At 75.7% G+C, this 55947-nt stretch carries 56 protein-coding genes, 1 pseudogene and 1 riboswitch; of the genes and pseudogenes, 38 read left to right on the forward strand and 19 right to left on the reverse strand.

From position 1 onward, the window contains the following. Positions 1-157: 157 nt before the first annotated feature. The 8 genes from rplS (at position 158) to dprA (ending at position 7244) form a co-directional block, all read left to right on the forward strand. Positions 158-514 (forward strand): 50S ribosomal protein L19, encoded by a 357-nt coding sequence (gene rplS / locus ACI8AX_RS14130; protein WP_456550462.1) that lies wholly within the window; start codon positions 158-160, stop codon positions 512-514. A 64-nt stretch (positions 515-578) separates the two neighbouring features. Continuing rightward, positions 579-1565, forward strand: a complete 987-nt coding sequence (gene lepB / locus ACI8AX_RS14135; protein WP_456550463.1) for a signal peptidase I — start codon at positions 579-581, stop codon at positions 1563-1565. Between the two features lie 325 nt (positions 1566-1890). Continuing rightward, positions 1891-2598: a LuxR C-terminal-related transcriptional regulator gene (locus ACI8AX_RS14140; RefSeq protein ID WP_456550464.1), complete on the forward strand. Its 708-nt coding sequence runs from the start codon at positions 1891-1893 to the stop codon at positions 2596-2598. A 343-nt stretch (positions 2599-2941) separates the two neighbouring features. Next, positions 2942-3655, forward strand: coding sequence for a ribonuclease HII (locus ACI8AX_RS14145; protein ID WP_456550465.1), 714 nt, complete (start codon positions 2942-2944; stop codon positions 3653-3655). Next, positions 3652-3972 carry a DUF2469 domain-containing protein gene (locus ACI8AX_RS14150; protein WP_029432918.1) on the forward strand — a complete coding sequence of 107 codons (321 nt, stop codon included), beginning with the start codon at positions 3652-3654 and terminating at the stop codon, positions 3970-3972. The genes ACI8AX_RS14145 and ACI8AX_RS14150 overlap by 4 nt, the downstream gene beginning before the upstream one ends. 145 nt (positions 3973-4117) lie before the next feature. Continuing rightward, a complete protein-coding gene (locus ACI8AX_RS14155) occupies positions 4118-4477 on the forward strand; it encodes a YraN family protein (RefSeq protein WP_456550466.1) in 360 nt (119 codons plus the stop codon). Next, positions 4474-5994 (forward strand): YifB family Mg chelatase-like AAA ATPase, encoded by a 1521-nt coding sequence (locus ACI8AX_RS14160; RefSeq protein WP_456550467.1) that lies wholly within the window; start codon positions 4474-4476, stop codon positions 5992-5994. Before ACI8AX_RS14155 ends, ACI8AX_RS14160 begins: the two co-directional genes overlap by 4 nt. Beyond that, entirely contained in the window at positions 5991-7244 is a 1254-nt protein-coding gene (gene dprA / locus ACI8AX_RS14165) for a DNA-processing protein DprA (protein ID WP_456550468.1), read from the forward strand. Before ACI8AX_RS14160 ends, dprA begins: the two co-directional genes overlap by 4 nt. Positions 7245-7264: 20 nt before the next feature. Here dprA and ACI8AX_RS14170 read toward each other — a convergent pair whose 3' ends face one another. Then, a complete protein-coding gene (locus ACI8AX_RS14170; RefSeq protein WP_456550469.1) occupies positions 7265-8068 on the reverse strand; it encodes an acyl-CoA thioesterase in 804 nt (267 codons plus the stop codon). A gap of 93 nt (positions 8069-8161) precedes the next feature. Here ACI8AX_RS14170 and ACI8AX_RS14175 point away from each other — a divergent pair, with 93 nt between their 5' ends. Beyond that, positions 8162-9097 carry a tyrosine recombinase XerC gene (locus tag ACI8AX_RS14175; protein WP_456550470.1) on the forward strand — a complete coding sequence of 312 codons (936 nt, stop codon included), beginning with the start codon at positions 8162-8164 and terminating at the stop codon, positions 9095-9097. Positions 9098-9158: 61 nt separating this feature from the next. Further along, complete coding sequence (whiG, locus tag ACI8AX_RS14180; RefSeq protein WP_456550471.1) at positions 9159-9983, forward strand: RNA polymerase sigma factor WhiG; 825 nt, start codon at positions 9159-9161, stop codon at positions 9981-9983. Positions 9984-9990: 7 nt separating this feature from the next. Here whiG and ACI8AX_RS14185 read toward each other — a convergent pair whose 3' ends face one another. Further along, complete coding sequence (locus tag ACI8AX_RS14185) at positions 9991-10500, reverse strand: peptidoglycan DD-metalloendopeptidase family protein (protein ID WP_456550472.1); 510 nt, start codon at positions 10498-10500, stop codon at positions 9991-9993. Between the two features lie 314 nt (positions 10501-10814). Between ACI8AX_RS14185 and rpsB the strand changes: the two genes are divergently transcribed. From rpsB to ACI8AX_RS14210, 5 genes are all read left to right on the forward strand, one after another. Beyond that, entirely contained in the window at positions 10815-11741 is a 927-nt protein-coding gene (gene rpsB, locus ACI8AX_RS14190; protein WP_456550473.1) for a 30S ribosomal protein S2, read from the forward strand. A gap of 89 nt (positions 11742-11830) precedes the next feature. Beyond that, positions 11831-12646 (forward strand): translation elongation factor Ts, encoded by an 816-nt coding sequence (gene tsf / locus ACI8AX_RS14195; protein WP_456550474.1) that lies wholly within the window; start codon positions 11831-11833, stop codon positions 12644-12646. A gap of 171 nt (positions 12647-12817) precedes the next feature. After that, entirely contained in the window at positions 12818-13579 is a 762-nt protein-coding gene (gene pyrH, locus ACI8AX_RS14200; RefSeq protein WP_456550475.1) for a UMP kinase, read from the forward strand. Positions 13580-13655: 76 nt separating this feature from the next. Next, positions 13656-14213, forward strand: a complete 558-nt coding sequence (frr, locus tag ACI8AX_RS14205; protein ID WP_456550476.1) for a ribosome recycling factor — start codon at positions 13656-13658, stop codon at positions 14211-14213. Between the two features lie 21 nt (positions 14214-14234). Beyond that, positions 14235-15263, forward strand: a complete 1029-nt coding sequence (locus tag ACI8AX_RS14210) for a phosphatidate cytidylyltransferase (RefSeq protein ID WP_456550477.1) — start codon at positions 14235-14237, stop codon at positions 15261-15263. Here ACI8AX_RS14210 and ACI8AX_RS14215 read toward each other — a convergent pair. Genes ACI8AX_RS14215 through ACI8AX_RS14225 form a run of 3 tightly spaced genes read right to left on the reverse strand, consistent with a single transcriptional unit; the run spans position 15260 to position 17800 of the window. Then, entirely contained in the window at positions 15260-16360 is a 1101-nt protein-coding gene (locus tag ACI8AX_RS14215) for a GNAT family N-acetyltransferase (protein WP_456550478.1), read from the reverse strand. The two genes, ACI8AX_RS14210 and ACI8AX_RS14215, sit on opposite strands and share 4 nt — an antisense overlap. Then, positions 16357-17115, reverse strand: a complete 759-nt coding sequence (locus tag ACI8AX_RS14220) for a polyphosphate kinase 2 family protein (protein ID WP_456550479.1) — start codon at positions 17113-17115, stop codon at positions 16357-16359. Before ACI8AX_RS14220 ends, ACI8AX_RS14215 begins: the two co-directional genes overlap by 4 nt. A gap of 31 nt (positions 17116-17146) precedes the next feature. Continuing rightward, positions 17147-17800 carry a TrmH family RNA methyltransferase gene (locus ACI8AX_RS14225; protein ID WP_456550480.1) on the reverse strand — a complete coding sequence of 218 codons (654 nt, stop codon included), beginning with the start codon at positions 17798-17800 and terminating at the stop codon, positions 17147-17149. Positions 17801-17915: 115 nt separating this feature from the next. On the opposite strand from ACI8AX_RS14225, the gene ACI8AX_RS14230 reads away from it, so the two are divergent. From ACI8AX_RS14230 to ACI8AX_RS14240, 3 genes are read left to right on the forward strand one after another with little or no spacing between them, the layout of a single operon-like run. Beyond that, the gene (locus tag ACI8AX_RS14230; RefSeq protein ID WP_456550481.1) at positions 17916-19076 is read left to right on the forward strand and encodes a hypothetical protein; all 1161 of its coding nucleotides are present in this window, start codon (positions 17916-17918) and stop codon (positions 19074-19076) included. Between the two features lie 53 nt (positions 19077-19129). Continuing rightward, the gene (gene rlmN, locus ACI8AX_RS14235) at positions 19130-20311 is read left to right on the forward strand and encodes a 23S rRNA (adenine(2503)-C(2))-methyltransferase RlmN (RefSeq protein ID WP_456550482.1); all 1182 of its coding nucleotides are present in this window, start codon (positions 19130-19132) and stop codon (positions 20309-20311) included. Then, positions 20308-21033: a VIT1/CCC1 transporter family protein gene (locus tag ACI8AX_RS14240; protein WP_456550483.1), complete on the forward strand. Its 726-nt coding sequence runs from the start codon at positions 20308-20310 to the stop codon at positions 21031-21033. The genes rlmN and ACI8AX_RS14240 overlap by 4 nt, the downstream gene beginning before the upstream one ends. 76 nt (positions 21034-21109) lie before the next feature. Here ACI8AX_RS14240 and ACI8AX_RS14245 read toward each other — a convergent pair whose 3' ends face one another. Next, the gene (locus ACI8AX_RS14245) at positions 21110-21436 is read right to left on the reverse strand and encodes a DUF2631 domain-containing protein (RefSeq protein ID WP_456550484.1); all 327 of its coding nucleotides are present in this window, start codon (positions 21434-21436) and stop codon (positions 21110-21112) included. Positions 21437-21588: 152 nt separating this feature from the next. Here ACI8AX_RS14245 and dxr point away from each other — a divergent pair, with 152 nt between their 5' ends. The 5 genes from dxr (at position 21589) to ACI8AX_RS14270 (ending at position 28288) form a co-directional block, all read left to right on the forward strand. Further along, a complete protein-coding gene (gene dxr, locus ACI8AX_RS14250; RefSeq protein ID WP_456550485.1) occupies positions 21589-22800 on the forward strand; it encodes a 1-deoxy-D-xylulose-5-phosphate reductoisomerase in 1212 nt (403 codons plus the stop codon). Between the two features lie 26 nt (positions 22801-22826). Further along, positions 22827-24188 carry a M50 family metallopeptidase gene (locus ACI8AX_RS14255; RefSeq protein WP_456550540.1) on the forward strand — a complete coding sequence of 454 codons (1362 nt, stop codon included), beginning with the start codon at positions 22827-22829 and terminating at the stop codon, positions 24186-24188. Between the two features lie 100 nt (positions 24189-24288). Beyond that, positions 24289-25449, forward strand: a complete 1161-nt coding sequence (ispG, locus tag ACI8AX_RS14260; RefSeq protein WP_456550486.1) for a flavodoxin-dependent (E)-4-hydroxy-3-methylbut-2-enyl-diphosphate synthase — start codon at positions 24289-24291, stop codon at positions 25447-25449. A 28-nt stretch (positions 25450-25477) separates the two neighbouring features. Then, the gene (locus ACI8AX_RS14265; RefSeq protein ID WP_456550487.1) at positions 25478-26341 is read left to right on the forward strand and encodes a GNAT family N-acetyltransferase; all 864 of its coding nucleotides are present in this window, start codon (positions 25478-25480) and stop codon (positions 26339-26341) included. 45 nt (positions 26342-26386) lie between these two features. Then, positions 26387-28288 (forward strand): penicillin-binding transpeptidase domain-containing protein, encoded by a 1902-nt coding sequence (locus ACI8AX_RS14270; protein ID WP_456550488.1) that lies wholly within the window; start codon positions 26387-26389, stop codon positions 28286-28288. Positions 28289-28312: 24 nt separating this feature from the next. Here ACI8AX_RS14270 and ACI8AX_RS14275 read toward each other — a convergent pair whose 3' ends face one another. The 3 genes from ACI8AX_RS14275 to ACI8AX_RS14285 all read right to left on the reverse strand — a co-directional run bounded on the left by ACI8AX_RS14275 (position 28313) and on the right by ACI8AX_RS14285 (position 30165). Beyond that, positions 28313-29080: a hemerythrin domain-containing protein gene (locus ACI8AX_RS14275; RefSeq protein ID WP_456550489.1), complete on the reverse strand. Its 768-nt coding sequence runs from the start codon at positions 29078-29080 to the stop codon at positions 28313-28315. A gap of 113 nt (positions 29081-29193) precedes the next feature. Further along, complete coding sequence (locus ACI8AX_RS14280; RefSeq protein ID WP_456550490.1) at positions 29194-29664, reverse strand: ferritin-like domain-containing protein; 471 nt, start codon at positions 29662-29664, stop codon at positions 29194-29196. A 12-nt stretch (positions 29665-29676) separates the two neighbouring features. Then, complete coding sequence (locus tag ACI8AX_RS14285; RefSeq protein ID WP_456550491.1) at positions 29677-30165, reverse strand: hypothetical protein; 489 nt, start codon at positions 30163-30165, stop codon at positions 29677-29679. Positions 30166-30385: 220 nt separating this feature from the next. On the opposite strand from ACI8AX_RS14285, the gene rimP reads away from it, so the two are divergent. The 5 genes and pseudogenes from rimP (at position 30386) to infB (ending at position 35673) form a co-directional block, all read left to right on the forward strand. Next, entirely contained in the window at positions 30386-31015 is a 630-nt protein-coding gene (gene rimP, locus ACI8AX_RS14290; protein ID WP_456550492.1) for a ribosome maturation factor RimP, read from the forward strand. Continuing rightward, positions 31012-32136 (forward strand): transcription termination factor NusA, encoded by a 1125-nt coding sequence (gene nusA, locus ACI8AX_RS14295; protein ID WP_456550493.1) that lies wholly within the window; start codon positions 31012-31014, stop codon positions 32134-32136. The genes rimP and nusA overlap by 4 nt, the downstream gene beginning before the upstream one ends. Positions 32137-32213: 77 nt before the next feature. Next, a complete protein-coding gene (locus tag ACI8AX_RS14300) occupies positions 32214-32573 on the forward strand; it encodes a YlxR family protein (RefSeq protein WP_456550541.1) in 360 nt (119 codons plus the stop codon). Positions 32574-32634: 61 nt separating this feature from the next. Continuing rightward, positions 32635-32781: pseudogene (locus ACI8AX_RS14305) on the forward strand (translation initiation factor IF-2 N-terminal domain-containing protein); the annotation flags it as partial. A gap of 1056 nt (positions 32782-33837) precedes the next feature. Beyond that, positions 33838-35673, forward strand: a complete 1836-nt coding sequence (gene infB / locus ACI8AX_RS14310) for a translation initiation factor IF-2 (protein ID WP_456550542.1) — start codon at positions 33838-33840, stop codon at positions 35671-35673. A gap of 181 nt (positions 35674-35854) precedes the next feature. Here infB and ACI8AX_RS14315 read toward each other — a convergent pair whose 3' ends face one another. Then, a complete protein-coding gene (locus tag ACI8AX_RS14315) occupies positions 35855-36808 on the reverse strand; it encodes an EamA family transporter (protein ID WP_456550494.1) in 954 nt (317 codons plus the stop codon). Positions 36809-36863: 55 nt separating this feature from the next. Next, the gene (locus ACI8AX_RS14320; protein WP_456550543.1) at positions 36864-37256 is read right to left on the reverse strand and encodes a VOC family protein; all 393 of its coding nucleotides are present in this window, start codon (positions 37254-37256) and stop codon (positions 36864-36866) included. Between the two features lie 126 nt (positions 37257-37382). On the opposite strand from ACI8AX_RS14320, the gene ACI8AX_RS14325 reads away from it, so the two are divergent. From ACI8AX_RS14325 to metX, 6 genes are all read left to right on the forward strand, one after another. Continuing rightward, positions 37383-37763: a hypothetical protein gene (locus ACI8AX_RS14325; protein ID WP_456550495.1), complete on the forward strand. Its 381-nt coding sequence runs from the start codon at positions 37383-37385 to the stop codon at positions 37761-37763. A 17-nt stretch (positions 37764-37780) separates the two neighbouring features. After that, complete coding sequence (locus ACI8AX_RS14330; protein WP_456550496.1) at positions 37781-38584, forward strand: thioesterase family protein; 804 nt, start codon at positions 37781-37783, stop codon at positions 38582-38584. 94 nt (positions 38585-38678) lie between these two features. Further along, a complete protein-coding gene (locus ACI8AX_RS14335) occupies positions 38679-39575 on the forward strand; it encodes a mechanosensitive ion channel family protein (protein WP_456550497.1) in 897 nt (298 codons plus the stop codon). 29 nt (positions 39576-39604) lie between these two features. Continuing rightward, positions 39605-40081, forward strand: a complete 477-nt coding sequence (locus ACI8AX_RS14340) for a hypothetical protein (protein WP_456550498.1) — start codon at positions 39605-39607, stop codon at positions 40079-40081. 56 nt (positions 40082-40137) lie between these two features. Next, a riboswitch (SAM riboswitch) is annotated at positions 40138-40254 on the forward strand. A gap of 43 nt (positions 40255-40297) precedes the next feature. Then, positions 40298-41590, forward strand: a complete 1293-nt coding sequence (locus ACI8AX_RS14345) for a bifunctional o-acetylhomoserine/o-acetylserine sulfhydrylase (RefSeq protein ID WP_456550499.1) — start codon at positions 40298-40300, stop codon at positions 41588-41590. 15 nt (positions 41591-41605) lie between these two features. Then, complete coding sequence (gene metX / locus ACI8AX_RS14350) at positions 41606-42730, forward strand: homoserine O-acetyltransferase MetX (protein WP_456550500.1); 1125 nt, start codon at positions 41606-41608, stop codon at positions 42728-42730. A gap of 91 nt (positions 42731-42821) precedes the next feature. Here the strand turns inward: metX and gdhA are convergent, their stop codons facing one another. Further along, positions 42822-44171, reverse strand: coding sequence for an NADP-specific glutamate dehydrogenase (gene gdhA, locus ACI8AX_RS14355; RefSeq protein ID WP_456550501.1), 1350 nt, complete (start codon positions 44169-44171; stop codon positions 42822-42824). A 108-nt stretch (positions 44172-44279) separates the two neighbouring features. Between gdhA and ACI8AX_RS14360 the strand changes: the two genes are divergently transcribed. Beyond that, complete coding sequence (locus ACI8AX_RS14360) at positions 44280-45350, forward strand: threonine aldolase family protein (protein ID WP_456550502.1); 1071 nt, start codon at positions 44280-44282, stop codon at positions 45348-45350. A gap of 37 nt (positions 45351-45387) precedes the next feature. Here the strand turns inward: ACI8AX_RS14360 and ACI8AX_RS14365 are convergent, their stop codons facing one another. Further along, positions 45388-45966 (reverse strand): gamma carbonic anhydrase family protein, encoded by a 579-nt coding sequence (locus ACI8AX_RS14365; protein ID WP_456550503.1) that lies wholly within the window; start codon positions 45964-45966, stop codon positions 45388-45390. Between the two features lie 83 nt (positions 45967-46049). Here ACI8AX_RS14365 and ACI8AX_RS14370 point away from each other — a divergent pair, with 83 nt between their 5' ends. Beyond that, a complete protein-coding gene (locus tag ACI8AX_RS14370; protein ID WP_456550504.1) occupies positions 46050-47078 on the forward strand; it encodes a uroporphyrinogen decarboxylase family protein in 1029 nt (342 codons plus the stop codon). Then, entirely contained in the window at positions 47075-47641 is a 567-nt protein-coding gene (locus tag ACI8AX_RS14375) for a YdeI/OmpD-associated family protein (protein ID WP_456550505.1), read from the forward strand. Before ACI8AX_RS14370 ends, ACI8AX_RS14375 begins: the two co-directional genes overlap by 4 nt. Positions 47642-47791: 150 nt before the next feature. On the opposite strand, the gene ACI8AX_RS14380 is transcribed toward ACI8AX_RS14375, so the two are convergent. The 6 genes from ACI8AX_RS14380 to ACI8AX_RS14405 form a co-directional block, all read right to left on the reverse strand. Then, the gene (locus ACI8AX_RS14380; RefSeq protein WP_456550506.1) at positions 47792-48799 is read right to left on the reverse strand and encodes a C40 family peptidase; all 1008 of its coding nucleotides are present in this window, start codon (positions 48797-48799) and stop codon (positions 47792-47794) included. Between the two features lie 266 nt (positions 48800-49065). Further along, the gene (locus ACI8AX_RS14385; RefSeq protein WP_456550507.1) at positions 49066-49566 is read right to left on the reverse strand and encodes a hypothetical protein; all 501 of its coding nucleotides are present in this window, start codon (positions 49564-49566) and stop codon (positions 49066-49068) included. A 47-nt stretch (positions 49567-49613) separates the two neighbouring features. Continuing rightward, positions 49614-49916 carry a hypothetical protein gene (locus tag ACI8AX_RS14390; protein ID WP_456550508.1) on the reverse strand — a complete coding sequence of 101 codons (303 nt, stop codon included), beginning with the start codon at positions 49914-49916 and terminating at the stop codon, positions 49614-49616. A 161-nt stretch (positions 49917-50077) separates the two neighbouring features. Further along, the gene (locus ACI8AX_RS14395) at positions 50078-51466 is read right to left on the reverse strand and encodes a metallopeptidase TldD-related protein (RefSeq protein WP_456550509.1); all 1389 of its coding nucleotides are present in this window, start codon (positions 51464-51466) and stop codon (positions 50078-50080) included. Continuing rightward, positions 51463-52977 carry a TldD/PmbA family protein gene (locus ACI8AX_RS14400; protein WP_456550510.1) on the reverse strand — a complete coding sequence of 505 codons (1515 nt, stop codon included), beginning with the start codon at positions 52975-52977 and terminating at the stop codon, positions 51463-51465. The genes ACI8AX_RS14395 and ACI8AX_RS14400 overlap by 4 nt, the downstream gene beginning before the upstream one ends. A 101-nt stretch (positions 52978-53078) precedes the next feature. Continuing rightward, positions 53079-54947, reverse strand: a complete 1869-nt coding sequence (locus ACI8AX_RS14405; protein ID WP_456550511.1) for a cation:proton antiporter domain-containing protein — start codon at positions 54945-54947, stop codon at positions 53079-53081. Between the two features lie 156 nt (positions 54948-55103). Here ACI8AX_RS14405 and ACI8AX_RS14410 point away from each other — a divergent pair, with 156 nt between their 5' ends. Beyond that, on the forward strand, positions 55104-55919 hold the full coding sequence (locus ACI8AX_RS14410; protein WP_456550512.1) for an MBL fold metallo-hydrolase: 816 nt from the start codon (positions 55104-55106) through the stop codon (positions 55917-55919). Positions 55920-55947: the final 28 nt, after the last annotated feature.

Below are 55947 nucleotides of genomic sequence, written 5' to 3' on the forward strand. Positions count from 1 at the left end.
CCCCCCCCCCCCCCCCCCCCCCCCCCCCCCCCCCCCCCCCCCCCCCCCCCCCCCCCCCCCCCCCCCCCCCCCCCCCCCCCCCCCCCCCCCCCCCCCCCCCCCCCCCCCCCCCCCCCCCCACCGCTGAGACCACCGCTAGAGCTGAGGACTGCCGACGATGAACACCCTGGACGTACTCGACGCCGACTCGCTGCGCGACGACATCCCCGAGTTCCGCCCCGGTGACACCGTCAAGGTGCACGTGCGCGTCGTCGAGGGCAACCGCTCGCGCATCCAGGTCTTCCAGGGCGTCGTCATCCGCCGCCAGGGCGGCGGCATCCGCGAGACCTTCACCGTCCGCAAGGTCAGCTTCGGCGTCGGCGTGGAGCGCACCTTCCCGGTGCACACCCCGGTCGTGGAGAAGATCGAGGTGCTGACCCGCGGTGACGTGCGTCGGGCCAAGCTGTACTACCTCCGCGAGCTGCGCGGCAAGGCCGCCAAGATCAAGGAGAAGCGCGAGACCGTCGCGCGCTGACACGCTGCGCCGGCCCTCCCTGCCTCGACACGGCGGGTCTCCCGCGCCCGTACGCTGATCCTCGATGAGCAGCGACCGGCACGGGGGACCCGCCGACGTCGTCCCGGGGGACGAGGGACCCGACGACCGCCGGCCCGGCGAGCGCGGGCCAGACGACCGCTCGGACACCGCGGCTCCGGCCGGCGCCCGCCGGTGGTGGGGCGGCCGGCGCCGCACCGAGCCCGGCAAGAAGCCCTCGCTGCTGCGTGAGCTCCCGGTGCTGCTGCTGGTGGCGTTCGTGCTCGCGCTGCTGGTCAAGACATTCCTCGTGCAGGCCTTCTTCATCCCCTCGGGGTCGATGGAGACCACGCTGCACGGCTGCACCGGCTGCACCGGCGACCGCGTGCTGGTGAACAAGGTGCCCTACTGGTTCGGCGAGCCCGAGCCCGGCGACATCGTCGTCTTCGAGGGCCCCGAGACCTGGTCGCCGGAGGTCCAGGTCGCCGAGCCCGGCAACTGGGTGTCCGGCGGGCTGCTGTGGCTCGGCCGCGCGGTCGGGGTGGCCCCGCCCAGCGAGGACGACTACGTCAAGCGCGTCATCGCCGTCGGCGGCCAGACCGTCCAGTGCTGCGACCCGGAGGGGCGCGTCGTCGTCGACGGGGAACCGCTCGACGAGCCCTACATCTACCAGGACACCCCCATCGAGACCCGCGGGTTCGGCCCGGTGACCGTGCCCGAGGGCCGGCTGTGGGTCATGGGCGACCACCGGTCGGCCTCGGCCGACTCACGCTCCCACGTGGACGACCAGTACGCCGGGACGATCGCCGTGGACGACGTCATCGGCAAGGCCGCGGTGATCGTCTGGCCCCTCGACCGGTTCGGCACGCTCGACTCGCCCGACATCCAGGGGGCGGCCGCCCCGGGCGTCCAGCTCACCGGCGCCGCCGCGGTGGCCGCGCCGCACGTGCTCGGCCTGGTGGGGGCGGTGCCGGTCGTCGCTTGGCGGCGGCGCCGGCGGAGCCGTCCCCAGGGCGGTTCCCGACGCCGTTCCCCGGGCCCGCACGCGGCCTGATCGCCGTCCGGTCCCTCCGCCGGGACCGGTCCGGCGTCCCTCCCGGGGGTGGGCGCACCACCGGCGGTCGCGCCGTGCCCCGGCCTCCGGTGCGGTGACGTCGGCGGGCGACCCACGACGGCGGAATGGTCGCGGAATGGCGCATCGCCATGTCGACAATCCGCGCACCTGTTACCGGTGTTACTCGCACCGCCGTTCCGGACGAATCCGAGAATGGCGGAAAAAATGTCCGGAAAGGTGTCAAGCAGTTCTCTCACTCGTCCGATGGATGGTGTGCAAGCCCCACCCCGAACGTGTGAAACGGAGTCCGACAGTGTCTGCACCCATGGCGAGCACCGCCCGCGGCGTCACCCGCGTGCTCATCCTCGCCGACGCCCCGGTCCTTCGCCGCGGGCTGGTCAGCATGATCAACGAGACCGCCGGGATGCAGTCGGTCGGCACCCCGGGCGAGCTGCGCCGGGCGCTGACCCTGGTCGAGACCGCCCGCCCCGACGCCGTCGTCGTCGAGCTCGGCTCCGGCCGCGCGGCCACCCTGGCCGCCTGCCGCGACCTGCGCCGCCGCTTCCCCCGGGTCGCCATCGTGGCCCTGGCCACCTCGGAGGACCCGGCCGTGGTCAACGAGGCCGTCGCCGCCGGTGTCCGCGGCTACCTGATGGTCAACACGAGCCCGACGCTCCTGGGCTGGGCCATCCTGGCCGCCCGCGCCGGCCGCACCGTGGTCGACCCGCAGATCCGCCGGGTGGAGCCCTCGGCCACCCCGGCCGCCAAGCCCTTCGCCCCCGAGGTCCCGCTGACCCGCCGCGAGTCCGACGTCCTCGACGAGCTGCTCCAGGGCCAGTCGAACCGCCAGATCGGCCGCAACCTGTTCATCAGCGAGGACACGGTCAAGAGCCACGTCAAGGCCATCCTGCGCAAGCTGGGTGCCCGCGACCGCGCCCACGCCGTCTCCCTGGTGCTCTCCTCCCGCTCGTCGGGCGGCGGCTGCACCTGCGGCGCCCACGCGGTGCTCCCCGCCGAGACCGCCGAGGTCTGACCCCGACCCCCGGTGCGCTGGCGGCTCTCCACCGCCGACCGCACCGGGCGCGCCGGACCGGACGGTTCGCCTCCTCAGCGATCCGGCCCGGCGCCCGCGACCGGTCCCCGGTCGCACCCGTCCACGAGCCGGCCCCTCCCGAGACCCGGGGGCCGGCTCGTGGCGCGTCCGCGGCCGGGCGGGCCGTCCTCCACGTGCGGCGGTCCCGCCACCTGCCGTCCCGGTACCCGTCGTCCCGGTGCTGCGTCGTCCCGTCGCCGGGCCGTCGTAGGGTCGGGACGCGATGGCAGTCCGTACCGCCCCTCCCCGTCCCGCCCGCGCCCCGGCCGGCCGTGGTCCGGTCGTGGACGACCGGCCCGACGCGCTGTGGGACATGGAACGCTCCCTGCGCCGCCGGGGCTTCTCCGCCGTCGCCGGAGCCGACGAGGCCGGCCGCGGCGCGTGTGCCGGGCCGCTGGTGGCCGCGGCCTGCGTCCTGCCCGCCGGGCGGCGCGGGCGGGTGCCGGGCCTGGCCGACTCGAAGCTGCTCACCGCCGCCGCCCGCGAGCGGGTCTACGACGAGGTCGTCGACCGCGCCGTCGCGTGGTCGGTGGTCGTGATGCCCGTGCCCGACCTCGACGCCCGCGGCATGCACGTCACCAACATCGAGGCGCTGCGCCGGGCCGTGTGGGCGCTGGACCCCGGCGCCGACTACGTCCTGACCGACGGCTTCCCCGTCAGCGGCCTCGCCCGGCCGACGCTCGCGGTCTGGAAGGGCGACCGCGTCGCCGCCTGCGTGGCCGCCGCCTCGGTGCTGGCCAAGGTGACGCGGGACCGGATCATGGCGGACCTGCACGAGCGCTGGCCGGAGTACGACTTCGCCCTGCACAAGGGCTACATCACCGACGCGCACAGCGCCGCCCTCGACCGCCACGGACCCTGCCCCGAGCACCGCCGGCGTTTCGTCAACGTGGCCCGCGCGGCGGCCGCACACGCCGCGCGCGACGCCCACCTGACCGTCTCCGGACCGATGGTCGATGATGGACCCATGCGCACCGTCTCCGGAGAGCCGCGATGAGCACCGAGGACCTGGAGAAGTACGAGACCGAGATGGAGCTGCAGCTCTATCGCGAGTACCGGGACATCGTCCGCCAGTTCACCTACGTGGTGGAGACCGAGCGGCGCTTCTACCTGGCCAACTCGGTCGACCTGCAGGTGCGCGAGGCCGGCGGTGAGGTGTTCTTCGAGCTCAAGCTCTCCGACGCCTGGGTGTGGGACATGTACCGGCCGGCGCGGTTCGTGCGGAACGTGCGGGTGCTGACCTTCAAGGACGTCAACGTCGAGGAACTGGACAAGCCGGACCTCGAGCTGCCGGACGGCCCCCGCCTGCCCTGACCGGGCACTGTCCGCTGCGTCGACCACGCGCTGAGGCTCCCGCGCACCGCCGACGCCCCGCGGTCCGCCGTCCACAGGGGGCGACCGTGTCCACAGACCCCGGCGAGCCGTCGTCCCCGCTGCGCGGACCGGTCACGGTCGCCGGGTGCGAACGACGACGGAACTGGGCCGGCGCGGTGAGCGGATCGCCGCGCGCTACCTGACCGACCGCGGCCTGCGGCTGCTCGACCAGAACTGGCGGTGCCGGGAGGGCGAGCTCGACATCGTCGCCCGTGACGGCTCGGCGATCGTCTTCTGCGAGGTCAAGACCCGGCGCGAGGTCGGCTTCGGGCACCCGGTCGAGGCCGTCACGCCCGCGAAGCAGCGCCGGCTGCGGCTGCTGGCGCAGCGGTGGCTGGCCTCGCACGAGGAGCACGCGCCCGACCTGCGCTTCGACGTCGTGGGCGTGCTGGTGCGGCCCGCCGGTCCCGCGGTGGTCACGCACCTGCAGGCGGCGTTCTCATGAGCCTCGCCCGCACGTGGTCGGTCGGGCTGGCCGGCGTCTCCGGCGCCCTGGTCGAGGTCGAGGTCGACATGTCGGCCGGCGTGCCCCAGGTGGTCCTCGTCGGGCTACCCGACGCGGTGGTCCGCCAGTCGGTCGACCGGGTGCGTGCCGCCGTGGTCAACGCAGGAGGCCAGTGGCCGCTGCGCCGCGTGACCATCGGCCTGTCCCCGGCGTCCATGCCGAAGCAGGGCAGCGGGTTCGACCTGGCGCTGGCCGCCGGGGTGCTGGCCGCGGCCGAGGCGGTCCCGTCGGCGTCCGTGGCCGACCTCGTGCTGCTCGGGGAGCTGGGCCTCGACGGCACCGTGCGGGCCATCCGCGGCGTGCTCCCGGCGGTGCTCGCGGCCCGGCGGGCGGGCCACCGGGAGGTCGTCGTCCCGCTGGGCAACGCCGACGAGGCCGCGCTCGTCGAGGGCGTCGTCGTCCTCCCGGTGGCCTCGCTGCGGGAGCTGCTGGCCCACCTCACCGGCCGCGCCCCGCTGCGGCCGCACGCCCGCGGCCCGCTGCCGGAGCCGCCGCCGGTCCCGGACCTGGGGGACGTCGTCGGGCAGGCCGTCGGCCGGCGTGCCGTCGAGGTCGCCGCCGCGGGCGGCCACCACCTCTTCCTCGCCGGGCCCCCGGGCGCGGGCAAGACGATGCTCGCCGAGCGGCTGCCCGGCCTGCTGCCGCCGCTCGACGAGCAGGCCGCCCTCGAGGTCACCGCGATCCACTCCGTCGCCGGCACGCTGCCGCCCGGGGCGCCGCTGGTGAGCCGGCCGCCCTTCGAGGCGCCGCACCACTCGGCCACCATGGCCGCCCTCGTCGGCGGCGGCTCGGGCCTGATCCGGCCCGGCGCGCTGTGCCGCGCCCACCGCGGGGTCCTCTTCCTCGACGAGAGCCCCGAGTTCCCGCGGGCGGTCCTGGACACCCTCCGCCAGCCGCTCGAGCGGGGGTCGGTGACCATCTCGCGGGCCTCCGGCGCCGCGACGTTCCCGTGCCACGCCCAGCTGGTGCTGGCGGCGAACCCCTGCCCCTGCGCGTCGGCGGCGGGGGACGCGGCCTGCACGTGCTCGGCGGCCGAGCGGCGGCGGTACCGGTCCCGGCTGTCCGGCCCGCTGCTCGACCGGATCGACCTGCGCGTCGACCTGCCACCGGTCACCCGCGCCGCCTGGCTGGACGGCACCGACCCACCCGAGTCCTCGGCGGTCGTCGCGGCGCGGGTCGCCGCGGCGCGGGCCGCCGCCGCCGAACGCCTGCGGGGCAGCGGCCTGGCACTCAACGCGCAGGTGCCCGGCCGCCTGCTGCGCGAGCGCTGGGTGGTGCCCCGGTCGGCGTCGGTGCTCGCGGAGCGGGCCCTGGAGCGCGGCATCCTCTCGGTCCGCGGCCTCGACCGGGTGCTGCGGGTGGCCTGGACCCTCGCCGACCTGGCCGGCCGACCCGTCCCCGACCGCGAGCACGTCGCCGAGGCGCTGGGCATGCGGCTGCAGCGGGTGGCGGCATGACCGCCCCCGACCGGTCCGTGTCCGACCTCGACGCCGACCTCGCCTCGGCGGCGGGGGAGCGGGGCGACCCGGCGGTCGTCCGCCGCGCCCGGGCGTGGCTCAGCCGGGCCGCCGAGCCGGGCAGCGTCGCCGTCTGGAGCTTCGTCGAGGAGGCCGGGCCCGTGGCGGCGGTCCGGGCGCTGCGAGCCGGCGCGGCACCCGCTCCGGTGCAGGCGCTGGTGGGCGTCCGCGCCGAGCAGGACGCCAGCCTGGCCGACCTGCGCCGTGCGCAGCGCCGCGGGGGCCGGCTGGTCGTCCCCGAGGACGACGAGTGGCCGCACGCCCCGCTGCACGCCCTCACGGTGGCCGCCGCGACCGAGGACCCGCGCTCCCCGGACCAGGCGGACCGGACGACGGCGCTCGTCCCGCCGGTCGCGCTGTGGGTGCGCGGCCCCGGGCGGCTGGGTGACGTCGTCGAGCGGTCGGTCGCGATGGTCGGTGCGCGGGCCTCGACGGCCTACGGCGAGCACGTGGCCGGCGACCTGGGTCACCGGCTGGGGGAGCGTGGCTGGACGGTCGTCTCCGGCGGCGCCTACGGCATCGACGCCGCCGCCCACCGGGGCGCGCTCGCCGCCGGGGCGCCGACGGTGGCGGTGCTGGCCTGCGGGGTCGACCGGGCCTACCCGAGCGGCAACGGCGCGCTGCTGGAGCGGATCGCGGAGGAGGGGCTCGTCGTCAGCGAGTGGCCGCCGGGCGCGGCACCCCACCGCCACCGGTTCCTGGTCCGCAACCGGCTCATCGCGGCGCTGACCCGCGGCACGGTGGTCGTCGAGGCGGCGGCCCGCTCGGGAGCGCAGGCCACCGCCCGCCGTGCCCGCCGGCTGGGCCGGCCGGTCATGGCGGTGCCCGGCCCGGTGACCAGCGCCATGAGCGTCGGCTGCCACGAGCTGGTCCGGGAACGCGAGTCCGGGGCGGTGCTTGTCGGCACCGCCGCGCACGTCATCGAGGAGGTCGGCCGGCTGGGTGAGGACCTGGCGCCGCCACGGGAGGCGGCGGTCGACGTCCGCGACGAGCTGTCCGACCTCGCCCGCCGCGTGCTGGACGCCTGCCCGGTGCGCCACGGGGTGAGCCCGGAACGGCTCGCGGCCGTGGCCGGCTGCAGCGTGGTGGAGGTCCTCCAGCAGCTGCCCGCGCTCGAGGTGGCCGGCCTGGTCGAGTGGACCGGGACGGGCTGGCGGCTGGCGCCGCGCCCGCGACCGCCCCGTCGGTGACGCCGCGTGGCCCGGGAGCGTCAGCCCCGCGGCGGGAAGGTCAGCACCTCCTGCGCGAACGACGCCAGCACCGCACCGGTGCGGTCGCGGACGGCGCCGCGGACCAGGCCGCGGTCGCCGCAGACGCGCACCGGGTCCGCGGAGTACAGCAGCCAGTCGCCGGCCTCGGCCGGTCGGTGGAACCACAGGGTGTGGTCCATGGTCACGCCCCTGGTCTCCGGCGGGGGAGGGGAGCCGGGCACCTGTGCCGCCGAGAACACCATGTAGTCCGAGACGAACGCGACCACCGCGGCGTGCAGGCCCGGGTCGTCGGCCAGCGGCAGGTGCGGCCGGACCCAGTACGGGTGCAGGGGGTCGAAGACGTCGGCGCCGCCGTCGACGCGGTGCCGTCCCGCGGGCCGGAACTCGAAGGGGTCCATGCCCATCAGGCGCACCTCGTCGGGCGCGACGTCCTCCGGCGGTGCGGGCAGCGGCGGGTGCGGCGCCTGCCAGTCGGGCCCCTCGCCGCCGGCGTGGAAGGAGGCGGTGAGCAGCAACGGGGTGCTCCGCCCCTGCGTCACGGTCACCAGGCGCACGGCGCTGGACCGTCCGTCGCGGACGGTGCGCGCGTCCAGCCGCAGCGGCTCGCCGAGGTCGCCGCCGGCCGGGAACACCGCGTGCACGGAGTGGGGCAGGAGGCCCGCCGGCACGGTGGCGGCCGCCGCGCGCACCGCGAGGGCGAGCGTGTAGCCGCCGTACAGGTGCCCGGACACCAGCGGTTCGTTCTCGAACGCGCCCTCCCCGCGGGGGTGGAGGCGGAGCAGCGTGTCGAAGTCGTGGGCCACACCGGATCCCTACCACCGTCCGGGGAGCGGCCGGCGCGGGCCGGACCGGCGTGCCCGCTTGACCTGCCTCCCGCGCCGACGGACCGTCGCGGGGTGTCCGGTTCGACGGCGGAGGTGCGCGCCGCGCTGCCGCCTGCCCTCGCGGCAGCCCTGGACGACTACGAGGCGCACCTGACCGGCGCCCGGGAGCTGTCCGAGCACACGCTCCGCGCCTACGTCTCCGACGCGGTGTCGCTGCTCGACCACCTCGCCCGGCGCAGCGGCACCCGCGTCGACGACCTCGACCTCGCGGCCCTGCGCAGCTGGCTGGCCAAGGGCCGCACCACCGGCGACAGCCGGGCCACCACGGCCCGGCGGGCCGCGGCGGCCCGGTCGTTCACCCGGTGGCTGCGCCGGACCGGGCTGACCCCCGAGGACGTCGGACTCCGGCTGGTCAGCCCCAAGGCGCACCGGACGCTGCCCGACGTGCTGGCACCGGACCAGGCCCGCGCCGTCGTCGAGTCCGCCGCAGGCGCGGAGGAGCCCGTCGGCCTGCGCGACGCGCTCGTCCTCGAGCTGCTCTACGCCAGCGGCATCCGGGTCAGCGAGCTGGTCGGCCTGGACGTCGACGACGTCGACCGCGGCCGCCGCCTGCTGCGGGTCCTGGGCAAGGGGCGCAAGGAGCGCAGCGTCCCCTACGGCGCGCCCGCCGAGCGCGCCCTCGACGCCTGGCTGACCCGCGGGCGCCCGGCCCTGGTCACCGACCGGTCCGGCCCCGCCCTGCTGCTCGGTGCCCGCGGCGGCCGGCTCGACCCGCGGGAGGCCCGCCGGACGGTGCAGGCCGCGGTCGCCGCGACCCCCGGCGCCCCGCACGTCGGTCCGCACGGACTGCGCCACTCCGCCGCCACGCACGTGCTCGAGGGCGGCGCCGACCTGCGTTCGGTCCAGGAGCTGCTCGGCCACGCTAGCCTCGCGACCACGCAGATCTACACGCACGTGACGGTCGAGCGGCTCCGTGCGGTGCACGCCCAGGCCCATCCGCGCGCGTGAGCCGGCCTCCGGCTGCCGATACTGGTCTGCGAAGCCCACCAGGGACCGTCCCGGCGGACCCATGAGCGAGCGGGGGAGCCACACCGTGCCCGAGGCGACGATCGACGCGATCGACGAGTCGAACGAGGACACCGACGCGGCGATCGCCGCGCTGTGGCGCGATTACGTCGCCGACCGCGACCCGGCCCTGCGGGACCGGCTGATCCTCCACTACGCGCCGCTGGTCAAGTACGTCGCCGGCCGGGTCGGCTCGGGGCTGCCCGCCCACGTCGAGCAGGCCGACCTCGCCTCCTACGGCACCTTCGGGCTCATCGACGCGATCACCCGCTACCAGCCCTCCCGCGAGGTCAAGTTCGAGAGCTACGCGATGGCGCGCATCCGCGGCGCGATCATCGACGAGCTGCGGACGACGGACTGGATCCCGCGCTCGGTGCGCAGCAGGGCCCGCCAGTTCGAGAAGACCATCGCCGCCCTGGAGAGCCGGCTCCAGCGCAGCCCCTCCGACGAGGAGGTGGCCGCGGAGATGGACATGGACGTCGAGGAGGTCCGCAAGTTCCTCGGCCAGCTCTCCCTGGTCAACGTGGTCGCCCTCGACGAGCTCCTCACCGACGACGACGGCGGCGCCCCGCGGCTGGTCGACACCCTGCAGGACACCTCCGCCCTCGACCCGCAGGCCATGGCCGAGCACGGCGAGGCCCGGCAGCTGCTGGCCCGCGCCGTCGAGCAGCTCCCCGAGCGGGAGAAGGTGGTCGTGAGCCTCTACTACTTCGAGGGGCTCACCCTGGCCGACATCGGCCGCGTCCTCGGGGTGACCGAGAGCCGCATCTGCCAGCTGCACACCAAGGCCGTGCTGCACCTGCGCACCAAGCTCGCCGACATCGCCTGAGCCGGGCTCACCCCGGGGGCAGCAGGCGGATCCGCGGCGACGCGAGGAGTTGCAGCGGGTCGAGGTAGGTCTCCCCGCGGCGCAGCCCCCAGTGCAGGCAGGCCGGCGCCGGGCAGCCCGCGTGGCCCGCGGCCAGCGTGCCGACCGGGGAGCCGCTCGTCACCCGCTGCCCGGCGCCCACGGAGGGCTCGACCGGCTCGTACGTCGTCCGCAGGCCCCCGGGGTGGTCGATGCTGACCACCGGCCGGCCGGCCACCGCGCCGGCGAACGCCACGACGCCGTCGCCGGCGGCGACCACCACCGCGCCCGGTGCGGCGGCCAGGTCGACGCCGCGGTGCCCGGGCCCGTAGGGCGAGCCCGGCGCCTCGAACGCGCGGGTCACCTCCGGCCCCGGCACCGGCGGGACCCAGACGCCGCCGGCGGGGAGCCGGGCGGGTGGATCCGGGGCCGCGGTCGCCGGCCCGGCGACGACCAGGCAGGCCAGGAGGAGCAGGGCGGCAAGCAGGCGCGGGGGCACCCCGCCACCCTCGGCCGACGCGGGCCACCGGGACGGCGCCGGCGGCCGGCTGTGGACGCCGGCCGCCGCCGGTGGACGGGCGGGAGGGGCGCTCCCGGCGGCGCGTATGCTGTCCGGTGCGGCCCGCTCCGGTGGGTCGACTTCGCGCGTCCTCGAACCCCGCCGCTGAACCAGCGGGGTGGTCGCCACCTCGGTCCCCGTGGTCCTCCGCGGGGTGGTGTGGCGCCTGGACGCCAGGGCGGCGCACCACCCGGTGCCCGCGACAACCGAGATGCGCGACCGCCCGGCGGTCGCGTGCGTACAGAGAGGCGACCATGGCAGTCGTCAGCATGAAGCAGCTGCTCGACAGCGGCGTCCACTTCGGGCACCAGACCCGTCGCTGGAACCCGAAGATGAAGCGCTTCATCTTCACCGAGCGCAACGGCATCTACATCATCGACCTGCAGCAGACGCTCGGGTACATCGACAACGCCTACGAGTTCGTCAAGCAGACGGTCGCGCACGGCGGGTCGATCCTGTTCGTCGGCACCAAGCGCCAGGCGCAGGAGGTCGTCGCCGAGCAGGCGCAGCGCGTCGGCATGCCCTACGTGAACCAGCGCTGGCTGGGCGGCATGCTCACCAACTTCCAGACCGTGCACAAGCGGCTCCAGCGGCTCAAGGAGCTCGAGGACATGGAGCAGACCGGCGTGCTGGTCAGCCTGTCCAAGAAGGAGCAGCTGGTCCTCAGCCGCGAGAAGGCCAAGCTCGAGCGCAGCCTCGGCGGCATCCGCGACATGCAGAAGGTGCCCAGCGCCATCTGGATCGTGGACACCAAGAAGGAGCACATCGCCGTCGGCGAGGCGCGCAAGCTCAACATCCCGGTCGTCGCGATCCTCGACACCAACTGCGACCCCGACGAGGTCGACTACAAGATCCCGGGCAACGACGACGCGATCCGCAGCATCACGGTGCTGACCCGCGTGGTGGCCGACGCCGTGGCCGAGGGCCTCATGGCCCGCTCGGCCGCGCAGGCCAACGCCGGCCGCGAGGACGGCGCCGAGCCCGTCATCGGTGGCGACGAGCCGCTGGCCGACTGGGAGCGCGAGCTGCTGACCGGCCAGACCGGCGAGGCGACCGCCACCGAGCTGCCCGAGACGCCGGCCGCCGCGCCGACCGTCACCGCCGACGAGGTCGCCCCGGTCGAGGGCGTCCCCGCCTCCGGCGACACCGACACCGGCACCCAGGGCGCCCAGAACGGGTAAGGACCCCGTCCTCCTCATCCCTCGCACGCTCGGGACGAGCCCCTGGACGGGGCCGTCCCGAGCCCGGGACCACACTCAGGAAGAGAGACATGGCTGACTTCACCGCAGCCGACGTCAAGCGTCTCCGCGACGCCACCGGCGCCGGCATGATGGACTGCAAGAAGGCGCTCACCGAGGCCGACGGCGACTTCGACAAGGCCGTCGAGCTGCTGCGCATCAAGGGCGCCAAGGACGTCGGCAAGCGCCTGGAGCGCTCGACGACCAACGGCATCGTCGTCAGCAAGGACGGCGCCCTGCTCGAGATCGACTGCGAGACCGACTTCGTCGCCAAGAACGCCGACTTCGTCAAGCTCGGCGAGCGGCTGCTCGACATCGTGCTGGCGCAGAAGCCGGCCGACGTCGACGCGCTGCTGGCCACCGAGGTCGACGGCCAGACCGTCGCCGCGCTGATCGAGGCCGAGTCGGCCCGCATCGGCGAGAAGCTGGTCCTCTCCCGCTTCGCGGTCTTCGAGGGCACCACCGCCACCTACCTGCACAAGCGGGCCACCGACCTGCCCCCGGGCATCGGTGTCGCGGTGCAGTACAGCGGCGGTTCCGAGGAGGCCGCGCGGTCGCTGGCGATGCACATCGCCGCCGCCCGCCCGCGCTACCTCACCCGCGACGAGGTCCCGGCCGAGGCCGTCGAGACCGAGCGCCGCGTCGCCGAGCAGACGGCGAAGGAGGAGGGCAAGCCGGAGCAGGCGATCACCAAGATCGTCGAGGGCCGGGTCAACGCCTACTACAAGGACTTCGTCCTCCTCGAGCAGCCGTCGATCACCGAGCCCAAGCGCACGGTGAAGCAGATCCTCGACGAGGCGGGCCTGACCGTGGAGCGCTTCGCGCGCTTCGAGGTCGGCCAGGCGTAACACCGGTCAGCAGAGGACCCCGCTGTCCCCGTCCGGCCCCGCTGAGGGGCCCGCGCCGAGCGTGCGAGGCGTGGGGGGCAGCGGGGTCCTTCTGCTGTCCGGGCCCGGCTGTCGGGCTCCCCGGCATGAGGCAGGATCGACCGGAACGACCGTCGAGCGAGGGATGAGCAGTTGACCGACACCGTGTCCGCCCCCAGCGCCTTCCAGCCCGCCGACGGCGGCGGCTACCAGCGGGTGCTGCTGAAGCTCTCCGGTGAGGCCTTCGGCGGCGGCAGGGTCGGCGTGGACTCGGCCATCGTGCACAGCATCGCCCAGCAGCTGGCCGACGTCGTCCACGGCGGCACCCAGGTCGCCGTCGTCGTCGGCGGGGGCAACTTCTTCCGCGGCGCCGAGCTCTCCCAGGCGGGCATGGACCGCCGGCACGCCGACTACATGGGCATGCTCGGCACGGTCATGAACTGCCTGGCCCTGCAGGCCTTCTGCGAGCAGGTGGGCCTGGAGACGCGGGTGCAGACGGCGATCACGATGGGGCAGGTCGCCGAGCCCTACATCCCGCGCAAGGCCGTGCGGCACCTGGAGAAGGGCCGGCTGGTCATCTTCGGCGCCGGTGCCGGCATGCCGTACTTCTCCACCGACACCGTGGCCGCCCAGCGCGCGCTCGAGATCGGCTGCCAGGTGCTGCTGATGGCCAAGAACGGCGTCGACGGCGTCTACGACGACGACCCGCGCACCAACCCCGACGCGAAGATGTACACCGACCTGGACTACGCCACCGTCCTGGCCGACGAGCTCAAGGTCGCCGACGCCACCGCGATCAGCCTCTCCATGGAGAACCGGATGCCGATCGTCGTGTTCAACCTGCTGCAGGACGGGAACATCGCGCGTGCGGTGGCAGGTGAGAGGATCGGCACGCTGATCAGCACGCCGGCCTGACCGGCGCCCCGACGGCAACCGGAGCACAGCGGAGAGGCGGCCCCCGACGGGCGCCGCCCGCAGGAGGGACAGACCCGTGATCGACGACACCCTGCTCGACGCCGAGGAGCGGATGGACAAGGCCCTGTCGGTCGCTCGGGAGGACCTCGGCTCGGTGCGCACCGGCCGCGCCGCCCCGTCCATGTTCAACAAGATCATGGTCGACTACTACGGCGCGCCCACGCCCGTGCCGCAGATGTCCTCCATCACCGTGCCCGAGGCCCGGATGGCGGTCATCAAGCCCTACGACAACAGCCAGCTGTCGGCGATCGAGAAAGCCATCCGCGACAGCGACCTGGGCGTCAACCCGACCAACGACGGCCAGATCATCCGCGTGGTCTTCCCGCAGCTGACCGAGGAGCGGCGCCGCGACCTGGTGAAGATGGCCCGGTCCAAGGGCGAGGACGCCAAGGTCGCCATCCGCAACATCCGCCGGCGCAGCAAGGAGGAGCTCGACCGCATCGCCAAGGACGGCGAGGCCGGCGAGGACGACGTGCGCCGCGCGGAGAAGGAGCTCGACGAGCTCACCGCCCAGCACGTGAACCACGTCGACGAGGCGGTCAAGAACAAGGAGACCGAGCTCCTCGAGGTCTGAGCCCGTCCCCCCGCCGCGACCATGAGACGCGAGTCCGACACCGGCCCGCTGCCGCTGGTCCGCCGTCCCGGGCAGGCGGCACCGCCGGCCGTGCCGCCGCCCGGGCCGACCGGACCGGCGACGGCGGAGCTCGCCGTACCCGCGACCCGCGAGGTCCCCGTGCCGGCTGCCCCGGAGCAGGTCGCGGCGGGGCAGGCGCCGGTCGAGGACCTGCCGGTCACCGAGCAGCCCCCGGAGAAGCCGAGCCGGGCCGGGCGCGACCTCGTCGCCGCGATCGGTGTCGGGCTCGGTCTCGGCGCGGTCATCCTGGTGTCCCTGCTGGTCTACCGCCCGGCGTTCCTGCTGGTGCTGGGCGCGGCCGTCCTCGTCTCGGTGGTCGAGCTCAGCCGCGCCCTGCGCGCCGGCGGGGCCGAGCCGCCGCTGGTCCCCGTCCTCGTCGGGGCGGTGGCGATGGTCGCGCTCGCCTGGACCCGCGGCTCGGTGGGCCTCGTCGTCGCCTTCCTGCTCACCGTCCTCGCCGTCCTCCTGTGGCGGCTGGGCGACGGGCCGGAGGGCTACCTGCGGGACGCCTCGACCGGGGTCCTGGTCGCGCTCTACGTGCCGCTGCTGGCCGGCTTCGCCGTCCTGCTGCTCGTCCCGGACGACGGCGCCACCCGCGTGATCCTCTTCATCGCCACCGTGGTGGGCAACGACGTCGGCGGCTACACCGCGGGCGTGCTGTTCGGCCGGCACCCGATGGCCCCGACCGTCAGCCCGAAGAAGTCGTGGGAGGGCATGGCCGGTTCGGTGCTGGCCTGCGTCGCCGTCGCCACGCCCATCGTCGTCCTCGCCCTCGACGGGCCCTGGTGGGGCGGCGTCCTCTTCGGCGCGGCTCTGGCCGTGAGCGCCACCCTCGGCGACCTGGGTGAGTCGCTGGTCAAGCGGGACCTCGGCATCAAGGACATGGGGAACCTGCTGCCCGGCCACGGCGGGCTCATGGACCGGATGGACTCGCTGCTGCCCTCGGCGGCCGTGGCCTGGCTGCTGCTCTCCTGGGTCGTGCCGGCCTAGCCGGCGTCCGCGTCGACCATCCACACCGAGCCGACCTCGGTGAACCCGCGGCGGGCGTACCACGTCCGCGGCCAGTCGTCGGCCGCGGCCTCGAGCAGCACCAGGTCGCAGCCGGCCGCCGCCGCGCGGTCCAGCGCCGCGGCCAGGACGGCGTCCCCGTGCCCGCGGCCGCGGGCGGCGGCGTCGGTCTGCACCGAGTCCACGAACGCGGTGGCGCCGTCGACGCGCAGCTGCGCGGCGGCGACCGGCCGCCCGTCCTCGAGCACGGCGAGGTCGTGCACGGCGACGACCCGGTCGTTGCGGTGCTCGCGCCCGACCAGGTGGTCGACCACCTCGTCCAGGTCCGGCCGGGGCGGCAGCTCGGCCCGCCACGCCCGGCGCCACAGGTCGTGCAGGTCCTCCTGCGGCACCGGCACGGCGCGCGGTCCGGGGGGCCCCGGGACGGCGGGGCGGGACATGACGACGACCTCACCGGCGCGCCATCCCCGCTCGGCCAGCCGCTGTGCGACCGCCGCGGCGCCCGGCCAGCACAGCGTCGCGGACCGGTGCCCCAGGCCCGCGTCGCGCGCGAGCTCCGTGGCGGACTCCTCGACGGTGCCGTCGTCGACCGGGTCGGTGAGCAGCAGCCGGTTGTCGTCCCGGGAGTGCCGGTAGGCGGGGTCGAGGACGGCGACGCCCCCGGGCACGTCCCGGACCTCGGCGGCGCGCCGGACGCGCAGGGAGACGAGGGAGGCGACCGCGCGCCCGAGGGCGTCGTCCGGCGCCGGCAGCACCGGCTCGGCCGGTGGGCGGTACGGGACGACGGCGACCACGGCGGAGGCCGGCAGCGGGCCGTACAGGTGCGGGAAGCGCATCGCGGCCGGGTCGCCGTGCACCCCGGGCTCGAACCGCACCGGGTCGGTCAGCCGCGCCGGGTCGACGACCAGCAGCACCAGGTCGCGGCGGCCGGGGAACAGCCGCTGCGCCGGCAGGTGCACCTGGTCGGGCGTGGACAGGTGCACGAAGCCGGCCTCGGCCAGCGACGGCGGCCGCAGGTCACCGGCGTCCAGCGCGGCCCGCCACGCGGCGGGCTCCACCAGGTGCAGCAGCGGCGTCATGCGTCGTCGGGGTCGACGCCGCGGGCGCGCAGCGCCGCCTCGATGGCCTCGCAGACGGTCCGGACGACGGCGACCCGCGCCCACCGCTTGTCGTCACCGGCGACCACGTGCCACGGCGCCACCGGGATGTCGGTGCGGTGCAGCATCTCCTCGACCGCCGCCTCGTACGCGCCGCGCTTCTCCCGGTTGCGCCAGTCCTCGTCGGTCAGCTTCCAGGCGCGCAGCGGGTCGTCCCGGCGGGACTCGAAGCGGCGCAGCTGCTCCTCAGGGGAGACGTGCACCCAGAACTTGACCAGCACCATGCCCTCGGCGGCCAGCGTCGTCTCCAGGTCGACGATCTCCCCGTACGCCCGCTGCCATGCGGCCTCGGAGGCGAAGCCCTCGACCCGCTCGACCAGCACCCGGCCGTACCAGGTGCGGTCCAGCACGGCCATCCCGCCCCAGCCGGGCAGCACCGGCCAGAAGCGCCACAGGAAGTGGTGCCGCTTCTCGTCGTGCGAGGGGGCGGCGAACTGGGCCACCCGAACGTGCCGCGGGTCCAGCTCCTCGACCAGCCGCTTGATCGCCCCGCCCTTGCCCGAGGCGTCCCAGCCCTCGAACAGCACGCACAGCGGCGGCCCCAGCTCGCCCGACCCGAGCTGCCCGCCGAGGAGCAGCCGCAGGTGCACCAGCCGGCGCTGCGCGGCCGCCAGCTGCTCCTTGCCCTCCTTCTTGCCCAGGTGCAGCGACAGGTCCACGTCGGCGAGGCGGCTCATGCGGGCAGCCTCGCCGCTGCGGCCGGGGCTGTCATCCCGGCGGCTCGCCGGGCGGCGGTCCGCCGTGCTGGCGGATCCAGGCGTGCATCGCGATCCCGGCGGCCACGCCGGCGTTGACCGACCGGGTCGAGCCGTACTGGGCGATCGACAGCACGCCGTCGGCCAGGTCGCGGGCGGCGTCGGTGAGGCCGGTGCCCTCCTGCCCGAACAGCAGCACGCAGGCGCGCGGCAGCGGCTCGGTCTCCAGCGGGCGGGCGCCGGGCAGGTTGTCGACGGCGAGCAGCGGGAGCCCCGCGGCGCGGGCCCAGGCGGCCAGCGCGGCGACGTCGGGGGAGTGGTGCACGTGCATGTACCGGTCGGTGACCATCGCGCCCCGGCGGTTCCAGCGGCGCCGGCCGACCACGTGCACGCCCGCGGCGAGGAACGCGTTGGCCGTGCGCACCACCGTCCCGATGTTGAGGTCGTGCTTCCAGTTCTCGATCGCCACGTGGAAGGGGTGCCGGCGGGTGTCGAGGTCGGCGACGATCGCCTCCACCGTCCAGTAGCGGTACCGGTCGACGACGTTGCGCCGGTCGCCGTGCTCGAGCAGTTCGGGGTCGTAGCGCGGATCCTGCGGCCACGGGCCCGGCCAGGGGCCCACCCCGACGTCCTCCGGCGGGGTCGGTCCGGTCCCGTCGTCGGTCACCGGAGCGACGCTAGCCGGGTCCTCCCGGGCCGACGGCCACGCCTCCCCACACGGGGGGCGCCCGTCCGGCACCATGCTCTGACTGCACATGGTGAGTGAGGGATCACGGCGAGTGGTGAACGAGGACCCGGGGACGACGGCGCAGGACGACGCGCAGCCGGCGGCGGACGCCAAGGCCCGCCCGCCGGCGGATCCGGGCCTGCCGGCGGCGGACGACTGGGACGACGCCTGGCTCCCGGCGTGGGTGACCGCCGAGGCGGCGCACCACGAGGCGCCGGACGACGAGGGGCCGGACGACGAGGGGCCGGACGACGAGCCCGTGGTGGACGAGCCCGTGGTGGACGAGCCCGTGGTCGGCCAGGCGCCGGACGACGAGGCGCCGGACGACGAGGCGCCGGACGACGAGGCGCCGGCCGACGAGCCGGTGCTCGACGAGCCCGTGGTCGCCGAGACCGCCGACGACGAGACCCCCGACCGCGCGCCCCCGGACGACGAGGCGGCCGAACCCGCCGCGCCGGCTGCGCCGGTCGAGCCCGCCGAGCCCGCCGCGCCCGAGGCCCCTCGCCCGCTCGTCGTCGTCCGTCCGCGGGTGCGGCTCCGCCGGCGGAGGGGCCTGACCGTGGCCGTCGGCCTGCTGGTCGCCGGCGGCGTCACGGGGGCGGCCCTCCTCGCCACGTCGTCCTCCGACGCGGTCCCGGCGGCGGACCGGCAGCAGTCGTCGGGTCAGGTAGCCGACGCCCCCGGCACCGGCGCGACCGCCCGGGCCACCGGTGGTGCCGAGCCCTCGGCGGCCGCACCGTCGACCGTGGTCGCGGTGCCCCCGCCGCCGTTCGTGACGACCACGACCCCGTCGCCGGCGGGCCGTCCCGACGTCGTCGCGCCGGCCGCGTCCGTGACCGCCGTGCTGCCCGGTGCGCCGGCGGCCGGGGTCGTCGCCGGGACACCGGGCACGTCCGCCGCGGTCCCGGTCGCGGACCCCGTCCCCACCCCGACCGCCGTTGTGCCGACGGGGACCCCCGACGAGCCGGCGCCGGTCCCCACGACTCCCACCGACCCGGCGCCGACCGGCGGCCCCGTGCCCACGGACGTCCCCCCGCCGACCGACGTGCCCGTGCCCACGGACGTCCCCGTGCCGACCGACGTCCCCCTGCCGACCGACGTCCCCCTGCCGACCGACCCGGCGCCGACCGGCGGCCCGACCCCGACGGACGGGGCGGGGACGGGCACGCCGGCACCGGACGACACGGTTGCGGACCCGACCGCACCGGCTCCCTGAGCGAGCGACGTCACCGGCACCGGCGCAGCAGCGGTGGGACCATGGACGGCGCCATGACAGCCCTGCCCCTGGTCTTCGACGCCCCCCGCCGGGGCAAGCCGCCGCGCCACCTCGCCGACCTGACCCGCGAGGAGGCGCGCGCCGCCGTGTCCGGGCTCGGGCAGCCGGCCTTCCGGGCCGACCAGCTCTCCCGGCACTTCTTCCGCGGCACCACCGACCCGGCGCAGATGACCGACGTCCCGGCCGCGGCGCGCGAGACGCTCGCCGAGGCGTTGCTGCCCGGCCTGCTGACCCCGGTCCGGCACCAGGCCGCCGACGGCGGGCGCACCCGCAAGACGCTGTGGCGGCTGCACGACGGGGCGCTGGTCGAGAGCGTCCTCATGCGCTACCCCGGCCGCGCGACCGTCTGCATCTCCAGCCAGGCCGGCTGCGGCATGGCCTGCCCCTTCTGCGCCACCGGCCAGGGCGGGCTGACCCGCAACCTGTCGGCCGCGGAGATCATCGGGCAGGCGGTGGCCGCGGCACGGGCGATGGCCGACGGCGACCTGCCCGGCGGGCCCGGCCGGCTGTCGAACGTCGTCTTCATGGGCATGGGGGAGCCGCTGGCCAACTACGCCCGGGTCCGCCGCACCCTCGAGGCGCTGTACACGCCGGCGCCGCACGGGCTGGGCCTGTCGCAGCGGTCGATCACCGTCTCCACCGTGGGCGTGGTGCCCGGCATCCGCAAGCTCACCGAGGAGGGGCTGCAGGTCACCCTCGCGGTCAGCCTCCACGCCCCCGACGACGAGCTGCGCGACACCCTCGTGCCGGTCAACACCCGCTGGAAGGTCGCCGAGGTCGTGGCCGCCGCCGACGACTACGCCGAGCGCACCGGCCGCCGCTACTCGATCGAGTACGCGCTGATCCGAGACGTGAACGACCAGCCCGAGCGCGCCGACCTGCTCGGCCGGCTGCTCGCCCGGCGCCGCGCGCACGTCAACCTCATCCCGCTCAACCCGACCCCCGGCAGCCCGTGGGACGCCAGCCCCCTGCCCGCGCAGCGGGAGTTCGTGGCCCGGCTGCGGGCGGCCGGGGTGCCGACGACGGTGCGCGACACCCGCGGCCAGGACATCGACGGCGCCTGCGGCCAGCTCGCGGCGGCCGACCTCGCCGACGGCGGTGTCCCGGCCGTGGCGACCGTCCCGGCCGAGCCCGTCGAGCCCCCGGTCGAGCTGGGCGCGGAGGCCGACGGGTGAGCGAGGTCGCCAGCCCGCAGGAGGTCGCCGAGACCCACGGCCACACCCACGCCGACGTCTCCGGCGGGTGGCTGCGCCCGGCGGTGTTCGGCGCCATGGACGGGCTGGTGACCAACACCGCGCTCGTCGCCGGCGTGGGCGGCGGCGGAGCGGCGCCGCGGGCGATCGTGCTGGCGGGCGTGGCCAGCCTGGTGGCCGGCGCGATCTCGATGGCCCTGGGCGAGTACACGTCGGTGAAGACGCAGAACGAGCAGCTCGACCTCGAGGTCGCCAAGGAGCGCCGGGAGCTGCAGCGCAACCCGCGCGGGGAGCTCGCCGAGCTCGTGCACCAGCTGCGGGTCCGCGGCGTCGAGGAGGACCTCGCCCAGCAGGTCGCCGTCCAGCTCTCCCGCGACCCGGAGACGGCGCTGCGGCTGCACGTGGTCGCCGAGATGGGTGTGACGGTCGACGACGAGCCCTCGCCGCGGACGGCGGCCCTGTCGTCGTTCGTCACCTTCGCCGTCGGCGCGGTCGTGCCGCTGGTGCCCTACCTGCTCGGCGTCTCGCTGCTGTGGGTGGCGCTGCTGTGCGGCGGCGTCGGCCTCGCCCTGGCCGGCGCGCTGTCCTCGCGGTTCACCCCGCGGCCGTGGTGGTACGCGGGCGGCCGCCAGCTGCTGTTCGGGGCTCTGGCCGCCGGCACCACCTACCTCATCGGGCTGGCGATCGGCGTCACCGCCGCCTGAGCCGCCGCCCGGCCCCGGACGCGACGAGGGCCGCTCCCCGGTGGGGGAGCGGCCCTCGTCGCGTGCGGAGCTCAGCTCACTTGGCGCGCCAGGCGTTCTTCCGGCGGCGGATGTCCCACAGCAGGATCAGGACCATCACCAGCGCCGTGCCGACGACCCACAGGTCCTCGACGCGGCCCTCGTGGTTGCCGAAGAGGTAGGCGAGGATCACGAGGACGGAGATCCAGGCACCGACCCGGCCGGCCCGGCCGGTCTCGCCGTGCCAGCCCCACTCCTCGGGACGCTCGTGCTCGACCGGGTGCGCGTCGTGCCGGACGACGCCCTCCTCGCGGCCGGGCTGCTCGACCCGCGAGGTGTTCGGGTGGTCGATCGAGATCCGTTCCCGGTGGGTCTGCTCGCTCACGTCCCGCATCTTGCCAGCCCGGCCGCGCCCGTACCGAACGAGGGAGGGCGCGTCGTCGGGGAGGATGGGTCCGTGAGCGGACAGGGGCGTGAGCATCGCAGCGAGGGACGAGCGAGGAGCGGAGCGCCCCGGGGGAGCGGACCGTGGGCATCGTGAGCACCCCGCGCGAGGTCACCGTGCTCGGCTCGACCGGGTCGATCGGCCGCCAGGCGATCGCGGTCGCCGAGCAGAACCCCGACCGGCTCCGCATCACCGGCCTGGCCGCCGGCGGGGGCAACGTCGCCGAGCTGGCCGAGCAGGCGCTGGCGCTCGGGGTGCGGACCGTCGCCGTCGCACGGGCGACGGCGGCGCAGGACCTGCAGCTGGCCTTCTACGCCGCCGCCTCCAAGCGGGGCTGGTCGACGGGGGAGTACTCGCTGCCGGAGATCCTCGCCGGGCCGCGCGCCGCCGAGGAGCTGGCCGCCCGCCCGGCCGACGTCGTCCTCAACGGGATCACCGGGTCGATCGGCCTCGGGCCGACCCTCTCGGCGCTGGCCGCCGGGCGCACCGTGGCGCTGGCCAACAAGGAGTCGCTGGTGGCCGGGGGCGACCTGGTGACCGCCGCGGCGGCCCCCGGCCAGCTCGTCCCGGTCGACTCCGAGCACTCCGCGCTGGCCCAGTGCCTGCGCGGCGGCGCCCGCGGGGAGGTGGCCCGGCTGGTGCTCACGGCCAGCGGCGGCCCCTTCCGCGGCCGCAGCGCCGCGGAGCTGGCCGACGTCACGGTCGAGCAGGCGCTGGCCCACCCGACCTGGGACATGGGGCCGGTCGTGACGATCAACTCGGCCACGCTGGTGAACAAGGGCCTGGAGCTGATCGAGGCGCACCTGCTGTTCGGCGTCCCCTACGCCGACATCGACGTGGTCGTGCACCCGCAGTCGATCGTGCACTCGATGGTCACCTTCGCCGACGGCGCCACCATCGCCCAGGCCAGCCCGCCGGACATGCGGCTGCCCATCGCCCTGGCGCTGGCCTGGCCCGACCGGCTGCCGCACGTGCAACCGGCGCTGGACTGGTCCACCGCGAGCTCCTGGGAGTTCGCGCCGCTGGACGGGGAGGCGTTCCCCGCCGTGGGCCTCGCCCGCGCGGCCGGGGAGGCCGGCGGCGTGGTGCCGGCGGTGTTCAACGCGGCCAACGAGGAGGCGGTCGCGGCGTTCCTCGCGGGTCGGCTGCCGTTCCGGGGCATCGTGGACCTCGTCGCGCGTACCCTCGACGACGCTCCGGACCTCGGCGCGCCCACCTGCGTGGACGACGTCCTGGCCGCCGAGCGGTGGGCCCGGCAGCACGCCCGCGCCGTCGTCTCCGCCCACGAAGGGGGCATGCACTGACCGGGATCCTGCTGACGGTCCTCGGGATCGTCGCCTTCGCGATCGGGTTGCTGTTCTCCATCGGCTTCCACGAGTACGGCCACTTCTTCTGGGCCCGGAAGTTCGGCATGCGGGTGCCGCAGTTCATGGTCGGCTTCGGCCCGACCATCTGGTCGCGCACCCGCGGGGAGACCGAGTACGGCATCAAGGCGATCCCGATGGGCGGCTACATCCGCATCGTCGGCATGATCCCGCCGGCCGAGGAGGGCGAGAGCAAGCGCGCCACCCGCATGCGCAGCTTCATCGCCGAGGTCCGGGGGCAGGCGCTCAACGACGTCCGCCCCGGCGACGAGGGCCGCGTCTTCTACGCCAAGCCGTGGTGGCAGCGCGTCATCGTGATGTCGGCCGGGCCGCTGCACAACCTCGTGCTCGCCGTCGTCCTCTTCACGATCACCCTCCTGGCGGTGGGCACCAGCGTCGTCACCACCCAGGTGGCCGAGGTGCCCGCGTGCGTCGTCCCGGTGGGCGCCCAGAGCATCGACCGGGCCGCGGCCGACGACGTCGACGTCTGCGACATCCCGATCGTCACCAGCGGCGCGGACGCCGGCGAGGTCTGCGAGCTCGGCGAGCCCGACTGCGCGCTGCCCGTCACCAGCCCCGCCGCCCGCGCCGGGCTGCAGCCGGGCGACACGATCGTCGCCATCGACGGGCGGGCCCTGGACCCGGACGCCTACGACAGCTGGACGACGGTGCAGCAGGCCATCCGCAGCTCCCCGAACGAGGAGCTCACGCTCACCATCGAGCGGGACGGCGACCGCCGCGACCTCACCGTCACGCCCATCCCGAACACCGTCTACACCGACGACGGCGAGGGCACGACCACCGCCGGCTTCCTGGGCGTCCAGCCCGTCGGCGGGCTGGCCCGGCAGTCCGTGGGCGACGTCCCGGGCTACTTCGGGATGATCGTCGGCAACTCGATCGAGCGCCTGGTCGAGATCCCCGAGCGGGTGCCGCAGCTGTTCCGCGCCGCCTTCCTCGGCGAGGAGCGGGACGAGAACGGGCCCATCGGCGTCGTCGGCGTCGGGCGCATCTCCGGCGAGGTGTTCTCGATCGAGCAGTTCAGCACCGCCGAGAAGATCAGCTTCTTCCTCAGCCTGCTGGCCAGCGTCAACCTCGTGCTGTTCCTGTTCAACCTCCTGCCGATGTACCCGCTCGACGGCGGCCACGTGGCCGGGGCGCTGTACGAGAAGGCCCGGTCCACCGTCGCCCGCCTGCGCGGGAAGCCGGACCCCGGGCCGTTCGACATCGCCCGCCTGATGCCGGTGGCCTACGTGGTGGCCGGGCTGTTCATCGTGCTGTCGGGTCTCCTGCTCGTGGCCGACATCGTCAACCCGATCACCCTGCAGTAGCGGCCTCCGCACGCGGTCACCGGCACGGTCCCCGGCGCGGTCACCCAGGTCACGGCGCCGGCGGCGGCACCCACCTGCGCGGAGGGCGATACTGGGAGCCATGTCCACGCTCGTCGGTCTCGGCATGCCCGCGGCACCCCCGCCCGTCCTGGCCCCGCGCCGCAAGACGCGGCAGCTGTCCGTGGGCGGTGTCGGCGTCGGCAGCGACTCGCCGGTCAGCGTGCAGTCGATGACGACGACGAAGACCGCCGACGTCAACGCCACGCTGCAGCAGATCGCCGAGCTCACCGCCGCCGGCTGCCAGATCGTCCGCGTCGCCGTGCCCGACACCGACGACGCCGAGGCGCTGCCGGAGATCGCCCGGCACTCGCAGATCCCGGTGATCGCCGACATCCACTTCCAGCCCCGCTACGTCTTCGCCGCGATCGACGCCGGCTGCGCCGCGGTGCGCGTCAACCCGGGCAACATCAAGAAGTTCGACGACCGGGTCGGCGACATCGCGAAGGCGGCGAAGGGCGCCGGCATCCCGATCCGGATCGGCGTCAACGCCGGGTCCCTGGACAAGCGGCTGCTCGCCAAGTACGGCAAGGCCACCCCGGAGGCGCTGGTCGAGTCCGCGCTGTGGGAGTGCTCGCTGTTCGAGGAGCACGACTTCCGCGACATCAAGATCTCGGTCAAGCACAACGACCCGGTCGTCATGGTCCGCGCCTACGAGCTGCTCGCCGCCCAGTGCGACTACCCGCTGCACCTGGGCGTCACCGAGGCGGGCCCGGCCTTCCAGGGCACGATCAAGTCGGCGGTCGCCTTCGGCGCGCTGCTGAGCAAGGGCATCGGCGACACGATCCGCGTCTCGCTGTCGGCCCCGCCGGTCGAGGAGGTCAAGGTCGGCACCCAGATCCTGGAGTCGCTGAACCTGCGCCAGCGCGGCCTGGAGATCGTCAGCTGCCCCTCCTGCGGCCGCGCCCAGGTCGACGTCTACAAGCTGGCCGACGAGGTCACCGCCGGTCTCGACGGCCTCGAGGTGCCGCTGCGCGTCGCCGTCATGGGCTGCGTCGTCAACGGGCCGGGCGAGGCCCGCGAGGCCGACCTCGGCGTGGCCTCGGGCAACGGCAAGGGCCAGATCTTCGTCAAGGGCGAGGTCGTCAAGACCGTGCCCGAGTCGCAGATCGTGGAGACGCTGATCGAGGAGGCCATGCGTCTCGCCGGTGAGCAGGCCGACGGGGACGTCCCCTCCGGCCCGCCCGTCGTCACCGTCGGCTGACGGCCGCCCGCCGGTGCTGCGCTCCTCGATGTCGTCCACCCGCCCCACCACCCCGGCGGCCCGGGTGCTGGACGAGGCCGACGAGGCCGCGGTCCGGCAGCTGCTCGACACCGACCCGGTCGCCGGCTGCGTGATCGCCGGCCGGGTGGAGCGGGCCGGCACCGCGGCGGCGTCCCTCGGCGCGCCGCTGTGGGGCTTCGGCACCGGCCGGCACCTCGACGCCGTCTGCCTCGCCGGCGCCAACCTCATCCCGTTCGCGCTGCCCGGCGCCGAGCAAGCCTCGGCGGTCGCCTTCGCCGAGCGGGCGCGCAAGGCCGGCCGCCGCTGCTCCACCATCGTGGGCCCCGCCGGTTCGGTCGACCCGCTGTGGGAGCTGCTGGCCCCGCACTGGGGCCCGGCGCGCGACCACCGGCCGCGGCAGCCCCTGATGGCGATCGAGGGGCCGCCGGCCATCGCGCCCGAGCCGCGGGTGCGCCCGGTGCGCCCGCACGAGGTGGAGGTGCTGTTCCCCGCGGCGGTCGCCATGTTCACCGAGGAGGTCGGGGTCAGCCCGCTGCGCGGCGACGGCGGCGCCGGCTACCGGGCCCGGGTGACCGACCTGGTCCGCGCCGGGCAGTCGCTGGCCTGGATCGAGGACGGCCAGGTGCTGTTCAAGGCCGAGATCGGCGCGGTGTCGCGCGCGGTCTGCCAGGTGCAGGGCGTGTGGGTGTCGCCCGCCGTCCGCGGCCGGGGCATCGGCGCCGCCGGCACCGCCGCGGTCGTCGAGTACGCCCGGTCGGCGATCGCGCCGGTGGTGAGCCTCTACGTCAACGACTTCAACGCGCCCGCCCGGGCCGCCTACACCCGCGTCGGCTTCCGCGAGGTCGGGCGGTACGCCAGCGTCCTGTTCTGAGCGCCGGTCCCCGATCCCGGCACGGGCGGGTGGCAGGCTGGGGGTGTGGGGAAGCGACGCGCGACGGTCCTCGGTTCGGCGGTGGCGCTGCTGGCGGTGCCGGTGCTGGCCGCCTGCTCGGGCGGCTCGGACGACGACGACGCGGTCCGCGACGCCGCGCAGGCCTTCCTGGCCGACTGGGCCGGTGGCGACACCGCGGCCGCGGCCGGGGCCACCGACGACCCCGACGCCGCCACCGCCCTGCTGGACCAGACGGCCACCGACCTGCCGGAGGCGGCCCTCGCCGCCGAGCTCGGGGACGTCGAGGTCGCCGACGACGGCACCGCCACCGCCGCCTGGACGGCCACCTGGGACCTGGCCGCGGCCCCCGACTGGACCTACGAGGCCACGCTGCGGCTGCGTGAGGCCGACGACGACTGGCAGGTCGTGGCCGAGCCGGCCCTGGTGCACCCCGAGCTCGCCGAGGGCCAGCACCTGGAGCTCACCCGGCAGCTCCCCGAGCGCGCGGCGGTGACCGACGCCGCCGGCGGGCCGCTGTTCACCCCGACCGAGGTCGTCCGGGTCGGGGTGGACCCCGGCCAGGTGACCGACCTGCCGGCGCTCGCGGCCGCCCTCTCGGCCGCCACCGGGGTCGCGGCCGAGGAGATCACCGCCGACGTCCAGGCCGCGCCGGCCGGGCAGTTCGTGCCCGTGATCGACCTGCGCCGGCCCGACTTCGAGGCGATCCGCGCGCAGGTGTTCGACCTGCCCGGCGCCGTCTTCCCCACCGAGACCCGGCTGCTGGCACCGACCTCCCGGTTCGCGATCGCCCTGCTCGGCCGCGTCGGCTCCGCGACCGCCGAGGTGCTCGAGGAGACCACCGGCGACGACGGGCCGCTCTACGCCGCCGGCGACCAGCTGGGCACCTCCGGGCTGCAGCGGGCCTACCAGGAGCAGCTCACCGGCACCCCCGGCTTCACCGTCACCGTCGTCAGCACCGACGAGAGCACCGGTGACGAGGGCCGCGAGATCGCCGCCGTGGAGCCGGTGCCCGGTGAGCCGCTGCAGACCCCGATCGTCCCGGCGCTGCAGACCGCGGCCGACGCGGCCGTGGCCACCCAGCCGCTGCCCACCCACCTCGTCGTCGTCCGCCCGGGCACCGGCGAGGTCCTCGCCGTCGCCTCGAACGAGGCGGCCACCCCCGCCAACGCGCTCAGCGGCCAGTACCCGCCCGGGTCGAGCATGAAGACGGTGACGGCGACCGCGCTCCTCGGCACCGGCGCCCTCACGCCGGCCACCCCCGTGCCCTGCCCCGGGACCACGGTCGTCGAGGGCCGCGAGTTCGAGAACCAGGACCAGTTCGACCTCGGCACGGTGCCGTTCACCGAGGCCTTCGCCCAGTCCTGCAACACCACCTTCATCCAGCAGGCGCTGCAGCTGCCCGACGACGCGCTGTCCGCCGCGGCCGCGTCCTACGGCGTCGGCGCGGACTGGCAGCTGCCGGTCGGCGTCTTCAGCGGCAGCGTGCCGGCCGACAGCACCGGGACGACGAAGGCGGCCAACGCCATCGGCCAGGGGCAGGTGCTCGTGAGCCCGGCGCAGATGGCGCTCGTCGCGGCCGGCATCGCCAGCGGCACCCCGGCCGCTCCCGTCGAGGTGGTGGGGGAGAGCGGGGGTCCGGCGCCCGCCGGGCCCGACGCCGCGGTCCTGGACGCCCTGCGGCCGATGATGCGACAGGTCGTCCTGACCGGGACCGCCACCGCGCTGGCCGACCGCGGCGAGGTCTACGGCAAGACGGGTACCGCGGAGTTCGGCACCGCCACCCCGCCGGAGTCCCACGGCTGGTTCGTGGGCTACCAGCTGGCCGGTCCGCAGGGCGACATCGCGTTCGCCGTGCTCGTCGAGGCGGGCCAGTCCAGCAGCGCGGCCGTCGGGGTCACCGACGCCTTCCTCGGCTCCCTGGGCTGAGGCGGACGGGGTCCCGGGCGGACCTCAGGCGTGCCGGAAGGCGACCTGCTCGCCCCGCTCGAACCGGCCGCGGAAGGCCCACAGCAGCACGCGCATCGGCAGGCCGGCGTCGGCGAGCAGCCGCTCGCGGGAGTCGTCGTCGAGCCCCTTGGCCGCCCACGGGACGAAGAAGGGCAGGTCCCGCGGGGAGACGCCCTCGCCGGCGGCGTCCTCGACCCGCTGCCAGCCCGCCGCGGACAGGTGCCGCTGCAGCAGCGGCAGCGCCTCGGTCTCCTCGTGCCGCAGGTGCGCGGTCAGGGTGTCGCGGGCGGCCCGGGTGTGGTCGGCCAGGCGCTCGGCGACCGTGGCGGTGGGGGAGGAGGCCATCGCGGCGAAGCCCTCGGCGCACGCGGTGACCAGCGGGTCGATGAGCCGGTGCTCGGCCTCCATCGCCTCCAGCGTCTCCCGCCCGGCGGTGTCCCCGGCCGCGTCGACGAGCTCCAGCAGCTGCGGCCACAGCGTCGTGTCCTCGACGGTGTGGTGGTGGTGCAGGACCGTCGCGAACCGCTCCCACCGCCGGGCCAGCGCCGTCCACGCCTCGGCGTCGTCCACCGGGGTGCGGCGGGCGGCGGCCGCGAAGTCGGCCAGGTCGCGGCGGAAGGCGTGGTGGGCCATGAACATGCCCGACAGGTCGTGCGGCCCCTCGGGGGCGGCGGTCTGGCCGGGCAGGCGCAGCTGCGGCCGGGCCGGGGGACGCAGGACGGCGGTGCCCGGGACGAGGGCGGTCTCGGCGGTGCCCATGACGATGCTCACGGCGTGCTCCTCGGGAGGCGGCTGCCGCGGCCCCTGCGGCTGCGGCGACGCCACGGTCGCCCGCCCGGCTTGACCGTCCCTTGCAGCCCCCTTGCAGGCCGCTGGCCGGCCGGCTACTGCTCCGGCAGCCCCGGGAAGGGCGTCGTCGCCGGGGTCTGGCCGGCCGCCCGGCGCCAGCCGACCGCGCGCACCTCCGCCGCGCCCAGCTCCTGCACCGCCAGCGTGCGGGTGGCCGCCTCCGCCGCGTCGTCGAGCAGCGCGACCCACGCGCCGCTCACCCCGGTCTCGAGGACGACGGCCAGCGCCGCCGCGTCGACGGCCGACAGCACCGGGAAGGGCAGCCGGTAGGCGGCCTCGGCGTCGACGGGGTCCAGGCCGCGCTCGTCGAGCAGCGCCGCCAGCCGGTCGCGGATGGCGCGGTGGACGTTCTCCGCCTCGACCGCCGGGCCGCGGTCGGGCGGCGGCAGCGCCGCGCCGACCACGCCGTAGCCCCACACCGCGGCGTGCTCGGCGGCGACGACGGCGCGCAGCGCGGCCTCCTCGGCGGCGGGGTCCGTCCCGCCGGACGTCCCGTCGTCAGCCACGCGGGCCTCCCCTCACGCGAGCGCCGCCACCTGGCCGCGCAGCCCGGCGGCCACCGACCCGAGCAGCGCGGCCCGCGCGGCCGACTGCTCGGCGCAGGCCGCCTCGTGCGCGCCCGCCGCCGCGGCCAGCCGGTCGCGCAGCCACGCCCGCACGTCCCCGCCGGCCGGCGGGCCACCCGCGTCGGCCGGGGCCGACGACGTCGCCCCGGGGGCGGCCGCCCGCAGCCGGTCCAGCTGCGCCATCGCCTGCTCGGCCTGCGGCGCCAGCAGGTCGCCCAGCACGGGGTCCGCGGCGGCCGCCGCGGCGTGGGCGGCCACGGCGGACTCCTGGACGGCGACCTGGGCGGCCAGCGCGTCGGCCTGCTCGGCGGTCACCGGCGCACCGGCGTCGTCGTCGCCCGTGCAGCCGGCCAGCAGCGCCAGCCCGGCCGTGCCGACCGCGCCGACCAGGAGGCTGCGCCGGGACAGGGCGGGCAGGCGCGGGGCGGTCGGCGGGGGCATCGCCGCCATCCTCCCAGCCCGCCCCCGGAGCGCACGGCAGCCGCTCCGTGACGCCCCGCACCCGGGCCCTCTCCCCGGTGCCGGTCCCGCCGCCGGGTCTCGCCCCGCGCGGCCGGGCGGTAACCTGACCATCCGCCCGGTCGGGCCCGTCAGGGGCCCCGGGACCGGGGAGCGGGTCCGCAGCGCACGTGCCCCGACGCCGTCAGGAGGGAGGGAGCCCGTGTCCACCAGCCGCCGGACCGACCCCGCCGCCGCCCGGCTGGCCGGCTGGATCCAGCCGGTCGTCGACGCGGCCGGGTACGACCTGGAGGAGCTCGTCGTCACTCCCGCCGGCCGGCGCAGCGTCGTGCGCGTCGTCGTCGACCGGGACGAGGGCGTCACCCTCGACGACGTCGCCGAGGTGAGCCGGGCGGTCTCCGCCGCCCTCGACGAGAACGACGGCGAGCTCGGCCGCGCCCCCTACGTGCTCGAGGTGACCAGCCCCGGCGTCGACCGGCCGCTGACCGAGCAGCGGCACTGGCGGCGCAACACCGGGCGCCTGGTGACCGTCGCCGTCGGGCCGGCCGGCTCGAGCGAGCAGGTCACCGGCCGGGTGGTGGCGGTCGGCGCCGAGGGCGTCACGCTCGCGGTCGAGGCCCCGGGCAAGCCGGGCGCCCGCAAGCGGCCGCCGACCGAGCGGCAGGTGGCCTGGGGCGAGCTCGGCGCCGGCCGGGTGCAGGTCGAGTTCGGCCGCCCCGCGGCCGGCACCGACCAGGACGCCGAGGGCGACCCCGACGGCATCGGCGACACCGACGACACCGACGACATCGACGACATCGACACGGACATCGACGACGAGGACGGACAGTGAACATCGACGTGACCGCCCTCCGGGCGGTCGAGCGCGAGCGGGGGATCCCCGCCGACACGGTCATCGAGGCCATCGAGACGGCCCTGGTGACCGCCTACCGGCACGCCGACGGCGCGGCCAAGCACGTGCGGGTGCACGTGGACCGCAAGACCGGCGAGGCCGTCGTCCTGGCGCAGGAGCTCGGGGCCGACGGCGAGGTCGTGCGCGAGTGGGACGACACCCCCTCCGACTTCGGCCGGATCGCGGCCAGCACCGCCAAGCAGGTCATCGTCCAGCGGCTGCGCGACGCCGAGCACGAGCAGACCTTCGGGGAGTACGCCGGCAAGGAGGGCGACATCGTCAGCGGCGTCGTCCAGGCCGACGCCCGCCGCAACGCCCAGGGCTCGGTCCTGCTCGACATCGGCAAGGTCGAGGCCGTGCTGCCCGCCGCCGAGCAGGTGCCCGGCGAGTCCTATCCGCACGGCAGCCGGCTCAAGGCGTACGTCGTGAGCGTGGCCCGCACCTTCCGCGGCCCGCAGGTCACGATCTCGCGCACCCACCCCAACCTGGTCCGCAAGCTCTTCGCCCTCGAGGTCCCCGAGATCGCCGACGGCAGCGTCGAGATCGTCGCGGTGGCGCGCGAGGCGGGGCACCGGTCCAAGATCGCTGTCCGCACGGCCGTGCCCGGACTCAACGCCAAGGGGGCGTGCATCGGCCCGATGGGCCAGCGTGTGCGCAACGTCATGAGCGAGCTGCACGGCGAGAAGATCGACATCGTGGACTGGTCCGACGACCCGGCCACCTTCGTCGCCTCGGCGCTCAGCCCCGCGCGGGTCAGCAGCGCCCGGGTGGTCGACCCGCAGGCCAAGGCGGTGCGGGTGGTCGTCCCGGACTTCCAGCTGTCGCTGGCGATCGGCAAGGAGGGGCAGAACGCCCGCCTGGCCGCGCGGTTGACCGGCTGCCGCATCGACATCCGCAGCGACGCCGAGGCCGACGGGTCCGCCCCCTCGCCCGGCGTGGGCCGGCCGCCCCTGCGCTCCGGGGGAGCGCCCGGCCAGGGCGGCCGTCCCGGTGCGCCCGGTCCGGGCGGGCCCGGACGCGGCGGCGCCGGCGGCCGCAGCCCCGGTCGGGTGGGTCGCTGACCGAGCCCGGAACACCGGGGGCCGTGGGCGCGCTAGAGTACAGAGTGGTCGGGACGTCGAAGCCGGTCCGCACCTGTGTGGGGTGCCGGCAGCGCGCTCCGGTCACCGATCTGCTGCGCGTCGTCGTCCGCTCCGGGGCCCTGGTCCCGGATCCCCGGCGACGGCTCCCCGGTCGGGGGGCATCGGTGCACCCCACGCCGGAGTGCCTGCACGCAGCGGAGCGACGCCGGGCCTTCCCCCGGGCGCTGCGCCTCCCCGGAGGCGCGGCCGCCACGTTGGAGGCCGGTCCGCTCCGGGCCCACGTCCTCGGTGCATCACCCGATGCACCCGGGCGGCAGGCCGGGACGGACAGCACGTCAAGGTCGGATCGGCAGCAGGCCGGTCCGCACGTCGACAGGACATCGTCGGATGACTCAGCCGTGAAGCACTCACGATGACCATGCGCCACTAGCGACGGGGTCGAGCGGGCGAGCCGCCGGCCTCACCAAGAGGAGATCCGTGCCAGGCAAAGCCCGCGTACACGAACTCGCCAAGGAGTTCGGTGTCGACAGCAAGACCGTGCTCGCCAAGCTCAAGGAGCAGGGCGAGTTCGTGAAGTCCGCCTCCTCCACCGTCGAGGCCCCCGTGGCCCGTCGGCTGCGGGAGGCCCTCGGTGCGAGCACCGGTGCCGGCAACGGCGCCGCCGCGGCACCCGCCGGCCCGCGCCCCGGCGCCCCGGCCCCCGGTCCGCGCCCCTCGGCGCCGGCCCCGCGTCCGGCCGCCGCCGCGCCCCAGGCGCCGGCTGCACCGTCCGCGCCCGCCGCGCCGGCTCCGGGCCCGCGTCCGGCCGCTCCGGCGCCGCAGGCGCCCGCGGCCCCGGCCCCGGCCCCGGCCCCGGCCCCGGCGGCCCCGCCGGCTCCGGCCGGCCCGCGTCCGGGTGCCCCGCGCCCCGGCGCCCCCGCGCCGCGTCCCGGCGCCGGTGGTCCGGTGCAGGGTGGTCCGGTGCAGGGTGGTCCGGTGCAGGGTGGTCCGGTGCAGGGCGGTCCGGTGCAGGGCGGTCCCCGTCCGGCTCCCGGCGCTCCCGCCGGTGGCGCCGGTCCCCGTCCCGGGCCCCGTCCCGCGCCGCGGCCGGGCAACAACCCCTTCAGCAGCGGTCCGCGTCCCGGCCCGGCGGCCGGCGGCCCGCGTCCCGGCCCCGCGGCCGGCGGTCCCCGTCCCGGCCCGGCGGCCGGTCCCGGCGGTCCCCGTCCGGGCCCCGGTGCCGGTGGTCCGCGTCCCGCGGCCGGTCCCGGCGGTCCCCGTCCCGGTCCCGGCGCGGGTGGTCCGCGTCCGGCGGCCGGCCCGGGCGGCCCGCGTCCGGGCCCCGGGGCCGGTGGTCCGCGCCCGAACCCGGGCATGATGCCGCAGCGCCCCTCGCCGGGCATGATGCCGCCGCGTCCGGCCGGTGCCGGCCGTCCCGGCGGTGGCCCCGGTGGTCCGGGTGGCCGTGGCCGTCCGGGTGGCCCCGGCGGCGGCGGTGGCTTCCGTCCCGGCGGCGGCGGCGGCGCCCCCGGCGGTGCCGGCGCGCCGGCCGGCGGTGGCTTCCGTGGTGGCGGCGGTGGCCGCGGCCGCGGTCGTGGCGGCTCCGGTGCGGGCACCGCAGGTGCCTTCGGCCGCCCGGGCGGGCGCGGTCCCGTCCGCGGGCGCAAGAGCAAGAAGCAGCGGCGTCAGGAGTTCGACTCCATGGCGGCGCCCAGCATGGGCGGCGTCACCCTCCCGCGCGGCAACGGGCAGACCGTCCGGCTGCCCCGCGGCGCCTCGCTGACCGACCTGGCCGAGCGCATCGGCGCCCAGCCGGCCGCCCTGGTCACCGCCCTGTTCCACCTGGGCGAGATGGTCACCGCGACCCAGTCGGTCAACGACGAGACGCTGCAGCTGCTCGGCGCCGAGATCGGCTGGGACATCCAGGTCGTCAGCCCCGAGGACGAGGACCGCGAGCTGCTCTCGGACTTCGACCTCACCTTCGGTGACGAGGAGGGCGACGAGGGCGACTGGGACATCCGTCCGCCGGTGGTGACCGTCATGGGCCACGTCGACCACGGGAAGACCAAGCTCCTCGACGCCATCCGCAACACCAACGTGGTGGCCCGCGAGGCCGGTGGCATCACGCAGCACATCGGCGCCTACCAGATCGTCAGCGAGCTGGAGGGCGAGGAGCGGCCGATCACCTTCATCGACACCCCGGGTCACGAGTCGTTCACCGCGATGCGTGCCCGTGGGGCGAAGGTGACCGACATCGTCGTCCTGGTCGTGGCGGCCGACGACGGCGTCATGCCGCAGACGGTCGAGGCGCTCAACCACGCCCAGGCCGCCGAGGTGCCGATCGTGGTCGCGGTCAACAAGATCGACAAGGAGGGGGCCAACCCCGCCAAGATCCGCCAGCAGCTCACCGAGTACGGGCTGGTGGCCGAGGAGTACGGCGGCGACACGATGTTCGTCGACGTCTCCGCGACCACCCGCCAGGGCATCGACGACCTGCTCGCGGCGATCCTGCTGACCGCCGACGCCTCGCTGGACCTGCGCGCCAACACCGAGCAGGACCCGCAGGGTGTGGTCATCGAGGGCAAGCTGGACAAGGGCCGCGGCCCCGTCGCCACGGTGCTCGTCCAGCGCGGCACGCTGCGCCAGGGCGACTCGATCGTGGCCGGCGACGCCTACGGCCGCGTCCGGTCGCTGCTCGACGAGCACGGCAACAAGCTCAAGGAGGCGCTGCCGGCGCGTCCGGTGCAGGTCGTCGGTCTCACCTCGGTGCCCCGTGCCGGTGACACCTTCCTCGTCGTCGAGGAGGACCGCGTCGCCCGGCAGATCGCCGACCGCCGTCAGGCCCGCATCCGCAACGCGCAGAACGCCTCGATGCGCAAGCGGATCAGCCTGGAGGACCTCGACGCGGCGCTCAAGGAGAACCGTCAGCTCAACCTGATCATCAAGGGCGACAACTCGGGCACCGTGGAGGCGCTCGAGGAGGCCCTGATGAAGATCGAGGTGAGCGACGACGTCTCGCTGCGGGTCATCCACCGCGGCGTCGGGTCGATCACCAAGAGCGACATCGACCTGGCGCTGGCCGACGACGTCATCGTCCTGGGCTTCAACGTCCGGGCCGAGGGCCAGGCCACCGAGCTCGCCAACCGCGAGGGCGTCGACGTCCGGTACTACTCGGTCATCTACCAGGCGATCGAGGAGATCGAGTCGGCCCTCAAGGGCATGCTCAAGCCGGAGTTCGAGGAGGTCCAGCTCGGCACGGCGGAGGTCCGCGAGGTCTTCCGGGTGCCGAAGATCGGCAACGTGGCCGGTTCGATCGTCCGCAGCGGGACGATCAACCGGAACTCGAAGGCCCGGCTGGTCCGCGACGGCGTCGTCGTCGCCGACAACCTGACCGTCGAGTCGCTGCGCCGGTTCAAGGACGACGTCACCGAGGTCCGCGAGGGCTACGAGTGCGGTATCGGGCTCGGCTCCTTCAACGACATCAAGCTCGAGGACGTCATCGAGACGTTCGAGGTCCGCGAGAAGCCGCGCGACTGAGCAAGGACCCCGCTGCAGGGTCCCCGGGGGGGGGGCGGGGGGGGGGGGGGCGGGGGGGGGGTCGCGGGCGTCTCGGAGCGGGGGGGGGGCGCGGGGGGGGGGGGCGGGCGGGCGTGTGGGGGGGGGGGGGGGGGGGGGGGGGCGCGCGCCCCCCCCCCCCCCCCCCCCCCCCCCACTCCGCTCAGGACGGCGCGACCTCGGGGACGGCGGGCTCGGGCGCCGAGCGCGCGGTCTGCGCCAGCCCGATCCCGGTGAGGACGACGAGCCCGCCGAGCACCTGCCAGCCGGTGAGCACCTGCTCGACCCACAGCCACGCGACGATCGACGCGAACACCGGCTCCACCGTGGCCACCAGGCCCGCCGTCGTCGGCGGCAGGTGGCGCAGCGCGCCGATCGACAGCCAGAACGGCAGGATCGCGCCGCACACGACGATCCAGGCCACCAGGACGCCCAGCGGCACCTCCACCGAGCCGAGCGAGACCGGCACCGGCTCGGTCAGGACCCCGGCGTCGAACTTCCACCAGGGCGCGGCCGCCGACCAGAACAGCGCGGCGGCGACGAAGCTGAAGCACGTCAGGGCGACGGGGTCGCGGGTCGTCGTCCCCCGCTCCCCCATCAGGTAGTAGGTCGCCAGGCAGACCGCGGCCCCCAGCGCGGCGGCGACGCCGGTCGCCGACAGCGAGCCGCCGCCCTCCCACACCTGAGCGACCAGCAGCAGGCCCGACAGCGACAGGCCCAGCGCGACCCACAGCCGGCTGCGCACCCGCTCCCGGCGCACCAGCCACACGTACAGCGCGATGAGGACCGGCGCGGTCATCTCGAAGACCAGTGCGATGCCGACCGGCAGCCGGTCGATGGCCACGTAGTAGAGGAACTGGGTGAGCGCCACCCCGACCACGCCGAAGACGGCGAGGAAGGGGACCTCCCGCCAGGTCACCCGCAGCCGGCCCGGGGCGAGCACCGCCAGCAGCGCGAGCAGCCCCACCGCCGCGCCGGCGCACCGCAGGGCCACCAGCCGGGTCGGCTCGACGCCGGCCTGCAGCGCGAGCGTCGACACGGTCCCGTTGATCCCGAACAGGGCGGCCGACCCGATCGTCGCCGCGTAGCCGAGACCGGGGCGGACGGCGGTGGGCACCGCGGCAATGTAGTCCCCGTAGCGCCCCGTGCCCCCTACCGCCCCGGCGAGCCGCTCACCGGACCTGCGTCTGGTCCATCCACATGACCTCCCAGACGTGCCCGTCCGGGTCGGTGAAGCTGACGCCGTACATGAAGCCGTGGTCCTGGGCCGGCTTCCACGGCTTGCCGCCCGAGGCCAGCGCCCTCTCGAGCAGGTCGTCGGCCTCCGCGCGGCTGCCGGCCGACAGCGCCGTCAGCTGCGTGGTCGCCGCGGACGGGTCGCCGATCGGGCCGGTCACGAAGTCGGCGAAGCGCTCGCGGGTCAGCAGCATCACGACGACGTTCTCGTCGACGACGACGGAGGTGGCCTGCTCGTCGGAGAACTGCTCGTCGAACGAGAACCCCAGGCCCGCGTAGAACGCCCGCGAGGCGGCGAGGTCCGAGACCGGCAGGTTGAGGAAGACCATGCGCACGACGTGCTCCTGTCGTCAGGGGGCCGGGCGGCCCCGTCGGAGGTGGGACGGCCCCCCGCCGCCGGAGTCATCGGTCCCCGGTCGGATGCGCCGCGCCCGGGCAACGGGGAGGCTCGACCCGTGACCTCACCGCGCCCGCCGTGGTCGACCCGCCGGCGGCGCACGCTGATGGGTCTGGCGCTGGCCGCGGTCCTGTTCGGCCTCGCCGGGATCGCGCTGCCCGCCCAGTACGGCGTCGCCGCGGTGTTCCTGGCCGCGCTCGCCGCCTTCCTGCTGGTCGTCGCCGTGGTCGTCTTCGTCGCGATCCCCGGGCCCGGCACGGTCGACGTCCTGCTGCGGTCGCTGACGATCTCCGGCGCGGTCCTCGTGGTCGCCGTCCTCCTGGTGCTGTCGACCGCCGGGGAGCCGCTGCGCTGGATCTGGGTGCTCGCCGCGGCCGCCGCGGCGGCGTGGGTGGGGACCGCCCTGTGGCTGGCCCGGCGGGACGGCCCGGCCGGGTGACCCGCGAGACTGCCGGGGTGGACCTGCCCGCTGCCCTCTACCTGCCCGACGGCGACGCGGCCGACGGGCACGGCTTCCTCGCCACCGCCCTGACGATCGGCCCGTGGGAGGACGACGTCCAGCACGCCGGCCCGCCCGCCGCGCTGCTCGCCCGCGAGGTGGAGCGGACCGGCGCGGTGCCCGGGGCGCAGACCGTCCGGCTGGCCTTCGACATCCTCGGCCCGGTGCCCGTCGGGCCGGTCCGGGTCACCGGCCGGGTGCTGCGGCCGGGACGGCGGGTGGAGCTGGTCGAGGCCACGCTCACGGCCGACGGCGCGGCGCGGATGCGGGTGACCGCGTGGCGGATGCGCACCCGGGAGGTCTCGCCCGTCGACGTCCTGGCCCCCGACGTCCCGCACCCCACCGGGCCGGACGCCGGCCGCCCCGAGGTGCCCGGCGTGTTCCGCACGGAGGTCGCCTACCACCGGGCCCTCGAGTGGCGGTTCACGGCCGGCTCCTTCGACTCCCCCGGCCCGGCGGCGGCGTGGACCCGCCCGCTCGTGCCGCTGGTCGCCGGCGAGCCGATCACGCCGCTGCAGCACCTGCTCGTGATGACCGACGCGGCCAGCGGCATCTCCGCCGAGCAGGACTGGGAGCGGGCCACCTTCGCCAACGTGGACCTCACCGTGTCGCTGTACCGCCAGCCGGCCGGGGAGTGGCTGGCCATGGACGCGACCACCTCGCTGGGTCCCGGCGGTGCGGCCCAGTGCTTCGCCGACCTGTTCGACGCCACCGGCCGGATCGGCCGGTCCGCGGCGTCGCTGTTCGTCGAGCCGCGCTGAGGAGGGGGGCGCCGGGGACCGGGGCCGGCTGGCACCGGCGCGGCCCCCTGCGTCAGGGTGGACGGCGACGGACACCCCGACCGGAGAGGACGCCGTGCAACCGCTGGACGACCTGCTGGAGTGGCTCGCCGGCCGCGGTCTGGAGATCATCCTGATCGTCCTGGCCTCGGTCCTGCTCGCCCGCTTCGTGGCCTGGATCGGCAGCAAGATCACCGACAGCATCGACCGCCGGTCCACGGGGGGTGACGCGCTGGTGCGCTCCGAGGCCGCCAAGCACCGCCACTCGCTGACCCAGGTGATCACCTGGACCCTCGTGGTCCTGATCTACGCGGTCTCGGTCTTCTTCGTGCTCGACCGGCTCGGCGTCCCGGTCACCGGACTGGTCGCGCCCGCCACGGTGCTCGGCGTCGGCCTCGGCTTCGGCGCCCAGCGGATCGTCGGCGACGTCCTCGCCGGCTTCTTCATCATCACCGAGCGGCAGTACGGCTTCGGCGACGTCGTCTCCATCCAGGTGGTGGGCGGCGGCGACGAGGCGACCGGCACCGTCGAGGACGTCACCCTGCGGGTCACCCGGCTGCGCTCGCCCAACGGCGAGGTCATCACGCTGCCCAACGGGCAGATCGTCAAGGTCGTCAACCTCTCCCGCGACTGGGCCCGCGCGGTCGTCGACGTGCCGGTGCCGACGAGCGTGGACGTCAACCAGGTCAACGACATCCTCCGCGGCGTGGGCCGCGAGGCCTACGCCGATCCCCGGCTGCAGCCGCTGCTGCTCGACGAGCCCTCGGTGATGGGGGTGGAGAGCCTGGGCCTGGACGAGGTCAACGTGCGGATGGTCGCCCGGACCCTGCCCGGCAAGCAGTTCGAGGTCGGCCGCGACCTGCGCGCCCGGGTGGTGCTCGCCTTCCGCCGGCAGGGCCTGAACGTGCCGTCGCCGACCTCCTCCGACGGCGCGGCCGAGCCCGGCGCCCTCGCCGTCCGGGACCAGCGGTGAGCGCCGACGGGCCGCGCCCGGACGGAACGATGCCCACCGCCCCGGCGCCCACGGTCACCACCGCGCCGGCCGAGGGGCCGCGGCACTGGTGGGCGGCGATCCCGCGCCGGCTGGGCCGCGCCCGCACGTCCACCGTCGTCCTGGCCGTGCTCTTCGTGGCGATCGGGATCCTCTACCTGTACGTCCGGCCGGAGACGACCGACACCTCCCCGGCCGGGGAGACCGGCGACGTCCCGGCGGTGGAGGTGCCGCTGGTGCCGGCGCCGGCCGGGCCGACGACGACGGCGCCGGCCACCACCGCCCGGCCGACGACGTCGGCGCCCGCCACGGACGACGAGGAGAGCGGGCAGGACGGGGAGAGCGGGCAGGACGAGGAGCAGCCGGAGCCGACGGACGAGGAGACCACCCCCTCCTCCGGACCGACGGAGACCTCCGCGGAGCCGACCTCGACCCGCACGCCCACCGGGACCCGGTCCCCGACCGGCAGCTCCGCGCCGACGAGCTGAGGCCGGCCCCGACCCCTGTGACGGGTGGGGCGGGCGGGCCGTTATGTTCTGCGGTGGCTCCCGAGAGGCAGTGACAAGCACCTGGCTGGCTGCCCGGCAACCTCTCCTCCGTCCTGAGGTGCTCCAGGGGAAGAGCCGGTCGGACGGCGCCCGCCGCCCGGCAAGACGGAGTCTCCGGTGCGCCGCCGGGTCTCCCGACCGAGAGGAGACCGGCGCATGACCGACCCCCAGAGCTGGAGCTTCGAGACCCGGCAGATCCACGCCGGCACCAGCCCCGACCCGGCCACCGGCGCCCGCGCGCTGCCGATCTACGCCACGACGAGCTACCAGTTCCGCGACGCCCAGCACGCCGCCGACCTGTTCGCGCTGGCCGAGATGGGCAACATCTACACGCGGATCATGAACCCGACGCAGGACGCGCTCGAGCAGCGCGTCGCGTCGCTCGAGGGCGGCGTCGCCGCGCTCGCCGTCTCCAGCGGCCAGGCCGCCGAGACGCTGGCGATCCTGAACATCGCCGAGGCCGGCAGCCACGTCGTGGCCTCGGCGTCGCTGTACGGCGGCACCTACAACCTGCTGCACCACTCGCTGCCCAAGCTGGGTGTCACGGTGTCGTTCGTCGAGGACCCCGACGACCCGGAGAACTGGCAGTCGCTGGTCCAGGAGAACACCAAGGCCTTCTACGCCGAGACGATCGGCAACCCGAAGGGCGACATCCTCGACATCAGCGCGGTCTCCGAGGTCGCGCACCGCAACGGCGTCCCGCTGATCGTCGACAACACCATCGCCACCCCGTACCTGATCCGGCCGATCGAGTTCGGCGCCGACGTCGTCGTCCACTCGGCGACCAAGTACCTGGGCGGCCACGGCACCGCGATCGCCGGGATCATCGTCGACTCGGGCAACTTCGACTGGACCAGCGGCAAGTTCCCCGGCTTCACCGAGCCCGACCCGACCTACCACGGCGTCGTCTACGCCTCCCTCGGCGCGCCGGCCTACGCGCTCAAGGCCCGCGTGCAGCTGCTGCGCGACCTGGGCCCGGCCATCAGCCCGTTCAACGCCTTCCTCGTCGTCCAGGGGATCGAGACGCTGTCGCTGCGCATGGAGCGGCACGTGGAGAACGCGTTGAAGGTGGCGCAGTTCCTCGAGGGCCACGACGCCGTCGAGCGGGTGAACTACCCGGCTCTCGAGTCCTCGCCGTGGCACGCCGCGCAGCAGAAGTACGCGCCCCGGGGCGCCGGGGCGGTGCTGACCTTCGAGCTGCACGGCGGCGTTGAGGCGGGCAAGCGCTTCGTCGACGCGCTGGAGCTGCACAGCCACGTGGCGAACATCGGCGACGTGCGCAGCCTGGTGATCCACCCGGCGTCGACCACGCACTCGCAGCTGACCCCCGAGGAGCAGCTGACCACCGGCGTCACGCCCGGGCTGGTGCGCCTCGCGGTCGGCCTGGAGGGCATCGAGGACATCCTCGCCGACCTGGAGGCCGGCTTCCGCGCCGCCAAGTCGGCATGAGCAGGGAGGCGTGAGGTGACGGGGGTCCGGGACGCCGGACCGGCGTCCCGGACCCCTTCCCGCACCGGCGGCTGGCGGGACGGCGACCCGGTCGGGAACCGGCTGTTCCTCGACCTGGACGGCCCGGTCGCCCTGGAGCGCGGCGGGGTGCTGCCCGGCGTCCGCGTCGCCTACGAGACGTGGGGGTCGCTCGCGCCCGACGGCGGCAACGCGGTGCTGGTGGAGCACGCGCTGACCGGCGACAGCCACGTGGTCGGCCCCGCCGGTCCGGGGCACCCCACCGCCGGCTGGTGGGACGGGCTGGTCGGGCCTGGGGCGCCGCTGGACACCGACCGGCTCTTCGTCGTCTGCGCCAACGTCCTCGGCGGCTGCCAGGGCACCACCGGCCCCTCCTCGACGGCGCCGGACGGCGCCCCGTGGGGCTCCCGCTTCCCGGCGGTGACCGTCGCCGACCAGGTCGCGGTCGAGGCCGCGCTGGCCGACGCGCTGGGCATCGGCCGATGGGCCGCGGTGCTCGGCGGCTCGATGGGCGGCATGCGGGCGCTGGAGTGGGCGGTCGCGCACCCCGAGCGGGTCGGCGGGCTGTTCTTCCTCGCCTCCGGCGCCGCGGTGACCGCCGACCAGCTGGGCACGCAGACCACGCAGCAGACGGCGATCCGCAGCGACCCCGCCTGGGCCGGCGGCGACCACCTCCCCGGCCCCGGCCCGGTCGCCGGGCTCGGCGTGGCCCGGCGGATCGCGCACCTCACCTACCGCAGCGCCCTGGAGCTGGAGGAGCGCTTCGGCGCGGTCGTGCAGGACGACGGCCGCTTCGCCGTCGCCTCCTACCTCGACCACCACGCCGTCAAGCTGGCCGCCCGCTTCGACGCCGGCAGCTACGTGGTGCTCACCGAGTCGATGAACACCTGGGACGTCGGCCGCGGCCGCGGGGGCGTCGAGGCGGCGCTGGCGCGCGTGACCGCCCGGGCCGTCGTCGCCGGCGTGGACAGCGACCGGCTGTACCCGCTGGAGCTGCAGCAGCGGGTGGCCGACGGCCTCGGCGTCCCGCTGCGGGTCGTCTCCTCGCCGTACGGCCACGACGGGTTCCTCGTCGAGATCGAGGCCGTCGGCGCGCTGGTCCGCGAGCTCCTGGGCACCTAGCCGCAGCGACCTCCCGCTTGGTGCCCAGCCGCCGGCCCCGTCCAGAGGCTCGTCCCGAGCTCGCGAGGGATGAGGAGGACGGGGTCCTCGTTCAGATGAGGCCGTGGGCGTGCACCGCCTCGGCGACCTCCAGGAAGCCCGCGACGTTGGCCCCGAGCACGAGGTCCCCGGGGGCGCCGTACTCCTCGGCGGTGGCGTGGCAGCGGGCGTGGATCGCCCGCATGATCTCCTCCAGCCGCGCCTCGCTGTGCTCGAAGGTCCAGCGGTCGCGCGAGGCGTTCTGCTGCATCTCCAGCGCCGAGGTGGCCACCCCGCCGGCGTTGGCCGCCTTGCCGGGCGCGAAGGCCACGCCGGCCTCCTTGAGCACGCGGACGGCGTCCGGGGTGGTGGGCATGTTGGCGCCCTCCACGACGTAGCGGCAGCCGTTGCGGGCCAGCGCCGTCGCCGCGTCGGCGCCGAGCTCGTTCTGCGTCGCGCTGGGCACCGCCACGTCGCAGGGCACGTCCCAGACGCTGCCGCCGGGCACGAAGGACGCCGAGGGGACCCGGTCGGCGTACGCCTCGATCCGCGCCCGCTCGACCTCCTTGACCTGCTTGAGCACCTCGAGGTCGATGCCCTTGTCGTCGACCACGTAGCCGGTGGAGTCCGAGCAGGCGACGACGGTGCCGCCGAGCTGGTGGACCTTCTCGATGCCGTAGACGGCGACGTTGCCCGAGCCGCTGACCACGACCCGCCGCCCGTCGAAGGACTCCCCGCGGGCCCGCATCATGGCGTCGGCGAAGAAGGCCGCGCCGTAGCCGGTGGCCTCGGTGCGCACCAGCGCCCCGCCCCAGCCCAGGCCCTTGCCGGTGAGGACGCCGGACTCGTACCGGTTGGTGATCCGCTTGTACTGGCCGAACAGGTAGCCGATCTCGCGGGCGCCGACGCCGATGTCACCGGCCGGCACGTCGGTGTACTCGCCCAGGTGCCGGTAGAGCTCGGTCATGAACGACTGGCAGAACCGCATGACCTCCGCGTCGGAGCGGCCCTTGGGGTCGAAGTCGGACCCGCCCTTGCCGCCGCCGATCGGCATGCCGGTGAGCGCGTTCTTGAAGATCTGCTCGAAGCCGAGGAACTTGACGATGCCCAGGTTGACCGACGGGTGGAAGCGCAGGCCGCCCTTGTAGGGGCCGAGGGCGGAGTTGAACTCCACCCGGAAGCCGCGGTTGATCTGCACCTCGCCGCTGTCGTCCTGCCACGGCACCCGGAAGATGATCTGCCGCTCGGGCTCGCAGATCCGCTGCACGGTCTTCATCTCGCTGTACTCGCTGTGCCGGTCGAGCACCACGGCCAGCGACTCGAGCACCTCCCGGACCGCCTGGTGGAACTCGGTCTCCCCCGGGTTGCGCCGGAGGACCTCCTCGTAGATCCCCTGCACCGTCGCAGGCACCTCGTCGACCACTGTTCGCTCCTCGCGTCGTGCTCCGGACGCCGGGAACGCTACGACGCCGTCCGGGGCCCCTGGCACGTAGCCCGGCGCCGGTCGCCCGGCCGCCCCAGACTGGCGCAGGTGACCGACTCCCCCGACTGGGACGCCCTGCGCGCCGGCTGCGACCGGGCGCTGAACCTGCACGGGCCCTCCCGCGCCGCCGACCTGCTGGCCACCGTCCCGCCCGACACGGCCGTCGACCGCTACGGGGACGGCGGGGTGGTCGCCGAGCTGGAGGCCGAGGTCGCCGGACTGCTCGGGCTGCCCGCTGCGGTGTACCTGCCCAGCGGCACGATGGCGCAGCAGTCCGCGCTGCGGGTGCACGCCGACCGGCGGGGCCGGCGCACCGTCGTCGCCCACCCGCAGTGCCACCTGTTCGTGCACGAGCAGGGCGCGCTGGAGCGGGTGCAGGGGCTCGTCGGCCGTCCGGCCGGCGACCGGCACCGGCTCCTCACGCGCGCCGACCTCGACGGCGTGGCGGAGTCCCCGGCCGCCCTGGTCGTGGAGCTGCCGCAGCGGGAGATCGGCGGGCCGCTGGTGGCCTGGGAGGACCTGCAGGCGCAGGTCGCCTGGGCGCGGGGACGCGGCGCGGCCGCCCACCTCGACGGCGCCCGCCTCTGGGAGGCCGCCGCCGGCTACGGCCGCCCGCCGGCCGAGGTCGCCGGGCTGTTCGACACCGTCTACGTCAGCTTCTACAAGGGCGTCGGCGCCCTGCCCGGCTGCTGCCTGGCCGGGCCGGAGGACGTCGTCGCCGAGGTGCGGGAATGGCGGCGGCGGATGGGCGGCACGCTGTTCGGGCTGTGGCCGGGGGCGGCGTCGGCGCTGACCTGCCTGCGCCGGCGCCTGCCGCTGATGCCGGCCTACCTGCAGCGCGCCCGCGAGGTCGCGGCCGCGGTGCGCGACCTGGCCGGCGTCCGCGTCGTCCCGGACCCGCCGCAGACGCCGATGCTGCACCTGCTGCTCGAGACGACGCGCGAGGCCTACGAGGCCGCGGCCGTGCGGCTGGCGGAGGAGGGCCTGTGGACCTGGCAGCAGACCCTGCCGACCGGCGACCCGGCGGTGCTCCGGGTCGAGCTCTCCGTCGGGGACGCCACGATGGCGCTGACCGTCGACGACGTCCGCGCCGCGATCGCCGCCCTCGCCGGCGCCTGACGGCCCCGCTGCAGGGGCGGGGGCGGCGGGGGCCCCGTCAGTCCGCGGCGTCGCCGGGGACGAGGCCGGCCGCCGGCAGCTTCCCGCGGACGACGGGGCGCACCCTCCGGGCCGAGGGCAGCCGCTCGCTGTAGGACAGCGCGTTGCCGCGGATGTGCAGCAGGTCGTCGTCCGTCGCCTCGCGGACCACCTTCGCCGGCACCCCCGCGATGACCGAGCGCGGCGGGAACTGCTTGCCCTGGGTGACGACGGCGCCGGCGGCGACGATGGAGCCCGAGCCGATGTGCGCGCCGTTCATGACGACGCTGCCCATCCCGACCAGGACGTCGTCGTCGACCCGCGCGCCGTGCAGGACCACCCGGTGCCCGACCGTCACGCCCGACCCGACCACCAGCGGGAAGCCGGGGTCGGAGTGCAGCGTGCTGCCGTCCTGCACGTTCGAGCCCGCGCCGATCTCGATGACCTCGGCGTCGGCCCGGAGGACGGCGCCGTACCAGACGCTGGCCTGCGGCCCGAGCGTCACCGCGCCCACGACGACCGCGGTCGGCGCCACGAACGCCTCCGGGTCGATCCGCGGTGCGCCGAACTCCAGTTCCCCGATGTAGTTCTCCGCCATCGGCCCACCCCAGCACAGCGGTGCCGGTGTCGCACCCGTCGGGCAGACTCGCCGCCGACACCGCCGTCCGCCCGGGAGAGCCGATGCCACCCGCCCTGCCCACCTCGATCGTCGGCAGCCTGCCCCAGCCCGGGTGGCTGGTCGACCACGACAAGCTGGCCGGGCAGTTCCCGCCGCGGGTGCGGGCGCGCGAGATCTGGCGGGTCGCCCCCGACCAGCTCGCCGAGGCGCAGGACGACGCCACGCTGCTGGCGATCCGCTCCCAGGAGGACGCCGGGCTGGACATCGTCACCGACGGCGAGATCCGCCGGGAGTCCTACTCCAACCACTTCGCCACCGCGCTGGGTGGCGTCGACGTCGACCACCCCGGCACCGTGCTCAACCGCTCGGGCAAGCCGATCCCCGTGCCCCGCGTCGTCGGGCCGGTCACCCGGCCGCGGCCGATCCAGGCCGACGACGTCCGCTTCCTGCGGGCCGCCACCGACCGCACGGTGAAGATCACCGTGCCGGGGCCGTTCACCATGGCGCAGCAGTCGGAGGACCAGCACTACGGCGACGACCGGGTGCTGGCCCTGGCCTACGCCGACGTCGTCCGGCAGGAGATCGCCGACCTGTTCGCCGCCGGGGCCGACGTCGTCCAGATCGACGAGCCCTGGCTGCAGGCCCGGCCGGAGGTCGCCCGCCGGTACGGCGCCGAGGCGGTCACCCGCGCGGTGGAGGGCGCGCCCGGTCCGGTGCACCTGCACCTGTGCTTCGGCTACGCCGCGATGGTGTCCGAGCGGCCCGAGGGCTACTCGTTCCTCCCCGAGCTGGCCGACACCCCCGTCGACACCGTCTCGGTGGAGACGGCGCAGTCGCACCTGGACCCCGCGCAGCTGCGGCCGCTGCGCGGCAAGGGCATCGCGCTCGGCGTCCTCGACCTCTCCACGCCCGAGGTGGAGACGCCGGAGGTGGTCGCCGACCGCGTACGCCGGGCGCTGGACGAGGTGGACGTCGAGCGGCTGGTGCTCACCAGCGACTGCGGGCTGAAGTACCTGCCGCGGGAGTCGGCCGCCGGGAAGATGCGCTCTCTGGCGCTGGCCGCCCGAGCCCTGCGCCGGGAGCTCGGGTGACCCTGCCGACCGACCTGCCGGTCCTGGCCTTCCCCGACCAGGCCGCGCTGGAGGCCTGGCTGGAGGCGGAGGGCGACACCGCGCCGGGCGTGTACGTGCGGCTGGCCAAGAAGGGCTCGGGCATCCGGTCGGTCACCTACGCCGAGCTGGTGGAGAGCTGCCTGTGCTTCGGCTGGATCGACGGGCGGTCCAACCGGCTCGACGAGGCCACCTACCTGCAGCGGATCACGCCGCGGCGGGCGCGCAGCGTGTGGTCGCAGAAGAACGTCGACGCCGTCGGCCGGCTGCTCGAGGCCGGCCGGATGCGCCCGGCGGGGCTCGCCGCGGTCGAGGCGGCGCAGGCCGACGGCCGGTGGGACCGCGCCTACCCCGGCAGCGCCGACATGACGGTCCCCGACGACCTGGCCGCGGCGCTGGACGCCGTCCCCGGCGCACGGGCGGCCTTCGTCGCCCTCGACGCCCAGAGCCGGTACTCGCTGCTGTGGCGGGTGCACACGGCCGCGACGCCGCAGACCCGGGCCAAGCGGGTGGCCGCGGCCGTGCAGTCGCTGACCGGCGGCTGAGTCCTGCTCCGAGCGCGGGCATCCCGGCCGCGGCGGGCGTCCCCAGCCGCGATCATGGGCGTCTTGCCGCCGACACGCGCGGACACGCCGCAGCGAGCGGCCACACGCCCATGATCGCGGCCGCCAGCTCCCACCGGCCCGGGCCTCGGGTCAGAGGATGCGGCGCGCCCCGGCGTAGCCGCGCATGTCGACCGAGGTGACGGCGACGGGCTGGCCGTACGTCCGCGCGTGCACCATCTGGCCGTTCCCGATGTAGATGCCGACGTGGCTGACCGGCGAGTAGAAGTACACGATGTCGCCCGGCTGCAGCTCCGCGCGGGAGACGGCGACGCCCATGCCGGCCTGCGCGCGGCTGGAGTGCGGCAGCGAGACGCCGGCGGCGGCGTAGGCGAACTGGGTCAGGCCCGAGCAGTCGAAGCCGTTCGGCCCGGAGGCACCCCACACGTAGGGGTCGCCGACCTGCGCGAGCGCGGCCTCGACGACCGCGCCGGCGGCGGCGGAGGGCGGCGGCGCGAGGTTCGTCGGCACGTCGAGCACGGGGCCGCCCAGCGACGTGGTGACGGCGGCCTGCTCGGCGGCCGAGAGGCGGGCGAAGTCGGCCTCGTACTCGTCCACCCGCGCCTGCACCTCGGCCTGCTGCTGCTGGAGGGTGGCCAGCGCCGCCTCGGCCTCGGCGGCGGCGGCCTCGGCCTGCGCCTGGGCGGCCAGGGCCTCCTCGCGGGCCCGCGAGACCTCGACCAGCACGCTGTCGGTGTGCGCGGCGATCATGTCCAGCGTCGTCATCTGCTGCACGAAGTCCTCGGCGGACTCGCTGGTGAGGAAGGCGGCGACCCCGGAGGTCGGGCCGCTGGTGTAGCCGGTCTGCGCGATGGCCACCAGCTGCGGCTCGTACCGGGCCACCTCCGCGTCCGCGACCTCGGCGGCGGCACGCGCGTCGGTGGCGGCCTGCTGCAGCTGCGCGACGGTGAGCACCGCCTGGTGGACCTGCTCGTCGAGCTGCGTGAGCTCCTGGCCCGCCTGCGCCACCAGCTCGGCCGCCTCGTCGGCGGTGCTCGGCGCGGCGGTGGCGGTGCTGGGGCCCAGCACCACGGCGACGGCTGCGGCGGCCGCGAGCACGGCACCGGCCCAGCGGCGGCTCGTCGTCCGGTTGGCCTGCATCGTCAGCTCCTCGTGTGCTCCGCGCCCCGCCCGGGGAAGGGGCGGTGTCCTGCGCGTCTGTACGCACGGTAAGGACGACGTGTCGATACGTGAGCAGGCCACGCGGGGCCGGGAGCGGTCACTCCCACCCCGTCCGTCACACCCGTCGCGGCAGGACCCGCCGGCCGCAGGGGCCACGGAGGTGGGAACCGTCCGTCACGGCGACCCCGGCCGCTCTGCGGGGCCCACCGCGGGCCTGCGATCGGTCGGGTGAGGGAGGGCCTCGCTCAGCGCCAGAGGTCCCCGCGGGGTCCACGGGCGGTGCCGTCGGGGCCGCGGTCGGCGGCGAGGGGCACCAGCAGGTCGGCGACCGCACCGGTGACGAACGAGTAGACGGCCTTGCCGCCGAGGTCGACGACCTGGTCCTGGCGGGACCAGGTCCACGGCGGGGAGCCGACGCCGGTGGCGTTCTCCAGCGTCTGGTCGGTGGCCAGCCGGACGGAGGTGTGCCAGGCCGACGCCCGCCACCCGCGCAGCCCGACGGCCGCCCAGACGCCGCGCAGCGCACCGACCGTCGCCCCGGTGCCCCAGTGCATGAGGTGGTTGCGCACCGGCGGGCGGGCCCGCTCGGGCAGCCGCCGGTTCGTGGCGAGCGCGGTCAGCGTCCGGCCCGGCACGTAGCTGTCCGGCCGGCCGGTGACCTGCTGCTCCACCTTCTCGGCCAGCGTCATGGCCGCGGTGCCGGCCAGCCCGGCCAGGGCCCCGCGGAGGGCAGCACGTCCCAGCATGGGCGTCACCTACCCGCGGACCGGCCCGGGAACCCGGGCCGGGGGCCTCAACCGGCCAGGGGCTCCTGGGCGTCGAGGGCCGAGACCGACTCGAAGTCGCGCAGGACGGCGGAGAGCTCGTCGGCCGTCCACGCCTCGCAGCAGTCGCAGCCGCCCTCGCGGTAGCTGACCAGGCCGAGGCGGCCGGCCGCCTGGTCCTCGTCGATGGCGAGGTGACCCGCGGAGGGGTGGCGGTGGCAGGTGCAGGCCGAGGCGCACAGCCCCAGGCCCCAGCCCGAGACGACGACGGTGCGGCCGTCGTCCCACACCTGACCGACCTGGAAGACCGACGGCTTCTGCGTCCTGTGCATCGGGAAGGCTCCCCTCGACGGCCCCGCCGGGGCCCGCGTGCTCGTGCCGGAGAAAAATATCCCCGATGCCGTGTTTAGACGGCACCCCTGCGGGCTAACTGAAGTGGTTCTCCCCACCTCGGTCGCACGGGTCACACGCGTCCCAGCGGTCCCGGGGCCCCTCAGCTGGCCGGCGAGACCGAGCTCATGTTGAAGTCCGGCACCCGCACGGCCGGCATGGCCGCCCGGGTGAACCAGTCGTTCCACTCGCGGGGCAGCGTGCGCTCGGTGCGGGAGGCCTGGGAGATCCGGCCGAGCAGGTCGACGGGCGACTCGTTCCACCGGAAGTTGTTGACCGCGCCGGTCACCTCGCCGCCCTCGACGAGGAACACGCCGTCCCGGGTCAGCCCGGTGAGCAGCAGCGTCTGCGGGTCGACCTCGCGGATGTACCAGAGCGTGGTGAGCAGCAGCCCGCGCTCGGTGGACTCGACCATCTCCTCCAGGCCCACCGTGGCGTTCGGGTCCTCGAGGACCAGGTTGTCGACCGCGGCCGTGGCCGGCGCGGTGGTCTTCAGCGCCCAGGCGCGCGGGCGGACGAGGTTGGTGAGGACGCCGTCCCTGATCCAGTCGACCGCGGGCACGGCCATGCCGTTGTCGAACACCGAGGCGGCGGCCGAGGAGGCCCCGACCACCTGGAAGGGGGCCGTCTCCAGACCCGGGGCGTGCGGGTCGCTGCGCAGGGTCAGCGGCAGGTTCGCCAGCCGCTCCCCGATCCGGCTGCCGCCGCCGGGCCTGGCGTAGACGTTGCGGCCCTCGTCGGCGTCGCGGGCCTCCATCGTCCAGTAGGCGTAGATCATCAGGTCGCTGACCGCCGAGGGCGGCAGCAACGTCTCGTACCGGCCGGCGGGCAGCTCCACCCGGCGCTGCGACCAGGCGAGCTTGCGCTCGACCTCGGCGGCGAGGCCCGCGACCGAGACGTCGAGGAAGTCGCGGGTGCCGACCCCGGCCCACACCGAGCGGCCGAAGTCGCTGCTCTTGCCGTTGAGCTCGACCCGGCCGGTGGGCTGGTCGTGGCGCAGCCGCAGCCCGGTCGAGGTGCCGAGGTAGGTGGTGGACATCGCGTGCTCGGCGTAGCCGAACAGCAGGTCGCCGCGGTCGCGCGCGTCGCCGAACGCGACGCCGAGGGCCGGCGCGAACTCCTCGAAGACGCTGATCGAGGTCTCGGCCGGGTCGGCGTCCCAGTCACCGGCACCCGGCGGCGGGTCCGACACCAGCGGGACGGCGTCCTCGGCGGGGCCGGCGTCCCGCGCGGCCTGCTCGCTGGCGGCCACCAGCTCGGCGATGTCGGGGGTGCCCGAGCGGGCCACCGTGCCCGCGGCCATCCCCGCGCCGCCGTCGACGAACGAGATCACCACGACCTGCCGCGAGCGCATGGCGCCGTTGGTGGTGAGGCTGTTGCTCGCCCAGCGGAGGTTGGCCTCCGAGCTGTCGACGACGAAGGCGACCTGCCCGTCGGCGGTCGAGGCGGCCAGCGCCTTCTCGACCAGCTCCTGCGCCCGGTACTGGCTCATCGCCCGCCCTCCTGCACCGTGTTGAGGATGGAGACGCCCTCGAACAGCGCCGACGGGCAGCCGTGCGACACGGGCGCCACCTGCCCGGGCTGGGCCTTGCCGCAGTTGAGCGCGCCGCCGAGGACGTAGGTCTGCTCGCCGCCGACCGCCCGCATCGAGCCCCAGAAGTCGGTCGTCGTCGCCTGGTAGGCCACGTCGCGCAGCTGCCCGGCCAGCCGCCCGCCCTCGATCCGGTAGAACCGCTGGCCGGTGAACTGGAAGTTGTACCGCTGCATGTCGATCGACCAGCTCTTGTCGCCGACCACGTAGATGCCGCGGTCGACGCCGGCGATCAACTCCTCGGTGGAGGGGCCGCCGGCGGCCGGCTGCAGCGACACGTTGGCCATCCGCTGCACCGGCACGTGCCGCGGGGAGTCGGCGAAGGCGCACCCGTTGGAGCGCTCCATGCCGCGCAGCCGCGCCATGTTGCGGTCGACCTGGTAGCCGACGAGGACGCCGTCGCGGACGATGTCCCACTGCTGGGACTGCACGCCCTCGTCGTCCCACCCGACCGACGCCAGCCCGTGGACGGCGGTGCGGTCACCGGTGACGTGCATCAGCGGCGCCCCGTACTGCAGGGTGCCCAGCTTGTCGACGGTGGCGAACGAGGTGCCGGCGTAGGCGGCCTCGTAGCCCAGCGCCCGGTCGAGCTCGGTGGCGTGGCCGATCGACTCGTGGATGGTCAGCCAGAGGTTCGACGGGTCGACGACCAGGTCGTAGCGGCCGGCCTCGACGCTGGGCGCCTTGGTCTTCTCGCGCAGCAGCTCGGGGATCTCGGCGAGCTCGCGGTCCCAGTCCCAGCCGCTGCCGGTGAGGTACTCCCAGCCGCGGCCCACCGGCGGGGCGAGCGTGCGCATGCTCTCGAAGGCGCCGGTGGTCCGGTCGACGGTCAGCGCGGTGAACGCGGGGTGGATGCGCACCCGCTGCTGGCGGGTGCGGGTGCCGGCGGTGTCGGCGTAGTACTTCTGCTCCTTGACCGCGGTGCACCCCGACTGCACGTGCTCCACCCCGTCGGCGGCCATCAGCCGCTCGGAGAGCTCGGTGAGCAGCGCCGTCTTCTCGGCGTCGGGGACCGCGAACGGGTCGACCTCGTGCTCGGAGACCCAAACCGCGTCGGGGTACACCGGCTCGGGGGCGAGCTCCACGCGGTCGGTGCTCAGCGCGGCGGAGACCCGCGCCACGGCGACCGCCTCCTCGGCCAGCCGGACCGCCTCCGCGGCGGTGAGGACGACGCCGGCGGCGAAGCCCCACGTGCCCTCGTGCACGACGCGGACGGCCAGGCCGAGGTCCTCGCCGTCGGTCAGGCTCTCCAGCCGCGCGTCGCGCAGGCTGATCGACTGGGTGCGGATGCGCTCCACCCGGATGTCGGCGTGCTCGCACCCGAGGTCGACGGCGCGGGTCAGCGCGGCCTCGGTGAGCGCGGAGAGCGGGAGGGCGAGGAAGGACGCGTCGACGTCGCGTTGTCCGGCCACGGCCCCTGTCTACCAGCCGGGCCGCGCCGCGAGACCCGTCCGGCCTCCCTGCAGGGGCCCGCCGCGGGCCTGCGAGCGGTGGAGGGCAGGGAGGTCCTCCGTCAGCCGAGCTCGCTGTCCACCCAGCACCAGCGCCACGCCTCGCCCGGCTCGGCGCTGACGACGACCGGGTGCCCCTCCGCGGCGAAGTGCGCCCGCGAGTGCCGCCGCGGCGAGGAGTCGCAGCAGCCCACGTGCCCGCAGCTCATGCAGGTGCGCAGGTGCACCCACGTGGTGCCCTCGACCAGGCAGTCCTGGCAGGCGGTGGCCGGGCGCGACTCCCCCGGCGGGGCGGCCAGGAGGTGCTCGCAGCGGGTGTCGGCCGGGCGCGGGGCCAGCGCCCGGTCCCGCTCGAGCTCCTCGAGCTCCTCGTGCCGGTCCAGCAGCGACTCCTCGACGTCGATCGCGGCCAGCGCCGCCGACAGCACCTCGACCGGGGCCCGGCCCTTGTCCCGCGCCCGCACGACGACCTCGCGCTCGGCGGCCAGCATCTCCATCCGCAGGCGGTGGTAGGTGGCCGACGGGGTGTCCTGGTCGGTGAGCGGCCGCCCCAGCCGCTCCCACGCCGCGTGCGACCGCGCCTCCGACCGGTCGCGCAGCCGCTCGACGACGCCCTCCGGCTCGTCCCCGGTGACGAGCTCGTCGAGCCGGCGCAGCCCGGCGGCGCTGGCGGCGTCCCCGAGCTCGGCGGCCTGCAGCGCGTCCTCGGCCGGGTCGGGCGGCGGCAGGCCCACCCGGCGGACCAGCCACGGCAGCGTCGAGCCCTGCACCAGCAGGGTGCCGACGACGACCGTGAAGGCCGCGAGCAGCAGCACGTCGCGCTCGGGCAGGTCCTCGGGGATCAGCTGGGCCGCGGCCAGGGTGACCACGCCGCGCATCCCGGCCCAGGAGACCAGCCCGGCCACCGGCGTGCTCCACACCTGGCGGCGCATCCCGGCGGTGCCGGCGCGCAGCAGTGCCGCCGTCCCGAACACGAAGACGAAGCGGGCCGCGATCGTGGCGACCAGGACACCGCCGCACACCAGGGCCACCCGGCCCCCGCTGACCCCGCCCTCCTCGATCCCGGCGAGCAGCCCCGGCAGCTGCATGCCGATCACCAGGAACACCGCGTTCTCCAGCACGAAGGCGACGGTGCGCCAGGTGATCGCCTCGGTGACCCGCGCGGACGCCGTCTGCACCCGGGGCGACAGCTGCGCCAGCGTGAGCCCGGTGACGACCGTGGCCAGCACGCCGGAGGCGTGCACCTCCTCGGCGGGCAGGAAGGCCAGGTACGGCGCGACGAAGGAGACCATCGTGTCGAGCACCGGGTCGCGCAGCCGCGCCCGGAGGACGGCGAGCACGGCGGCGACCGCCCCGCCGATGAGGACCGCCCCGACGACGGCCCAGACGAACTCGCCGGCGACCTCGGGCGCGGAGGGGGCCGAGGTCAGCGCGGAGACGGCGACGGTCAGCGCGATGAGCGCCGCCGCGTCGTTCACCAGGCTCTCGTGCTCCAGCAGGGTCGCCACGCGCCTCGGGAGGCCCAGCCGCCGACCGATGGCGGAGGCGGCGACGGCGTCCGGCGGCGCCACCACCGCGCCCAGGGCCAGCGCCGCGGCGAGGGCGACGCCGGGCAGCAGCAGCCAGGTGACCCAGCCGACGACCACGGTGGTGAAGGCGACGAGCACCACCGACATCAGGACGATGCTCAGCTTGTTGTGCTTGAAGTCGAACAGCGAGGTGCGCGCGGTGGTCGCGTACAGCAGCGGCGGGAGCAGCCCGTAGAGGACCACCTCCGCCTCGAGCTGGAAGTCCGGGACGCCGGGCACGAAGGAGGCGGCCGCGCCGGCCACGACCAGGACCAGCGGTGTCGGCCACCCGTAGCGGTCGCACAGGCCGGCGATGACGCCGACGGCGATCACCAGCCCCACCAGCTCCGCGGTCAGCTCCACGCCCGCTCCTCCCACCTCCGCGCGCCGCACCGTCCGGCGCGCCACGGTCCCGCACAGACTGCCGATAGCGGCCCGCGTCCGTCGACGACGGCCGGGTGTCCGGCCAGCGGCAAGTCGTGGCGCGTCCGGCGCATTCCCCGGGGGTAGTGGCGACCCATGACCGCCGTCCCGCCCGTCCCCGCCGACGACGTCACCCTCACCTTCGGCGGCAACGCCACCACGCTGCTGCGGATCGGCGGCTTCACGCTGCTCACCGACCCCAACTTCCTGCGCCGCGGCCAGCGCGCCTACCTCGGGAAGGGGCTGTGGACCAAGCGGCTCACCGACCCGGCGCTGGAGCCCACGCAGCTGCCGACGCTCGACGCGGTCCTGCTCTCCCACCTGCACGCCGACCACTGGGACCGGATCGCCACCCGCACGCTGGACAAGGGCACACGCGTGGTCACGACCCAGGAGGCCGCGCAGGCGCTGGAGCGGCGTGGCTTCCGGCAGACGCTCGACCTGACGCCGTGGCAGCGGCACGAGGTCACCCGCGGCGCCGAGACGCTGCGGATCACCTCCGTGCCCGGCGAGCACGGCCCCGGCGTGCTGGCGAAGGTGCTCCCGCCGGTGATGGGCAGCGTGCTGGAGCTCCTCCGCGGCGGGGAGGTCAGCTGGCGCGGCTACATCAGCGGCGACACCCTCTACCGCCCGTACCTGGCCGAGGTGCTGCAGCGGTGCGGGCCGCTCGACGTGCTCATCCCGCACCTGGGCGGCACGAGGGCGCTGGGCTTCACCGTCACCATGGACGGCCGACAGGGCGCCGACCTCGTCGAGCTCCTCGCGCCGCCGGTGACCGTGCCGGTGCACTTCGACGACTACGACCGCTTCGCCTCGCCCCTCGGCGACTTCGTGCGCGAGGTGGCGCAGCGCCGGCTGCCCGGCGAGCTCCGCCCCGTGACCCGCGGAGAGACGATCAGCCTCCGCCCGTAGCGGAGTGCCGGGGTGCAGGTCTCCTGCG

This window comes from Blastococcus sp. SYSU D00813 (assembly GCF_054050735.1).

Coding starts and splice junctions, on each gene's coding strand:
- ACI8AX_RS14390 (WP_456550508.1), bottom strand. CDS start 49,916: ATGCACAGGACGCAGAAGCCGTCGGTCTTCCAGGTCGGTCAGGTGTGG.
- ACI8AX_RS14150 (WP_029432918.1), top strand. CDS start 3,652: ATGAGCACCGAGGACCTGGAGAAGTACGAGACCGAGATGGAGCTGCAG.
- dprA (WP_456550468.1), top strand. CDS start 5,991: ATGACCGCCCCCGACCGGTCCGTGTCCGACCTCGACGCCGACCTCGCC.
- whiG (WP_456550471.1), top strand. CDS start 9,159: ATGAGCGAGCGGGGGAGCCACACCGTGCCCGAGGCGACGATCGACGCG.
- lepB (WP_456550463.1), top strand. CDS start 579: ATGAGCAGCGACCGGCACGGGGGACCCGCCGACGTCGTCCCGGGGGAC.
- ACI8AX_RS14380 (WP_456550506.1), bottom strand. CDS start 48,799: ATGCAGGCCAACCGGACGACGAGCCGCCGCTGGGCCGGTGCCGTGCTC.
- ACI8AX_RS14160 (WP_456550467.1), top strand. CDS start 4,474: ATGAGCCTCGCCCGCACGTGGTCGGTCGGGCTGGCCGGCGTCTCCGGC.
- infB (WP_456550542.1), top strand. CDS start 33,838: ATGGCGGCGCCCAGCATGGGCGGCGTCACCCTCCCGCGCGGCAACGGG.
- ACI8AX_RS14385 (WP_456550507.1), bottom strand. CDS start 49,566: ATGCTGGGACGTGCTGCCCTCCGCGGGGCCCTGGCCGGGCTGGCCGGC.
- ACI8AX_RS14395 (WP_456550509.1), bottom strand. CDS start 51,466: ATGAGCCAGTACCGGGCGCAGGAGCTGGTCGAGAAGGCGCTGGCCGCC.
- ACI8AX_RS14285 (WP_456550491.1), bottom strand. CDS start 30,165: ATGCCCCCGCCGACCGCCCCGCGCCTGCCCGCCCTGTCCCGGCGCAGC.
- ACI8AX_RS14340 (WP_456550498.1), top strand. CDS start 39,605: ATGCCCACCGCCCCGGCGCCCACGGTCACCACCGCGCCGGCCGAGGGG.
- ACI8AX_RS14140 (WP_456550464.1), top strand. CDS start 1,891: ATGGCGAGCACCGCCCGCGGCGTCACCCGCGTGCTCATCCTCGCCGAC.
- rpsB (WP_456550473.1), top strand. CDS start 10,815: ATGGCAGTCGTCAGCATGAAGCAGCTGCTCGACAGCGGCGTCCACTTC.
- ACI8AX_RS14410 (WP_456550512.1), top strand. CDS start 55,104: ATGACCGCCGTCCCGCCCGTCCCCGCCGACGACGTCACCCTCACCTTC.
- ACI8AX_RS14210 (WP_456550477.1), top strand. CDS start 14,235: ATGAGACGCGAGTCCGACACCGGCCCGCTGCCGCTGGTCCGCCGTCCC.
- ACI8AX_RS14370 (WP_456550504.1), top strand. CDS start 46,050: ATGCCACCCGCCCTGCCCACCTCGATCGTCGGCAGCCTGCCCCAGCCC.
- ACI8AX_RS14220 (WP_456550479.1), bottom strand. CDS start 17,115: ATGAGCCGCCTCGCCGACGTGGACCTGTCGCTGCACCTGGGCAAGAAG.
- ACI8AX_RS14345 (WP_456550499.1), top strand. CDS start 40,298: ATGACCGACCCCCAGAGCTGGAGCTTCGAGACCCGGCAGATCCACGCC.
- ACI8AX_RS14215 (WP_456550478.1), bottom strand. CDS start 16,360: ATGACGCCGCTGCTGCACCTGGTGGAGCCCGCCGCGTGGCGGGCCGCG.
- ACI8AX_RS14265 (WP_456550487.1), top strand. CDS start 25,478: ATGTCGTCCACCCGCCCCACCACCCCGGCGGCCCGGGTGCTGGACGAG.
- ispG (WP_456550486.1), top strand. CDS start 24,289: ATGTCCACGCTCGTCGGTCTCGGCATGCCCGCGGCACCCCCGCCCGTC.
- rplS (WP_456550462.1), top strand. CDS start 158: ATGAACACCCTGGACGTACTCGACGCCGACTCGCTGCGCGACGACATC.
- ACI8AX_RS14320 (WP_456550543.1), bottom strand. CDS start 37,256: ATGGTCTTCCTCAACCTGCCGGTCTCGGACCTCGCCGCCTCGCGGGCG.
- tsf (WP_456550474.1), top strand. CDS start 11,831: ATGGCTGACTTCACCGCAGCCGACGTCAAGCGTCTCCGCGACGCCACC.
- ACI8AX_RS14365 (WP_456550503.1), bottom strand. CDS start 45,966: ATGGCGGAGAACTACATCGGGGAACTGGAGTTCGGCGCACCGCGGATC.
- rlmN (WP_456550482.1), top strand. CDS start 19,130: ATGACAGCCCTGCCCCTGGTCTTCGACGCCCCCCGCCGGGGCAAGCCG.